General features: G+C 51.6%; 41 protein-coding genes and 1 tRNA gene. 27 read left to right on the top strand and 15 right to left on the bottom strand.

Going from position 1 to position 44,467, the window contains the following annotated elements:
• A partial coding sequence (locus B157_RS37715) for a transposase family protein (RefSeq protein WP_169521793.1) occupies positions 1-248 on the bottom strand: 248 nt, incomplete at its 3' end.
• 112 nt (positions 249-360) lie between these two features.
• Here B157_RS37715 and B157_RS38555 point away from each other — a divergent pair.
• Positions 361-687 carry a hypothetical protein gene (locus B157_RS38555; RefSeq protein WP_157618596.1) on the top strand — a complete coding sequence of 109 codons (327 nt, stop codon included), beginning with the start codon at positions 361-363 and terminating at the stop codon, positions 685-687.
• 57 nt (positions 688-744) lie between these two features.
• Here the strand turns inward: B157_RS38555 and B157_RS0126170 are convergent.
• Positions 745-829: transfer RNA gene (locus B157_RS0126170), tRNA-Ser, on the bottom strand.
• A 180-nt stretch (positions 830-1,009) separates the two neighbouring features.
• Between B157_RS0126170 and purL the strand changes: the two genes are divergently transcribed.
• The 8 genes from purL (at position 1,010) to B157_RS0126130 (ending at position 10,300) form a co-directional block, all read left to right on the top strand.
• The gene (gene purL, locus B157_RS0126165) at positions 1,010-3,268 is read left to right on the top strand and encodes a phosphoribosylformylglycinamidine synthase subunit PurL (RefSeq protein WP_020606277.1); all 2,259 of its coding nucleotides are present in this window, start codon (positions 1,010-1,012) and stop codon (positions 3,266-3,268) included.
• A 24-nt stretch (positions 3,269-3,292) separates the two neighbouring features.
• Positions 3,293-3,910, top strand: a complete 618-nt coding sequence (locus B157_RS36035) for a Uma2 family endonuclease (RefSeq protein ID WP_020606276.1) — start codon at positions 3,293-3,295, stop codon at positions 3,908-3,910.
• A gap of 18 nt (positions 3,911-3,928) precedes the next feature.
• Positions 3,929-4,729 carry an inositol monophosphatase family protein gene (locus tag B157_RS0126155; protein ID WP_020606275.1) on the top strand — a complete coding sequence of 267 codons (801 nt, stop codon included), beginning with the start codon at positions 3,929-3,931 and terminating at the stop codon, positions 4,727-4,729.
• 234 nt (positions 4,730-4,963) lie between these two features.
• Positions 4,964-5,500, top strand: coding sequence for a YfiT family bacillithiol transferase (locus B157_RS0126150; protein ID WP_020606274.1), 537 nt, complete (start codon positions 4,964-4,966; stop codon positions 5,498-5,500).
• Positions 5,501-5,575: 75 nt separating this feature from the next.
• The gene (locus tag B157_RS37710) at positions 5,576-5,731 is read left to right on the top strand and encodes a FeoB-associated Cys-rich membrane protein (RefSeq protein WP_020606273.1); all 156 of its coding nucleotides are present in this window, start codon (positions 5,576-5,578) and stop codon (positions 5,729-5,731) included.
• A 58-nt stretch (positions 5,732-5,789) separates the two neighbouring features.
• Complete coding sequence (locus tag B157_RS0126140; protein ID WP_245565270.1) at positions 5,790-7,184, top strand: DUF4403 family protein; 1,395 nt, start codon at positions 5,790-5,792, stop codon at positions 7,182-7,184.
• 506 nt (positions 7,185-7,690) lie between these two features.
• Positions 7,691-8,452: a class I SAM-dependent methyltransferase gene (locus tag B157_RS0126135; RefSeq protein WP_020606271.1), complete on the top strand. Its 762-nt coding sequence runs from the start codon at positions 7,691-7,693 to the stop codon at positions 8,450-8,452.
• Between the two features lie 81 nt (positions 8,453-8,533).
• Complete coding sequence (locus tag B157_RS0126130; RefSeq protein ID WP_020606270.1) at positions 8,534-10,300, top strand: glycosyltransferase family 39 protein; 1,767 nt, start codon at positions 8,534-8,536, stop codon at positions 10,298-10,300.
• Here the strand turns inward: B157_RS0126130 and B157_RS0126125 are convergent.
• The gene (locus tag B157_RS0126125; RefSeq protein WP_020606269.1) at positions 10,294-10,977 is read right to left on the bottom strand and encodes a DNA-3-methyladenine glycosylase family protein; all 684 of its coding nucleotides are present in this window, start codon (positions 10,975-10,977) and stop codon (positions 10,294-10,296) included. The genes B157_RS0126130 and B157_RS0126125 overlap by 7 nt on opposite strands.
• A gap of 230 nt (positions 10,978-11,207) precedes the next feature.
• On the opposite strand from B157_RS0126125, the gene B157_RS0126120 reads away from it, so the two are divergent.
• Genes B157_RS0126120 through B157_RS0126105 form a run of 4 tightly spaced genes read left to right on the top strand, consistent with a single transcriptional unit; the run spans position 11,208 to position 13,963 of the window.
• A complete protein-coding gene (locus tag B157_RS0126120; RefSeq protein WP_020606268.1) occupies positions 11,208-12,065 on the top strand; it encodes an ABC transporter ATP-binding protein in 858 nt (285 codons plus the stop codon).
• On the top strand, positions 12,062-12,898 hold the full coding sequence (locus B157_RS0126115) for a hypothetical protein (RefSeq protein WP_020606267.1): 837 nt from the start codon (positions 12,062-12,064) through the stop codon (positions 12,896-12,898). Before B157_RS0126120 ends, B157_RS0126115 begins: the two co-directional genes overlap by 4 nt.
• 2 nt (positions 12,899-12,900) lie before the next feature.
• On the top strand, positions 12,901-13,272 hold the full coding sequence (locus B157_RS0126110; protein ID WP_020606266.1) for a GntR family transcriptional regulator: 372 nt from the start codon (positions 12,901-12,903) through the stop codon (positions 13,270-13,272).
• 7 nt (positions 13,273-13,279) lie between these two features.
• Positions 13,280-13,963, top strand: a complete 684-nt coding sequence (locus B157_RS0126105) for a hypothetical protein (RefSeq protein WP_020606265.1) — start codon at positions 13,280-13,282, stop codon at positions 13,961-13,963.
• A gap of 12 nt (positions 13,964-13,975) precedes the next feature.
• Here the strand turns inward: B157_RS0126105 and B157_RS0126100 are convergent, their stop codons facing one another.
• Entirely contained in the window at positions 13,976-15,415 is a 1,440-nt protein-coding gene (locus tag B157_RS0126100) for a glycoside hydrolase family 30 protein (protein WP_020606264.1), read from the bottom strand.
• Positions 15,416-15,460: 45 nt separating this feature from the next.
• Positions 15,461-17,053 (bottom strand): SulP family inorganic anion transporter, encoded by a 1,593-nt coding sequence (locus B157_RS0126095; RefSeq protein ID WP_020606263.1) that lies wholly within the window; start codon positions 17,051-17,053, stop codon positions 15,461-15,463.
• Positions 17,054-17,154: 101 nt separating this feature from the next.
• Between B157_RS0126095 and B157_RS0126090 the strand changes: the two genes are divergently transcribed.
• The 3 genes from B157_RS0126090 (at position 17,155) to B157_RS0126080 (ending at position 19,879) form a co-directional block, all read left to right on the top strand.
• Entirely contained in the window at positions 17,155-18,375 is a 1,221-nt protein-coding gene (locus B157_RS0126090; protein WP_020606262.1) for a THUMP-like domain-containing protein, read from the top strand.
• Positions 18,376-18,422: 47 nt separating this feature from the next.
• Positions 18,423-19,106, top strand: a complete 684-nt coding sequence (locus tag B157_RS0126085) for a hypothetical protein (protein WP_020606261.1) — start codon at positions 18,423-18,425, stop codon at positions 19,104-19,106.
• 218 nt (positions 19,107-19,324) lie between these two features.
• Entirely contained in the window at positions 19,325-19,879 is a 555-nt protein-coding gene (locus tag B157_RS0126080) for an RNA polymerase sigma factor (RefSeq protein ID WP_020606260.1), read from the top strand.
• A 130-nt stretch (positions 19,880-20,009) separates the two neighbouring features.
• Here B157_RS0126080 and B157_RS0126075 read toward each other — a convergent pair whose 3' ends face one another.
• The 3 genes from B157_RS0126075 to B157_RS40325 all read right to left on the bottom strand — a co-directional run bounded on the left by B157_RS0126075 (position 20,010) and on the right by B157_RS40325 (position 24,693).
• Positions 20,010-22,505: a bifunctional UDP-N-acetylmuramoyl-tripeptide:D-alanyl-D-alanine ligase/alanine racemase gene (locus tag B157_RS0126075; protein WP_281168506.1), complete on the bottom strand. Its 2,496-nt coding sequence runs from the start codon at positions 22,503-22,505 to the stop codon at positions 20,010-20,012.
• Between the two features lie 51 nt (positions 22,506-22,556).
• On the bottom strand, positions 22,557-23,678 hold the full coding sequence (gene corA / locus B157_RS0126070; protein ID WP_020606258.1) for a magnesium/cobalt transporter CorA: 1,122 nt from the start codon (positions 23,676-23,678) through the stop codon (positions 22,557-22,559).
• A 214-nt stretch (positions 23,679-23,892) separates the two neighbouring features.
• Positions 23,893-24,693, bottom strand: coding sequence for a CHRD domain-containing protein (locus tag B157_RS40325; protein ID WP_020606257.1), 801 nt, complete (start codon positions 24,691-24,693; stop codon positions 23,893-23,895).
• 343 nt (positions 24,694-25,036) lie between these two features.
• Here B157_RS40325 and B157_RS0126060 point away from each other — a divergent pair, with 343 nt between their 5' ends.
• Together B157_RS0126060 and B157_RS0126055 are read left to right on the top strand one after the other, a co-directional pair.
• Positions 25,037-25,300: a hypothetical protein gene (locus B157_RS0126060; protein WP_020606256.1), complete on the top strand. Its 264-nt coding sequence runs from the start codon at positions 25,037-25,039 to the stop codon at positions 25,298-25,300.
• A gap of 48 nt (positions 25,301-25,348) precedes the next feature.
• Positions 25,349-25,819 carry an Hsp20/alpha crystallin family protein gene (locus B157_RS0126055; RefSeq protein ID WP_020606255.1) on the top strand — a complete coding sequence of 157 codons (471 nt, stop codon included), beginning with the start codon at positions 25,349-25,351 and terminating at the stop codon, positions 25,817-25,819.
• Between the two features lie 97 nt (positions 25,820-25,916).
• Here B157_RS0126055 and B157_RS0126050 read toward each other — a convergent pair whose 3' ends face one another.
• On the bottom strand, positions 25,917-26,375 hold the full coding sequence (locus B157_RS0126050; RefSeq protein WP_020606254.1) for a CHRD domain-containing protein: 459 nt from the start codon (positions 26,373-26,375) through the stop codon (positions 25,917-25,919).
• 202 nt (positions 26,376-26,577) lie between these two features.
• Positions 26,578-27,015, bottom strand: coding sequence for a CHRD domain-containing protein (locus tag B157_RS0126045; protein WP_020606252.1), 438 nt, complete (start codon positions 27,013-27,015; stop codon positions 26,578-26,580).
• A 316-nt stretch (positions 27,016-27,331) separates the two neighbouring features.
• Here B157_RS0126045 and B157_RS0126040 point away from each other — a divergent pair, with 316 nt between their 5' ends.
• Positions 27,332-29,599, top strand: coding sequence for an aconitate hydratase (locus B157_RS0126040; protein WP_026308975.1), 2,268 nt, complete (start codon positions 27,332-27,334; stop codon positions 29,597-29,599).
• Between the two features lie 78 nt (positions 29,600-29,677).
• Here the strand turns inward: B157_RS0126040 and B157_RS0126035 are convergent, their stop codons facing one another.
• From B157_RS0126035 to B157_RS0126020, 4 genes are all read right to left on the bottom strand, one after another.
• Positions 29,678-30,454, bottom strand: a complete 777-nt coding sequence (locus tag B157_RS0126035; RefSeq protein WP_245565269.1) for a hypothetical protein — start codon at positions 30,452-30,454, stop codon at positions 29,678-29,680.
• A gap of 269 nt (positions 30,455-30,723) precedes the next feature.
• On the bottom strand, positions 30,724-31,224 hold the full coding sequence (locus B157_RS0126030) for a GNAT family N-acetyltransferase (protein WP_245565267.1): 501 nt from the start codon (positions 31,222-31,224) through the stop codon (positions 30,724-30,726).
• Between the two features lie 39 nt (positions 31,225-31,263).
• Positions 31,264-32,763, bottom strand: coding sequence for a helix-turn-helix domain-containing protein (locus tag B157_RS0126025; RefSeq protein WP_020606248.1), 1,500 nt, complete (start codon positions 32,761-32,763; stop codon positions 31,264-31,266).
• A gap of 15 nt (positions 32,764-32,778) precedes the next feature.
• Complete coding sequence (locus B157_RS0126020; RefSeq protein WP_020606247.1) at positions 32,779-33,891, bottom strand: o-succinylbenzoate synthase; 1,113 nt, start codon at positions 33,889-33,891, stop codon at positions 32,779-32,781.
• A gap of 52 nt (positions 33,892-33,943) precedes the next feature.
• Here B157_RS0126020 and lpxK point away from each other — a divergent pair, with 52 nt between their 5' ends.
• The 5 genes from lpxK to B157_RS0125995 all read left to right on the top strand — a co-directional run bounded on the left by lpxK (position 33,944) and on the right by B157_RS0125995 (position 40,271).
• The gene (gene lpxK / locus B157_RS0126015) at positions 33,944-35,041 is read left to right on the top strand and encodes a tetraacyldisaccharide 4'-kinase (protein WP_020606246.1); all 1,098 of its coding nucleotides are present in this window, start codon (positions 33,944-33,946) and stop codon (positions 35,039-35,041) included.
• Between the two features lie 62 nt (positions 35,042-35,103).
• Positions 35,104-37,125, top strand: a complete 2,022-nt coding sequence (locus B157_RS0126010) for a putative porin (RefSeq protein WP_020606245.1) — start codon at positions 35,104-35,106, stop codon at positions 37,123-37,125.
• A 70-nt stretch (positions 37,126-37,195) separates the two neighbouring features.
• Positions 37,196-37,822 (top strand): 3-keto-disaccharide hydrolase, encoded by a 627-nt coding sequence (locus tag B157_RS0126005; protein ID WP_020606244.1) that lies wholly within the window; start codon positions 37,196-37,198, stop codon positions 37,820-37,822.
• 62 nt (positions 37,823-37,884) lie between these two features.
• The gene (locus B157_RS0126000) at positions 37,885-39,630 is read left to right on the top strand and encodes a GMC family oxidoreductase (protein ID WP_020606243.1); all 1,746 of its coding nucleotides are present in this window, start codon (positions 37,885-37,887) and stop codon (positions 39,628-39,630) included.
• A 5-nt stretch (positions 39,631-39,635) separates the two neighbouring features.
• The gene (locus B157_RS0125995) at positions 39,636-40,271 is read left to right on the top strand and encodes a gluconate 2-dehydrogenase subunit 3 family protein (protein ID WP_020606242.1); all 636 of its coding nucleotides are present in this window, start codon (positions 39,636-39,638) and stop codon (positions 40,269-40,271) included.
• A gap of 103 nt (positions 40,272-40,374) precedes the next feature.
• On the opposite strand, the gene B157_RS0125990 is transcribed toward B157_RS0125995, so the two are convergent.
• Positions 40,375-40,815 carry a nuclease A inhibitor family protein gene (locus tag B157_RS0125990; RefSeq protein ID WP_020606241.1) on the bottom strand — a complete coding sequence of 147 codons (441 nt, stop codon included), beginning with the start codon at positions 40,813-40,815 and terminating at the stop codon, positions 40,375-40,377.
• 131 nt (positions 40,816-40,946) lie between these two features.
• On the opposite strand from B157_RS0125990, the gene B157_RS0125985 reads away from it, so the two are divergent.
• The 3 genes from B157_RS0125985 to dnaK all read left to right on the top strand — a co-directional run.
• Positions 40,947-41,495, top strand: coding sequence for a DUF937 domain-containing protein (locus B157_RS0125985; RefSeq protein ID WP_026308974.1), 549 nt, complete (start codon positions 40,947-40,949; stop codon positions 41,493-41,495).
• A 172-nt stretch (positions 41,496-41,667) separates the two neighbouring features.
• Positions 41,668-42,513 carry a class I SAM-dependent methyltransferase gene (locus B157_RS0125980; protein ID WP_020606239.1) on the top strand — a complete coding sequence of 282 codons (846 nt, stop codon included), beginning with the start codon at positions 41,668-41,670 and terminating at the stop codon, positions 42,511-42,513.
• A 228-nt stretch (positions 42,514-42,741) separates the two neighbouring features.
• A partial coding sequence (dnaK, locus tag B157_RS0125975; RefSeq protein WP_020606238.1) for a molecular chaperone DnaK occupies positions 42,742-44,467 on the top strand: 1,726 nt, incomplete at its 3' end.

The following is a 44,467-nucleotide window of genomic DNA, read 5'->3' as shown; positions in this document are numbered from 1 at the left end:
CAATCTTGACAGATGAACTGGCGGATACGTATGTGCAACCAGACTTGGCGGCCCGACATATCTAGATCGCGCACTTGCCTGGTTAAGTACTGATTGAGTTGGGTGGTTTGCTTGAGACAGGAAGGGCAGGCCTGGCTGTTGGTTTGGAGTTGGCAAAATAGTGTAATTCGAGTCGGTGTATATTCGACCCGCTGCACCTGCAAATCAGGCAAGGCTAAAAGCTGTTGGTAGAAGTCGGTTTCCTGCATAGACCAAGTTAACCACAAGAATTGTCAGAGTACCATTATTATTACAGGTTTTGATGCTGAAAGAGTAGGTCAATTAGTAAATTACTTTGAGCCAAAGCTTACACTTTTAGGTATGCAAATAGGTAATCAGTATGATAACGAAAAACGAAATAATTTACAACAACATAAAGATCAATGTGCAGGTTTAACTGAATTGGAAATATTCGATATCGATTCTTATTTACCAGATCATGGGCTTCCAAATATATTAAGCGTCATTGCGAGATATTCAGATAAGTATAATATAATTTGTAGCTCTTTAGGACCAAAGTTATCGGCTATTTCTTTGTACAAAGCTTATGGTGCTTTTCCTAATATTGCACTTACTTACGTCCCTACAAAAGAATATAGTTTCACTTATTCAAAAGGTATAAAAAAATCGATCAAAAATACCTTTTAAAATTGCACAAAAAAAGCACTCAAATCGCTGATTATGAGTGCTTTTTTTATTTTCTTGCAGAGAGAGAGGGATTCGAACCCCCGGACCTGTTACAGTCAGTGGTTTTCAAGACCACCGCAATCGACCACTCTGCCATCTCTCTTTCTGGATGCAAATATACACGCGTTTCGAGATTTGTCAATGTAGGACGGGCCATTTTCCCCTAAATGCCGTAGTTTTGTGAATCTTTAAAGAGCGAAAGGGTGAAAGAGCGAAAGAGCGAAAATGCTGACGCGAACCTTTTGTTCTTTCACTCTTTCGCTCTTTCGCTCTTTCGCTAATCATGGATACCCTCGAATCCCTTCCCACGCTGGAAACGGCCCGTAAATTGGGCGTACTACCCGACGAGTTTGACCGTATTGCCGAAATTCTGGGTCGTCGGCCCAATTTTACGGAACTGAGTATCTTTTCGGTCATGTGGTCGGAGCACTGTTCCTACAAAAACTCCATTATCTGGCTCAAAACCCTACCCCGCGATGGGGACCGGATGCTGGCTAAAGCCGGGGAGGAAAACGCCGGTCTGGTCGATATTGGTGATGGACTGGCCTGTTCGTTCAAAATCGAATCGCACAACCACCCCTCGGCATTGGAACCCTATCAGGGCGCAGCAACGGGCGTTGGGGGCATCAACCGCGATATATTTACGATGGGGGCCCGGCCCATTGCCCAGCTCAATTCACTCCGCTTCGGGGCGCTTGACCTCAAGAAAACCAAGCGACTCCTGCGGGGTGTGGTCAAAGGCATTGGCGATTATGGCAACGCCTTCGGCATTCCAACTGTGGGGGGCGAGCTGCACTTCGATGAGTGTTACAACACCAACCCGCTCGTCAATGCCTTCTCCGCGGGAATTGTGGAGGTAGGGAAATCGGCGAAGGCAACCAGTTTTGGCGTGGGTAACCCGGTGTTTATTGTCGGGTCGGCAACGGGGAAAGATGGGATTCACGGTGCCACGTTTGCGTCGGAAGATATTTCGGCGGCTTCGACGGATAAACTGCCCGCTGTGCAGGTGGGCGATCCGTTCATGGAGAAACTGCTGCTCGAAGCTACGCTCGAAATCATCGAAACGGGTTACGTTATTGGTATTCAGGATATGGGGGCGGCCGGTATCATCTGCTCCACCTCCGAAATGAGTGCGAAAGGTGAACATGGTATGATTATCGACCTCGATAAAGTGCCCACACGCCAGCCCAATATGGCCCCGTTCGAGATACTCCTGTCGGAGTCGCAGGAACGGATGCTGGTCGTGATCGAAAAAGGGAAAGAACACATCATTCAGGGGATATTCGACAAATGGGACCTGAACTGCGCCCAGATAGGGGAAGTAACGGCCCGGGGCGAAAACGACCTCGGCCGTCTGCACTTCTACCGGTACGGCGAACTGGTAGCCGACGTTCCCGCCTACGACCTCGTACTTGGCGGGGGGGCTCCCCAGTATCAACGCGAGTATAAGGAACCGGCTTATATTAAGGAATATGCCAAATTCAACGCCGACGACGTAACCGACATCGATGTTGACGACATCAAAAAAATAGCCGAACACCTGCTGACGCACCCGAACATCTGCTCCCGCAAGTGGGTGTATGAGCAGTATGATTCAATGGTTGGCACGGCCAACCGCAGCACCAATGCGCCCTCCGACGCGGCCGTGGTGCGCGTAAAAGGTCCCGGCCTGCCCACGACTAATAAATCCATTGTGATTACGGTGGATTGCAACAGCCGGTACGTGAACGCCAGTCCGCGTCAGGGAGCTATGATTGCCGTGGCCGAAGCCTGCCGCAATATCGTTTGCAGCGGGGGGGAGCCGCTGGCCGTTACCAACAACCTGAACTTCGGGAATCCCTACGTGCCGGAGGTGTACTGGCAGTTTGTGGAAGCAGTGCAGGGCATGGGCGAAGCCTGTAAGCGGTTCAGCACGCCGGTGACGGGGGGGAACGTGAGTTTCTACAACCAAAGCTCGGACGATGGGCCGGTATTCCCGACCCCCACCATCGGGATGCTGGGACTGATGGACAACCCTGATCATCGCATGACGCTGAACTTCAAAAATGAAGGCGACCTGATTTATCTCATTGGTCCATCAACGAACGACATCGCTTCGTCGGAGTATCTGTATTCGTACCTTGGCATTAAAGCCTCGCCCGCCCCATATTTCGATTTCGAGACGGAGTGGCGGGTGCAGGAAAGCATCAAAACCATGAACCGGCACGGCTGGCTTCAGTCGGCGCACGATGTGTCGGACGGGGGGCTGTTCATTACGCTGGCTGAATCGGCGATGGCGGGCGATCTTGGTTTCGATATCTCGATTGATACCCGGCACCGCACGGACTCCTTTTTGTTCGGCGAAAGCCAGAGCCGGGTGGTCATTACCATCACGCCCGATCAGCAACAGCATGTGGTTGGCTATCTGGAAGACAGCGTCCTGCCGTTCCGGCACCTGGGCACCGTAACCAAGGGCAGCTTCGTGATGGATGAAACGACCCTTATGACGGTTGGTGAAGCGAAAAATCTGTACGACAACGCGCTGGGTGATATTATGCAGTAATGCCGGGTTAAAACTAAATCAGCTATGCTTGCTCATCAGACGAAAAAAACGCACCAGTATACGGTTGAGGAATACCTCGTCCTGGAGGAGAAAAGCGAGGTTCGTCACGAGTTTTATAACGGAGACGTTTACGCAATGGCGGGCGGAACGGTTAATCATAACCTACTCATCGACAATGTTAAGGACTTGATAAAGGCATCGGTTAAGAACAAAGGCTGCCGGGTGTTTTCTGAAAACATGAAGGTCGATGTGCGGGAAGGGAGGCATATATCGTACCCCGATGTCGTTGTAAGCTGTCATCCATTTGACCTTCGGGGAAACAACCTGATTATTCGTCAACCCCGTCTGATTGTCGAAGTACTGTCCAGATCTACCGCCCACAAAGACCGGGGGGATAAATGGCGTGATTACCGGAAAATGCCGTCACTCTGGTACTACATGCTGGTTGATCAGTACGCGACTACCATCGAATTATTCAGTCGGATTGAGGAAACGGATGAATGGATCAACACCTTCTATGAAAACCCGGCGGATGTCGTCGTGTTGCCCCGGCTTGATACCGAACTCAGCGTTCAGGCCATTTATGCGGACATTGAGATAACACCGGCTGACGATGACGGGCCAATTGAGGATACTGTATAAACCCTACTAAAAACAAACATGCTCAACGATTTATCCGCCCTTACCCGCGAAATCAACACGATTGCCAAAGAGGCCGGGGCATTTCTGCTCCAGGAACGAAGTAAGTTCCAGCGTGATTCGATTGAATACAAGGGGCTGAACAACCTGGTGTCCTACGTCGATAAGGAAACCGAAAAAGAGTTGGTCAAAAAGCTGAGTCAGCTACTACCCGAAGCCGGGTTCATCACCGAAGAAGGCACCACCGGGCAGGAAGCCGACGAGTCGGCACTCAACTGGATCATCGACCCGCTCGACGGTACGGCCAACTTCATTCATAATCTGCCCATTTTCTCGGTCAGCATTGGGTTGGCGCAGGGTAAAACACCCATCGCCGGCGTAGTGTATGATCCTAACCGCGATGAGTGTTTTTCGGCCTGGCAGGGTGGGGGAGCGTATTGCAACGATACCCGTCTGTCGGTTTCGCCCGTTACCAGACTGGGCGAAAGCATGATTGCAACCGGCTTCCCGTATTACAGCTTCGACAAGATGCCCAGATACCTGCGAATCCTGGAAACGCTCATGCAGCAAACCCACGGCCTGCGTCGGTTGGGGTCGGCCGCCATTGATCTGGCCTACGTAGCCGCCGGGCGATTCGAGGCTTTTTACGAATACAACCTCAATTCCTGGGATATGGCCGCCGGGGTGCTGCTCGTGCGCGAAGCCGGTGGTCTCGTTACCGATTTCGATGGGGGCGATGAATTCCTGTTTCGGGGCGACGTTATTGCGAGTTGTGGCGTACATCCGGAACTGATCGGGGTTATTCAGGAATACTGGTCGTAAACGGGCGTTTCTGTAAGCGGGCGAATCGTTCAGGAAGCCGGTGGCCTGGTCACCGACTTCGACGGGGGCGATGAATGCCTGTTTCGGGGCGATGTTATTGCCAGTTATGGCGTTCACCCGGAACTGATTGACGTTATTCCGTAAGCGGGCGAATTAATTCGCTCGCTTACGGAAGACCAGGTATACACGGATAATTAATATCCACGTAACGAAATGACTATCGACCAATAATCAATGACTAACATTGACACCCTTCGCTACCCCATCGGTGATTTCGTTCACGGTCAGGAATTCTCCGGCGTGGAAACGCAGCAGCACATCGCTGCCCTTGCTGAACTACCCGTTAAACTGACCAAACTCGTTGGTAAATGGGGAGATGACCGGCTCAATACGCCCTACCGCCCTGGTGGCTGGACGGTGCGGCAACTGGTACACCACATTGCCGATAGCCACATGAACGCCTACGTGCGTACCAAACTGGCCCTGACGGAAGATAACCCAACGATTAGCCCCTACGAAGAAGGCGAATGGGCCAAACTCCCCGACTCTATGCTCGACGTGGCTCCATCACTGGTTATTATCCATAACCTGCACCTGCGCTGGGTCACTATTCTAAAGGCACTTACAGAATCGGAGTTAGAACGAACCTATTTTCATCCGGCGAGTAAAAAGACGTTTCCCATTCGGCAGGTCATTGCGCTCTACGCCTGGCATAGTGAACATCACTATCGGCACGCCTATCGACTGGCCGAACGGAACGGATGGGAATAAGGTTTATAATCTATGGTTTATCATGAATAGGCGTTCACGTCAGCTAACCATGTACTATAAACTATAAACAGTACTATGCAGGAACTCATCATATTACTGGTTTTTGCCGCTGCACTTTTCTATATGGGAAGACGGGCCTATCAAAGTTTCTCGAAAAAGCAGGCAGGATGCGGGAAAGGATGCGGGTGCGCCGTTGAGAAAAAGCATAGCGTCCTGACCAGCGAGCGATGAATAGTTGCGCTCCCCGCTAACATTTTGGTAACGTATTTGTTGTGTTGTAGTTATGAAAATGCAACGAATAATTGGTTTATTTATACTAATCGCCGGTACGATTGGTATGGGGGGATGCAAACGCGTGAAGCCTGACGCTCCGGTTGTGGAAGCATTTGAACCCGCTATCGAAGACCCCATCTCGTATGTGGCTGGAAATCTTACGTTTAACATTCGTGACCTGGAGAGCAAAGTGAATAAAGGCCTCTCTACTACGCTGGTACCGGAAGAAACCTTCGAGGGTAAAAAGGGCGAAGCCTGGCGGCTGCGCGTAGAACGCACTGGCCCCATCAAAATCAGCTACGACAATCGGCAGGTCATTTTCTCCGCACCCCTACAAGTATGGTATAGTAATCCCATTGGTCTTCGAAGTCGTAAAAACCGGGAAAGTCGCCCTTTGTGTGCATTAGCCGTTAATTTTAAAAGCCCGGTGGCGGTTGGAGGGAACTGGCGGCTACTCACCAAAGTCAAGTTTGAAGAGTACCACTGGACCCTGGAACCAAAGGTGCGCTTGCTGGGCATAAAAATCAGTGTCCGGAAGCTGGCCGAAACAATACTGGACAAGCGGAAATCCGAAATAGAGAAGGCAATTGACCATGCTGTTCACCAGGGACTGCGGCTGGATAAGGAAGTCAGTAAAGTGTGGCGTGATATACAGAAACCATTACGGATAGCCCGGAAGCCGGAACAGATATGGCTCATTCCCCGGCCATTCAGCATCGCTACGGCTCCCGTGTATGGCAATGCCCGTGTGATAACGGTGCCCATTCAGATTGCTTTCCGGGTAGATACGCACCTGGGCGAAAGACCGGTTATCCCAGCCGACTCACTGGAACGTTTGCCCCGACTACTACACCGCAACGTTCTGCCCGACTCCTCCCGGCTGGAGGTGCTGGCGTTTATTCCCTACACGGATATAAATCAGGTAATGACTCGTGCACTGCTCAACGAAAAACTTGATCTGGCAGGGGGGCATATAAAAATAAAAGGAGCGTCAATTTACGGAAGCGGCAAAAACCTGATTCTGAAAGCCAATGTAGGAGGGGCGGTTAACGGTACCCTGTATTTCCACGGTAAACCAGCCTACGATACACTGACCAACACGCTCCGCATTAAAGAGATTGACTTTGCGGTGGACACCAAAGAGAACTTGCTGGCTACGGCCGACTGGCTATTGCACGACCACCTGCGCGATACGCTCCAGTCGGTACTGGTGGTGCCCCTGCGCCAACCCATTTCGACCATTCCCGATAAAATTGAGACTGCTTTCTCCAAAGCAAAAGTCAGCCAGAAAACGGACCTGGAGATCGATACATTTCGAATGGTTCCCCAGCGTATTGTCGTTCAGCCGGAGGGAGTACAAGTACTGATTAAAGTGAATTCAAAGCTGGCCGTAAAGATGAAGCGGCTATAATCTAATTGTTTCTCCTGAGGAGATTAATGCATCTCCACTCGTTAATATTACCAGCCTGTTTTGATAAGCCAGCCGTGTGCATTGCCGCATGGAATACCCAGTTATAGGGAGCCGCAGGCTTTTGCCACCGTATCATGCTGAGACATGTTTCGTGAATTCGGGTAGTGGCGTTTCCAGATTATCTTATTTACTGGAACCCTCCAAAAGTCCTCATGTATCCAGTGGGTTAACCACTCCATATTGAACAAAACCCAGTATTGTATTAAATTTCTATTTTACAAAAATTAAAGTTTATTAAATTATTTTTATAGATACAAAAGAGAAATTTTTTCAAGCTTTTGGTTGATTACAAGTAAATTATTGTGGGTTCATCTATCGATTGAAATTAAAATGGGATTAATTTTAATTCATAACAATTGTTATTAATATTGTATTTTTCCTTTGTCACCCGCTTAGTGGGAGATGAAATTTGTGTACAACCTGATACAATTATAACTCAACGCAATATGGTACAAAAAACAGGCCTTCAAAATAGAACCACGCTTCGCACATCGTTGAAGAAGAATGTAGCAGAATTCAACCGAAATGTTCATGAAAACGGTGGGTTCCTGTATACAACTAATGCAAAGTTCTCGTCGCATGTCGCGAACAAGCGTATTTCGGACGAAATCTTTAAGCTGATTAAACCGCATTACCGAACCCTGGTCGATATTGGCTGTGGTGACGGGATGTATACGCATAACATCAAACAGAATTTCCCTCATCTGGATGTATACGGATTTGATCCGGCAGCATCGGCCGTTCGGATTGCGCAGAAGAAATACCCCGATGTACAATTTGATACGATCAATTTACTGGATGATAAGCTGCCCAAACCCAATAAAAAATACGACGTGGCCGTTATCAGGGGGGTACTCCACCATTTGTCCGATCAGCAGAAAGCTATTGAAAATGCGTTCAAACTGGCTGATAATCTGATAATTATGGAGCCTAATGGTAATAATCCCATATTAAAGGTAATCGAGAAGACATCCCGTTATCATATTGAGCACGAAGAGCAGTCTTTTTATCAGGGGCAGCTAAAACGGTGGATCCGTAACGCAGGGGGGAAAATCGATACGTTCAATTATGTAGGGTATGTTCCTTTTTTCTTTCCGACACTCCCCGCTAAACTAATTTACTTTTTTCAACCATTTCTGGAGAAGATTCCGGTAGTAAAGCATATTTTTTCCGCTCAGTTTATCATCGCCTGTTCAAAGGAGAGTTGATCGATAAGCAGGCTGTTGAGTGTCGTGAAGCGGTAACAACGGGTGGTATAAGCATCAAGTGCTATACCTCCGTATTTAACTATGGGATTGTTAAGAAACACAAATGTACTACTGGGCGGTATCCTGCTTATCGCTTTCCTATTGCGGATTTATCATTCTGGTACGTACGGCCTGTATCTCGATGAGAAATATACGTTAGTTATTTCGCAGGGGGTAGTCATGGAAGGCTCCAACCAGCACGACGTTTTTTTTACGCCCGGCAAGATTTATTTCACTCCCCGTGAATTCTGGAAGGAGAAAACGATCCACGATTTTATTGAAGCCAATATCAGGGGCGATATTGGCAATAGCCCTGTTTACTACGCCGTATTGTGGGGGTGGACAAAACTAGCGGGCTTCAGTGATTTTGCCATCCGGTTTCCGTCGGTACTTTTCAGCACATTGCTGGTCGGCCTGGTATTTCTGTTCGTACGCCGGTATTTTCAATCAGACCGGCTGGCTTTACTGAGTGCATCCCTGACGGCGGTTGAGCCATTTTTTGTGGCCTATAGTCACATGGCGCGAAATTACTCGATGAGTTTTTTTCTGACCTTGCTGGCCACCTACCTCTTTTTATTAATACTTGACCGGTACGAGTCAGGGCAGCGGTCGGGTAAGTTGTTGCTGGCATATGGACTAACGTTTGTACTGGCCTTGCTCTCCCATTATCTGGCTATTACGGTCTTTTTCTGTCATGGTCTATATGCGCTGTTTTGTGTTCGGCCAGCAACGCGCTGGGTTCCTTTTCTGCTGACGGCAGGCGCGGGTGTAGCTTTTGTATCGTTGTGGTTTCTATTTGGAGGGGGAACGTATACCGTCAAAACACTGGCTTATCAGGCGGAATTTTACCGAAATCTCGCGCTGACAGATCCCTATAATAATGGATTCGGTATTATTCTGCCCGCTACATTCGTAAACGTAATCGGGAAGTCGCTACCCATTTGGGCCGATTTATTCATTGTTTCCAATGGGCTGGGGCAAACCGACGTACTCGGGATTCGATACCTGGCCCTGTCTTTTGGATTAGGTCTGCCAGCGGCCTGGATACTGCACCAATACCACCAGGCGCAGAAAGTGCCGGCATGGGTCTGGATTGGTTATGCGGCTCTATTACTGGGGGCGCTACCGCTCGCCATCGTTCCTCATGGGAAGTATATCGTGGCAGCCGCTCTGCCATCGTTTATTTATCTGATGGTGGTAGCTGTTCGTTATCAGGTTGAACGGGAAAAGGGACCACTACTGGTTTTAGTTGTCCTGCTGGCCGTTGTGCCAACGCTATTTCTGCTGGGTATGTCGTTTCGCAATGGACACACATATGGTATTACGCAGCGATATTCGGGTTTTTCATTCCCCTTTACAATTATACTGGTATCCTTGCTCATTCAACAGATACTCCGAATTCCTGCCATACTGAGGGGGATTTTGGTGGGGGTGTTACTTATTCAGGCCGTTTATGTAGGCTTGCTGCTGGAGCGCATTTATCAGGACCGGTCTCTGAAGTACACCTACTTTGCCACTCCGCGCGGACCTAATCCGCATTATATGGCCGCGCAGAAGATTAAAGAACAGTACACGCCGGGCGATACGATTCTATACCCAGCCATTCGGCTTTATCCCCAGGACGCCATTGGAAAAACATACTGGCCGTATTCCATTCAGGATGCTCAGCTAACCAATATGTACTTACCGAAAGATGCCGGCTACATACAGCGCATGGATACGACCGAAGTGAACCGGATTATCCTGTTGAAACAATCCGGGCAAAAAATCACACTCGTCGACTTAAAAGGAAACACCCATCGTTATTGAGCCGCTGGCTTCCAGCGCCACAGATACCGGCAGGCCGTAGTGCGGTAGGGTCGCCAGGGGTCCGCAATTTCCTGCAATACCCGGTATAACGCTTTGCCCGTCAGGCCGTTGGTCTGTTCGGGGTACGCCAGTATCATTCGTTGCCGAATGACCAGATCATCGATAGGGAATACGTCGGGCCGGTCCAGCACGAACATCAGTAACATCTCCACCGTCCATCGCCCCACGCCTTTTATCGGTAGCAGATACTGCACAATTTCTTCATCAGTCATCGGATCGAGTTTTGCCCGGTCCAGGGCTGCCCCTTCGTGGGCCTCGTCCGACTTGTTTAACGAAAACTCCGCCACGCTTTGCAGGTACTTGATTTTTTGAAACGACAGACCCGCACTCCGCAACTCCTCGGTTGTTTTTAGCAGAAGTGCATCGGCCTGCGGGTAGTTATCGGGAAACAGAGCACAGAATCGGGTAAAAATCGCATCGGCAGCTTTCACCGAAATCTGCTGTGACACAATACTTTCCAGCAGGGCCAGATATACACGGTCCCGCACCGGCGTATTGGCTGTAGATGTGTCTCCAGAGACATTGATGGCTTTGGGCGCGGGGGTTTCAGCGATAAGCCGCGCCATCACGGGGTCTTTCGCGAGGTGGAGCAGGGGAGCGGAGTTGGTGGGATGCATTATCGTGAAATCTGTTGCCGTAAAGATAGGTCCGGCCCTTGACTACCCCAAAAGGTAACGGCCGGACGCTTTGCTTGGTAAGTAGTCTATTGGCAAGCTAACAGAAACCGCGCTGCTCCTGATTTTTCGACCCGAAAAAATAATTTTCCCGAATCACTTGACAGGTAAAAAAGATACCTTTACTATTGTAGTGTACTATGTATCTAATACACCATAACATTCTTCCGTTTATGATTGATTTACGAACAGTTTCATTCGGGTATCAGCGGGATAAACTGCTGTACGAGAGCCTGAATCTGAGCCTCATACCCGGTTCTATTTATGGCTTGCTGGGGCCGAATGGGGCCGGGAAGTCGACACTATTGCGACTTTTATCGGGTTTGTTGTACCCTACAGTGGGTAGTATTCAGGTGAATGGGTATAACCCCGGTCAGCGTCGTCCGGCATTTCTGGAGGACTTATTCCTGCTGCCCGAAGAGATATACGTGCCCGCGGTAAAAATCCGGGAGTTTATACGTGCCAATGCGCCGTTTTACCCCCGCTTCAACCGGGAACAGATGGCTGGTTACGTGCGCGAATTTGGCCTGAATGACGACCAGAAACTGCATGAATTGTCGTACGGACAGAAAAAGAAAATCCTGATTGGGTTTGGGCTGGCCACTAATACAGCGGTCTTGCTCATGGACGAGCCAACGAATGGCCTGGACATTCCCTCAAAAGGGCAATTCCGTCGACTGGTAGCCGGGGCTGTGGATGATAACCGGACAGTCATTATTTCCACGCATCAGGTACGCGACCTCGAAACCCTCATCGACCCAATCGTGATTTTGTCAGAGCGGGGTGTTGCGCTCAAAGCCAGCGTAGAGAAAGTTACGGAGCGGCTGTGGTTTGGGCTGGTGCCCGACCTGGACCCTGCCCGTCCGGCCCTGTACGCCGAACGGGCCGTGGGTGGCTACGCCGTAGTGACTGAAAACCGCACTGGCGAACCCAGTCGCCTTGATTTAGAACGACTTTTCAATGTCGTGCAAGCGGAGCCGGAACGCATCCGGCAATTATTTTCGTCCACGTTAGCCCCCACCAACGCATGAATCAGATTTTTTCGATAGCCCGCTTCGGGCGGTTGCTGCGCAAGTATTTTACCGATAACCGGGGGCAGTTACTGGCTAATGCCGGTTTGCTGATTGGTGGTTTGTTTGTGGGGAGTGTATTTGCCTATCAGGGGTGGCCGGGGTCGGTAGCTGAGATGAGAACTGCGTTGTTTTTTGTGTTGGGCTGGCCCTGTTGGTACGTATTTACCGTGCAGCAGATTAATGTGCTGAATCACAAAGAGCGGGCCATGAACTACCTGATGCAGCCAGCCTCCCAGTTTGAGAAAATAGGGCTTATCTGGCTTATTTCGGGCGTAGGATTTGTACTGGTTTTTACCTCGGTGTTCGCGCTGTCTGACAGCGTATGGGTCTGGGTCGTCAACCACCGCGACTGGTCGCCGGACCAAGTCGCGATGATTAAACGGCAGGGAGGTTTTTTTACCCTTAAGCCTTTTTTTGCCGACGCCCATTTTGGCAACATCCCGGCGCAGTTATGGGCTTTCACCGCGCTGCTTCATGCGTTCACGATGGCTTTTGCCCTGCTGATTCGGCACAACACGTTGCCGTTGGTGGCCGTCATTGCGTTTGGCCTGCTGATTTTCAGTCATCTCGGCAATAACTTTTTATTGCATAGTCTGACCGGCTCCGACCTGATTAACAGTATTGTTCCTTTCTCACAGGCTACTGCCCAATCCCTTGTCAAGCAATATGATTACCGGACTATAGAACTACCCCAGCCCGTTGGCGATCAATTACGGTATGCGGTGGGTGTCGTGGCGGTAGCCTTATTGTATATCACGGCCTATGTCCGGCTAAAAGAACGGGAGGTATAACGATGGATTTTAGAGATAAACAAGCTATTTACCTGCAAATTGCCGATTACGTGAGCGAGCAGATTTTACTGGACCGCTGGGTTGCGGGGGAGAAAATTCCGTCGGTGCGGGATCTGGCCGCCGAACTGGAAGTGAACCCCAACACGGTGATGCGGACGTACGAATTCCTGAGTCAGCAGGGTGTTATTGCCAACCGGCGCGGTATCGGGTACTTCCCGGAAGAGGAGGCCATCGACCGCATCAAGACCTACCGACGGGAGCAGTTTTTAGCCAATGACCTGCCCGCTTTCTTCCGGAATATGTACCTGCTGGGCATTGAGTTACCCGAAATTGAATCCCGCTACGAGCAGTTTGTAACTACCCACTTTGACTGAACCAACCATGAAAACAAGCTATATCCTTCTCACTATCCTTGCCCTGGTTACCCTTACGGGCATGGTGGCTACCGATGTGCTGCTCAAACAACAGTACAACACCATCGACTGGCGTAATCCGTACCAGCAATTCGACACGAGACGCCTGCCCACGGCACGTCATTGGGTCATTGAGGGAACATCTACCACCGAAATTGTGGTGCTGGAAAGCGCGGATAAACCGCAGGCATTGATAGCCCCCGATTTTACCAGATATTATCATACGCAGCAGCAGGGGGATACAGTGTTTGTTACATTCACCCCCGACGATACGAGCTATCAACTCGACCCGCGGGAGGATGCCAGTCGGGAATTGGGCGTTCGGTTAGTGCTTCGGTTGCCGGCACTACAAACCCTGCGGATTAAAGATGGGCGGGTAACGTTGTCTGAACTCAAAAAGGACAGCCTGTGGGTGATCGTGCAGAACAGCCGACTCCGCACGGCAGGAGGGAAGCTAAACTCCTTTTCTGTAGTGGCCAGACAAAACAGTTTCATCACTATGGGCCCCAACCAGTACGGATCTATACAAGCCACAGTGCAGGATTCGAGCGGTATCTGGCTGAATGATACGCAGGTGAACAACTTTACCGTGCAGGCTTCGCCTAAAGCGGATGTACAGTTAAAAGGGCGGGCGTTGAGTTGGCTGAAATAAATCCCGCAACCGTTAACGCCATACATACGTCCCCACCGCCCCGCCAGCCAGCGTTGCACTTAGCTGTTTTCCCTTACTGTCGATGCTGAAGCGGAGGGATGACTTGCTGTCGTTCAGTACGATAAGTACCAGATAGCCATCGGGTGTTTTGAAGGCTACGTTGGGGAGGTTTTTTGGTTCATCGGAGGCAATACGCACGGAGCCGGGCCGGACGAATTTAGACGCAACCGCCACGTTATAATAGGCCGGATTCCGTGTGACGGTATTGCCGCTGATAGTAAGTGCGCCCAGACACTTATCGCAGCCACCCGGCGTGTGCGGATTTTGGTTTGGGTCGGCAGCTAAATTCCATTGTAATACGTTCCGGCTCCAGTTGCGGGTTGCCCCAATAATCAGTTCGCGAACGTGCCACACCAAGTCGCCTTTCATATTGCCCGGTGCGCCAATCCACTGCTCGGTGAAATAAATGTTCTTGTCGGGATACGCGGTATGAACCTCCGACAGGGCACTAATCGGCCCGGCGTACAGGTGAAACGCCGATCCATCCACGTACTGTCGGGTTTCGGGATCGTTTAGTACCGTAATCGGGTAATCCGGGCGGTCGGCGTTGTGGTCGTACAGAATAATTTTCGTTTTCAGTTTGGCTGCTTTGAAGGCCGGTCCCAGACTTTTTTTGATGAATAGTGCCTGCTCGGCCGGGAGCATGAGCAGGCTGGGGTTATTACCGGGATGTAGGGGCTCATTCTGTATCGTGATGGCGTCAATCCGAATGCCTTCTCTAGCCATTCCCTGAATGTACTTCACGAAGTAGCGGGCGTAGGCATCGTAGTAGGCCAGTTTCAGGCTCCCGCCTTTTGAGTTTCCATTGGTTTTCATCCAGACAGGGGGCGACCAGGGAGAACCCAGAATTTTCAGGGTTGGGTTGATGGCCAGAATTTCTTTCAGTACCGGAATCAGGTGCGCCCGGTCGGGGGCCAGACTGAATTTGGCGAGCGCAGGGTCCGTTTGCCCATCGGATAGATCATCGTAGGAAAACACCCGCTCGTCGAGGTCAGAAGCGCCGATACTCACCCGCAGGTAGCTCACGCCAATGCCTTTTCCGCTGGTCGAAAAGAGTTCCTGTAGCAGTTTGGTCCGGTCGGGGGCCGCCATCTGGTGAATGAGCGTAGCACTGCCCCCCGTGAGGGTGTAGCCAAAACCGTCGATGGGCTGGTAGGTTTGCGACGCATCGACATGAATAACCGGCCCCTGTTCAGCCAAACCGCCAAACGACAGTGACGGCTGCTGCACAAACAGAATCGATCTGGCCGGGTCCGTCAGCCAGTAATCAATCCGTTCAGGTCTGCCTAATCCAGGCCGGGTCTGGGCAAAAAGCTGGTTCGCTATCGGGAAAAATAACAGAACCCAGACGATATACCGCCAGCGCCATTGTGTATGTGTAAATCGGTCCATTGTCAGGACAAAGGTAGCCTGTGGCTGTCTATACTGACTGATGATTCAGGTCGTTGCTTTTCGCTTCCGGCGGTTCAGCCGGACCTCCTGAAGTTCATACGTGATGCCCTGCACCTTTGCCGTTTCCTGGTAATCGTAAAGCATATTATAGATGTCGTGATCAATAAACGGGGCTTTACTGCCATTAACCAACACGGTATCGCCGGGTTTAAGAGAGCCTAACGCTTCTTTCAACTGCGGCTTGCTCAGGAAATACAGGTCTTTCTCAAACACAATGGTTACCTGCTTTCCCTTCCGGGTCAGGCGGAAGGTAGTCTGAAAATTGGTATGGAGCACAAAAATTATCCCCACCACCGTGCCCAGCGCAATACCGATCAGCAGGTCGGTGAAAATGATACCGGCTACCGTCACGACGAACGGAACGAACTGACTCCAGCCGTCCCGATACGTTTTTTTGAAAATGGCTGGCTTGGCCAGCTTATAGCCCACCATAATCAGTACAGCCGCCAGGCAGGACAGCGGAATCCGGTTGAGCAGGGCACCGCCCAGAAAGACCGCTACCAGTAGAAAAAGACCGTGCAGTATAGCCGACAACCGGGTGCGTGCTCCTCCGTATATATTGGCCGATGTTCGAACCACTACCGACGTAACGGGCAATCCGCCAATCAACCCCGACAGCATATTGCCAATGCCCTGCGCGATCAGTTCCTGATTGGTAGACGATACGCGTTTGGCCGAGTCGAGCCGGTCAGATGCTTCGAGGTTCAACAGGGTTTCCAGACTGGCTACCAGGGCAATGGTGGCCGCCAGTCCATAAATATGCGGGTTTGCCAACGTGCTGAAATCTGGGAAATCAAAGATGGAAAAGAGGCTTTTTCCCGGTGCAATAATGGGTATCTGGACCATGTGCTGATGGGCCGTATCGCCCAGGTACCAGCCGGGCACGGCTACCTGAAAAAATTCATTGAGTGCCACTCCCATGATCACCACGACCAGAGCCGCCGGGAAGTTTTTAACGAACGGGCGTTTGTCGCGACTGGTCAGTTTCTCCCAGCCAATCAGAAAACCCAGCGAAAGAACACTGATCAAAACCGCCCCGGGACTGGCCGTTTCGACAGCCCGGTATAGTTCGGATAGTGTATTTTCCCCATCGGCCAGTTGCTGAAACTCATAGTCGCCTTCGTAATCATTATCGCGCCCCAGCGCGTGCGGAATCTGTTTCAGGATAATAACAATACCGATGGCAACCAGCATCCCTTTAATCACACTATCGGGAAAAAAACCACTAAACCGGCCGGCTTTTATCAAGCCCAGGATGAACTGCATCAGGCCCGCCAGCACGACTGCTACCAGAAATGCTTCGTAAGATCCTACCTTTGTAATGGCATCGGCCACGATTACGGCCAGTCCGGCAGCGGGGCCGCTCACACTGATTTCTGAACCTGAAAATAACCCAACCACAATCCCGCCGATCATACCGGCCACCAGGCCCGAAAATAGGGGAGCACCCGAAGCCAGGGCAATACCCAGGCAAAGCGGCAGAGCGATAAGAAACACGGATAGACCGGCCGGAAAATCCTGCCGGAAGTAAGTGGATTGGTAATTCCGAAGGGAATTCAAGGGGGTAAACAGTTGCATAGACGTATAGTGACCGTGTTGGTATGCTGGTGATGGGACGTTGACTGATGTCCCTGTTCAAAGGTACACATAGATTAAAATAAGATTAAAATAACTTTGTATTGACCCCTTTAACTGACGCTGAAAAATTATTTATACGGGAAAACCTGACCACCGATGTCCGATCATGGCTGCTACGCAGTCATCCCGTTGGTATGGACATCAGGAAACTGGTGGCTCAGGTACTGGCCCGTCAGAAAGCCCGCGATAAGTTGCCGGCCTGGTATGCGACTGATACCCTGATTTTTCCCCCGGCGTTATCGGTGGAGCAGGCTTCCTCGGAGCGAACGGCCCTGTACAAGGCATCGCTGGTGCAGGGCGCGTTACTGGTTGACGTTACGGGTGGGATGGGCGTTGATACCTGGGCATTCTCCCGCCGAACGGGACACGTTGTGTACGTGGAACAGCAACCCGAACTGGTAGAACACGCCCGGTACAACCTGCCGCTGCTGGGCGTGACCAATGCCGGGTTTCTGGTGGGGGATGGGATACGTATGCTTGGCCAGATCACAGCGGGCAGTCGGGACAAGAAGGCTGACTGGCTCTACCTCGATCCACACCGGCGCGATGAGCAGGGCGGTAAAGTAGTGAAACTGGACGACTGCGAACCCGACATTACCCAGCCGGGTGTACTCGATCGGTTACTACAGTACACCCGTAAAATTCTGGTGAAAGTTTCCCCGTTACTGGACATCGATTTAGCCCTGAAACAGCTGGCCAACCGCGTAGAAACGGTGCATATTGTAGCAGTACAGGGGGAAGTGAAGGAGTTATTGTTTGTTATTGATAATCAGTTTGTTGATAAAGTTAATGTTAAATTTAACACTGTTAACCTGTTGCCGGATACCGTAGTTGGTCTACAGTTTCTCTGGCAGGAAGAATTAACCGCAGCCGTTGACTTTGGTAACCCCAAAAAGTACCTGTATGAGCCCAATGCCGCCGTATTGAAGGCAGGTGCGTTTCGGATAGTGGCTGCTCGATACGGTTTGGTTAAACTAGCCCCCAACAGCCATTTGTATACCAGTGATGCGCTGAAGGCTGATTTCCCCGGTCGGATTTTCCAGCTTAAGGAAATAATCAAACCCGACAAAAACACCCTTAAAAAGCATATCCCCGACCTGAAAGCCAACCTGACTACACGAAACTTTCCGCAGACCGTAGCAGAAATGCGGAAAAAATTATCTTTACGGGAAGGTGGTTCAATTTACATTTTGGCAACCACCCTGCTGAACGGTGATAAGCGGCTGTTAATTACCCAAAAAGCAGATTTGGTTCAAGCGTAAACAGAGGTACATACCTACTCATTTAACTCACTAGTCAGATCATAACCATGATAACATTTGTACGTTTTATTATACTTGGCTATTTGTTGACAGCGTGCAATTGTACCCACGCTCAAACTGTTTACGCGGGTGAAAGTACAGTTGACAAGGGTAAAATTGCGGGACTATACCTGACCCTTCAGGGAGATGGGAAGCAAATTGAAAAAGATTGGGAAACCCAACTACAGAAGTACGGACGCGTATCGGCTTCGCGGGGAACCTACCGCGTGCCCAATGCCAGCATACCGGCCGTATCATCGGAGCCTGTCAATATGGTTAGTACCGTAAAATCATCGCGCACATCCGCTACCATTTTTGCCGCGTTCGACCTCGGGAGTGGTAATTATGTTACTACGGGTGGGGTTGGGTATTCCGGTGCTGAAGAACTACTCAAAAACTTTAGCAGGAGTACCCTTTACGGGCAGGAGGTACGCGTGGCGCAGGACGGGTTTGACGAGGCCCAGAAAAATCACCAGAAACTGGTTCGTAACGGCGAGCGACTTCAGCGTGCCATCGAGCAGAACGCCAAAGAAAAAGAACGGCTTCTGAAACGAATAGAGGACAACGATAAAGAACTGCTGCAACTACAGAAGGATACAGAAACCAATAAAACCGAACAGGAAAAAGCCCTTTTGGAACTGGAAAGCCGAAAGAGTAATGTAGAAGCGGTGAAATCGAAGAGCAGTAATTAATGCGTTAGGACGAGTTGGTTACTACATATAACCTTACTGGTTAATCGGTATTGTGTTTGCCAATCCAAGGGGGAATATAATTTACTGTTTAGACCCTGATTACGCCATCTGATAAATTTATTTGACATAATTGGATGATATTACTATACCGTGTACTATTATTACAGGATAATTTGTAACCCCTAATCCATAAATTATTTGTTACTCCTCATGCAGATATGGATACATATATGACAGACGAAGAGATGATTCGTCAATACCTACCCCATAATACGACGCAGTGTTTTGAAACCCTCTACAATCGTTACGTAAATAAAGTCTACCACCGCTGTTTGCAGATGACGAAAGATTCGGACAAGGCGGAAGATTTTACCCAGGATATCTTCATAAAAGTATTCGGTAAACTGGAGGGCTTTCAGCAACGGTCCAGTTTCTCGACCTGGCTTTACTCCATCTCTTATAATTACTGCGCTGACCAGCTTCGATTGGCTAAACGATTTTCCACGACGCAACTGGAAGAAAGCCACGAGAGCACTACGTATGAAGACTCCATGGAAACTCAGTTGCGGGAAGAATCCTATCAGGTCATGCAACAGGTTATTGGTACTTTATCTCCTCAGGAACGCACTATTCTACGGCTGAAATACGAAGATGGATTGAGCATAGATGAAATTGCCCAACTGTACGACCTTAAGATAAGTGCGGTCAAAATGAGACTAAAGCGAAGCCGGGCAAAAGTGCAGCAGCTTTGTGTACAGCGATTTGTCGATTAATCAGGCCACTACGGATGCCTGTCAGACGAACAGGGTAAAACTGGTTTGAAGTTTTTCTTACTGAAAAAAAGGCAAAAGCTCCCACCGGGAGCTTTTGTCTTTTGAAGACGGTTTGAACAGGGGTGATACCCTAATTACCTTCTTTGAAAAATACCCGTTTTACCCGCTCACTGATGCCGGTTAACAGTTCATAGGGAATGGTGCCAATTTGTCGGGCCAGCTCGCTGATGGGTAATTCAGGACCGAAAATAATAACGACATCCCCTTCTGATGCCACTGCCGACGTAATGTCAACCATCGTCATGTCCATACAGACGTTACCCACTGTTTCACATCGTGTTCCATTGACCAGTACCTGACCGATACCGTTCCCGAACCGGCGGTCGTAGCCATCGGCGTAGCCAATAGCCAGCGTAGCAATGCGGGCATCGTGCGTGAGTACTCCCCGGCGACTGTAGCCGACTGACTCGCCCGCCCTGACGGTTTTAATCTGGCTGATAACCGTTCGTAGCGTACCGACCGTATGTAATACGGAAGGGTTCAGCCCGCTGGCTTCAACCCCGTAAAGGCCAATGCCCAGCCGAACCATATCAAGCTTGTAGTCCGGAAACCGCATGATACCCGCCGAATTGAGCATATGTCGGGTAGGCCGATAGCCTAAAGCCGTTTCCAGTATGGTTGTGCTCCGCAGGAACGTTTCGTACTGCTGCTGTGAAAATGCATTGAACCGGGCTTCGTCCGAACCAACCAGATGGCTGAACACCGACGCAACCTGCAGCGTTGGCTGCGTATTCAGGTAATCGGCCACTCCGGGTAGTTCGGATTCCAGAAAACCAAGCCGGTGCATGCCCGTGTCAATTTTTAGATGGATGCAGGATTCTGTAGCAGGGGTGACCCGGTCACTCCTGTTACTGGCTAAAAAATCTCCCCACTCGGTCAGCACCCGCATACTATAAATCTCCGGCTCCAGGCGGTAGGCCAGCAGGGCCGAAAAGGTTTCGGGAGCGGGATTCATCACCATAATCGGCAGGTTGATTCCGTTCTTTCTAAGGGCCACCCCTTCGTCGGCATAGGCAACCGCCAGATAGTCGACCCGATGGTACTGAAGCAGCTGGGCTACTTCCGTACTGCCACTTCCGTAGGCAAATGCCTTTACCATAACCATAATCTTCGTGCCGGAACCAACTTTTTCCCGGTAGCTATTCAGGTTATGGGTCAGGGCATCGAGGTTAATGTCGAGCACCGTGCCGTGCACTTTTTCCGCCAGTCGGTTACTAATCCGCTCAAATGAGAAGGGCCGTGCTCCTTTCACCAGTACCGCACTGTTCTGTAGTGTATGAAAGAGGAAATGGGCCAGCAAATCATCGGTAGATGTATAAAACAAACTATTGTCAGCAAACAAATGGGCGTTACGACTCAATACGGGACCAATACCAATGAACTGGGCTACGTCGGCCTCCTTAATCAGGGTACTGACCAGCGCATACAGGTCCTGTTCCGGTTGCCCCGACTGGAGGACATCGGATAAAAAAACGACCCGGCGTGTTCGGGTGGTCTGCTGATTCAAAAAGCGGAGGGCCAGTTGAAGACCCGCTACGTCGTTATTATACGAGTCATCAATCAGCACGCAGTTATTGATACCCGCTTTTTGTTCCAGTCGCATCGACACCGGGCGCAACCGATTCAGGCGGGGCTGAAGCTGCGTACCTGTTTCGGCGCGTATCGTCAGCATCGTTACCAGACAGTGTGTCAGGTTCTCGACGGAGGCCGGGTCTGTAAAGGGAAGGGTTACCCGAATGGAGCCGGTCTCCGGGCTGGTCAGGGTCAGTTCACTTCCGCTTAGTTCTACCTGATACGTTGCTTTATTCCCCTGCATTGACCAGGTAACGCACTGGATGTGGGGGTTAACGGCTTTCAGGAGTAGGTTTACTTCCTCGTCGATATCGACGTAATCGGTGCAGTAAATGAGGGTGTCCGCGTGGGTAAATAGCCGGAGTTTCTCCGCAATTTTCTGTTTCCGGGTTCGGAAGCCTTCATCATGGGCCGTGCCAACATTGGTAAACACGCCAATGGTGGGCCGGATGATGCGTTCGAGGGCGGGCATCTCCTGCGCCTGTGAAATGCCGGCTTCAAAAATACCCAGCGTATGACGGGGGGTCAACTCATGCACCGACAGGGGAACGCCCAGTTGAGAATTATAGCTTTTGGGGCTTTTGGCAATAACAAAGTCATCGGACAGCAGGTGGGCCAGCCATTCTTTCACGATGGTTTTTCCATTACTCCCCGTGATACCAATTACCGGAATTTGAAATCGCTGCCGGTGCTCGGCAGCCAGCGTTTGCAGGGTTTGTAAACTACTATCTACCTCCATGAATTCGGCTTCGGTATACTGGCTGAGTTCAGCCCGCCGGTCGGTCAGGGCCAAACGCTCCACCACGAACCGCCGGACCCCTTTTCGGTAGAGGTCACCGATAAAAGCGTGCCCGTCATGGTGTTCACCCCGGATGGCGAAAAAAACAACGTCAGCCAGTTGTTTTTCGCCGGGTAGTCCGGTTAGCTGTCGGGAATCGGTCAGCCATTGTCGGTTTATGAGGGAATAGTTCTTCGTTGTCATGTCAGAAAGCAGGGTTGACCAAATGATGACGACAATTCTTTTTGTAAATCATTCATCATTCATTTACATCCAGCCACGGCGTTTGAAGTAAATAATTTCACCGATGGCAATAATCGCCATTACGGCCCAGGTGTAAAAATACCCGTGTGGGCTCTTTAGTTCGGGCATAAACTCGAAATTCATGCCGTACACACCAACAATGAATGTCAGCGGAATAAAAATGGCCGATACAATAGTAAGCGTTTTCATGACCGAGTTCATCCGGTTGTTTACAATCGAATAATACACATCCATCAGGCCTGCAATGAGTTCCCTGTACGACTCCTGGGTTTCAATGACCTGACTGATATGGTCGGCCAGGTCGCGCAGGTAGGGCAGGGTGTTGCGCTGGATAAGGTCCGACTCTTCGCGGAGCAGCGTGCCGAGGATGTCCCGTACCGGATAAATGGTTCGGCGGATAAAGGCCAGTTCGCGTTTCAGCGTGTAGAGGGTTGCCAGCGTCTGCTGGTTAGCGCGTTCCTGCACCAGTTGCTCTTCCATTTCATCCATCTTATCGCCAATCCGTTCCGTAATCAGGAAGTAGTGGTCGATGATAACATCCATCAGCGCGTACAGTAAGTAGTCGGGGCCATTACGCCGGGTTTTGCCCGACGACGCTTTAATCCGTTCGATAATCGGCTCGAACATATCCCTGGTGCGCTCTTCCTGAAAGGAAATCAGGAAGTTGGTCCCCAGTACGAAGCTGATATGCTCTACGTCAATTTCCTGGTGCTGAATACTATGATGGATCATCTTCATGGTGACGAAAACGACCTGACTACCTGGCTGGGCGCCCTCTTTAGTACTCAGGGGCGTTTCATCGTACAAATCAATCTTGGGCTTCTGCTCTGTATTGAGTACATCTTCCAGCAGTAGGGCGTGCAGGTGGTATTGTTGACCCAGGGCCGCCACTACTTTTGGTTCATGAATGCCATCCACATCAATCCAGTGTATGTAAGGCGTTTGGAGGGAAGGGAGTTGACAGGCACTTAACTTACTGCTGCTATCGATTCGGTAATCGGTGGCATTATACTCGATACGCTTGATTTTGATGGCATGTTCGATATCCGCTCCTACATACGTTAGAGTGCCGGGAGAAGTGCCGAGGGTTTTTTCGGCGGAGCGATAACGCTTGCGTTTCGACATAATGAACCGGTAGTTTTGGGTAGCAGATGGCCACTACAGGCCTGGTTGTGTTAATGGATAAACGAATGGCCGGGCGAGTTGTTGATAGGTAAGTGAAATTCGCCATAGAACCCAACGGACAAAAAAGCGCAAAGACTGGTAGCCCCCATAAAAAGACAATCCCTGTCCATCAACGGACAGGGATTGTCTTTTTATTGAAATGAACATTGTCCGTTTACTTGATATCGCCCCGGATTTCACCTGCTGGATAGACGGTCGTGTGCAGGTTGGAATAGTAATAGCCATTGAACAAACTGTCCACTCGTCCGGCAGTGGTCAGGGTTGTCGTGCCGATAATGGGCGAAGCCAGGCCAGGGAATGGAATCTCAACCGGTCCTGTACCATTAGCGGCATTGATTCGGTGCAGGTGTCCCGCCGTGGGTGTTAGCCCCGAATAGGTAACGGTATAACTCAGTACGCGGGTCGACGGGTCGATAACGCCTTTAAAGGCACCCGTAGCGGTTGAAGCATTCGGCGTGGGCTTCTCAGCGGCTCCGTTCATCGTAGCGGTCAGCTGGATAGGCCCGTTCACCCGAACATTACCCCGGATTTCGCCACCCGGATTCGCCGTTGTGTGCAGATTGGCATAGTAAAAACCATTAATCAGGCTGTCGACCCGGGTCGATGTGGCCAGGGTAGCCGTGCCGATAATGGGCGAAGCCAGTCCCGAAAACGGAATCTCGACGCCACCTGTACCATTAGCCGCCGTAACGCGGTGCAGGTGCCCCGCTACGGGGGTCAGCCCGGAATAGATAACCGTGTAACTCAGTACGCGGGTAGCCCGGTCAATCACCCCAACAAACGAGCCCGACGCTGCGGAACTGACGGAGTTGGGTTTTTCGGCCGCTCCACTCAGGGTAGACACCAACTGGATTTTTGCATCAGCCGGGAAAGTGCGGTGGTCATTACAACTGAGAAGGGTAACTGATAAGGAGATCAGTACTGCGAAGGACAGGAGCGTAGAAACTTTGTTCATGTGATTTAAGTGATTAGTAGTGAAAATAGTACGGAGTAAGCCACCCGGCTTACCCAGCTTTAATTTGATGGGTAAAGATGCTGTAAATCTGTTTTGTTCAAAAAAAGTAAAAGCTTACCAGTACGTACGCAGGAGCTACCGGAAGGGTTGTGTCGATGCCTGAAAAAAAAGTTATTTATTTTTAAAGTAAAAGCACCCGCTCATCCGTCATCCTTTCTGAAGCCCCGAAACAGAAGTGAATGCAACGAAAAAAAAAGATTGGATTTTCCGTCGTTTGTTGCGCTGCATTGAATCACCTCTGGTCAGGCCGGGCCTGGTTATAAATCATAAACAGTTAAATAACATGAACATCATCTGGAGAATTGCCGGTGTCGCCGTAGTGGCCGGACTGGCCCTGTTTCTGCTGTCACTCGTCGTGAAATTTTTGCTCGTTGGCATGGGCCTTGTCCTGCTGGTCCGGGTAGTAGGGCCACGGCTAATGGGTCGGGCATTCGGGCGGATGGAGCGCGGTGGCTGGCAGCAGGCCAATATCATAGCCATCGATAACCCTGCCTATCATTCTGGTAGAAGCACCGGTCATTTTGACCGGGTTATCGCCATCCGTTAAAGTAACATCAGTAAACAACAAATCGAGAACAAGTAAACACAAACAACCATGTATAACAAACAAGCATTCGAATCAGAACATAAAGGAGGCTGTGGCTCCTGGGGCGGACGCAGCAAATTTGGCGGCTCCTGGGGTGGACCCGCCTTTGGCCGGGGTACATTTGGCGGAAGAGGCCATCGTGCCTGGGGAGCGCACCGGCCCCCGGTTAATATCGAGGAAACCGACACCGAGTATGTAATTGCCCTGTACGCAGCCGGACTCGTTAAAGAAAAGGTGTCACTAACCGTTAAAGACGACGTATTGACTATTTCGTACGCCCCCGACTCCGCCGGAAAAACGGAAACGGGCAATACCACCTACCAGGAATTCAGTACCCATTCGTTTGAGCGATCATTCAAACTGAACAATAAAGTGCTGATAGAAAGTATATCGGCTACCTATACCGATGGTATCCTGAAGATTACATTACCAAAAAATCCGGCAACCAACGTGCCTGCCCAAACGATTACTGTTGGGTAGTCTAGTGGAAATCCGAACAAAAGAAAGGCCCATCCGGAATTCCGGATGGGCCTTTCTTTTGTTCGGATGCACGTCTGAAAAATAGAACGTGCGGGTATTAGTTCTTCTTTATATCGCCCCGGATCTCTCCGCCTGGATACGCTGTTGTGTGCAGGTTGGCATAATAAAAGCCACCCACCAAACTGTCCACTTTCGATTGAGCCAGCGCTGAGGTTGTGCCAATAATAGGGCTTGTCAACGATGGGAATGTAATGTCAACCTGGCCTGTACCATTAGTAGCATTGATCCGGTGTAAGTGCCCTGCGGTAGGCGTCAGACCAGAATAGGTAACCGTGTAACTCATCACCCGGGTAGTCGTATTCAGATTTCCGACAAAAGAACCCACGGCTGTCGATGTGGTCGACGTTGGCTTCTCGTTCGCCCCGTTAATGGTTGCCGTTAACACGGCTACAGTCGGTGTTGATAACGTAACCGGGTTGTCGCTCTTACTACAGGACGAACCAATCAGGCCCAGTGCCAGGAGCGCAGCAACGGAGAGAATTTTACTTTTTTTCATAACAGTTGATAATGAGTATAACAAGTGTAACTGATGCCAGCTACTGTGCTGGTGTCAGTTGATAAACCGGATATAACTGTTTTGGTTTTTGAAAAGCGGCTTTTTACGCAAATTTGTCAGAAGAAAAAGCACCTTTTACACCAAATCTGTCTGTCAGACAGGCTGGCAACTGCGCACACTAACAGACTGGTAGCAGCTGAACTTATTTCTTTTTGATATTTCCCCGAATTTCGCCCGCCGGGTAGGCTGCCGAATGTAGATTGACATAATAGAACCCATTCATCATGCTATCTATTTTCGACTGAGCCAAAGCTGCCGTAGTGCCCGTAATGGGACTGGTAACCGATTTAAACGCCACATCGACACCACCCGTGCCGTCGGCTTTCGTTATCTTGTGCAGGTGTCCCATCGTTGGGGTAAATCCCTGATAGGTGACCGTATAACTCAAAACCCGGGTAGTCGTGTTCAACTCACCCTCGAAGGTGCCGGTAGCGGTTGAAGGCGTTGGATTCGGCTTCTCGCTGGCCCCGTTCAGGGTAGCTGTCAACGAAACCATGGCTTTTGGGGCATTTTTAAACGATAAACCAACAAGGCCCAGGACCAATAGGGCCGCAACGGATAAAAGGCTTATTTTTTTCATGAGCGTTCAGGGGTTAAAATTAGTATGATAACAACGTAGGATCAAGTTAGTTAGACCACTATTCGTAAACGGGTTATACGACTTATAGTTTGACAATGGCTCCTGTTTCTTTACCTATGCGACAATAAAAACGGGTAAATGCACTAAAATCAGCTAACTGGGGACCATGTTGCCCCGGATTATCATCCATTTGGCAGAATATTTCCAAAACGAGTCAGAATCTTCTAATTTTGACCCGCCACCCGAACCGATTTTTCTGATACGGGTGGTTTTACCAATAGAGTGTTCATTCAGTAACCTGTTATTCCTGTTAGTTATGGCCTTTGATGTAGACATGATTCGGCGCGTATACGCAACCCTTGGCGAACGTGTAGAAGCAGCCCGAAAGGCAGTGGGTAAACCGCTGACCCTGTCGGAGAAAATTTTATATAGTCACCTTTTTTCCGGGGCTACTACCCAGGCATTCGAGCGGGGTAAAGCCTACGTGGACTTTGCTCCCGACCGCGTAGCCATGCAGGATGCTACGGCCCAGATGGCCCTGCTGCAGTTTATGCAGGCGGGTCGGCCGCAGGTAGCCGTTCCCTCCACCGTGCATTGCGACCACCTGATTCAGGCTGAAGTAGGCGCGGATAAAGATCTGGATGTCGCTAAAAGCAAAAACAAGGAGGTCTACGACTTTCTGGCGTCCATCTCTGACAAATACGGTATCGGTTTCTGGAAACCCGGGGCCGGTATCATTCACCAGGTCGTACTGGAAAACTACGCCTTTCCTGGTGGGATGATGATTGGTACGGATTCGCACACGCCGAACGCGGGTGGTCTGGGTATGATTGCCATCGGTGTGGGTGGTGCTGATGCCTGCGACGTCATGGCGGGGCTGGCCTGGGAACTGAAAATGCCGAAACTCATTGGCATCAAACTAACCGGCAAACTGAGCGGCTGGGCATCGGCCAAAGACGTTATCCTGCGGGTAGCGGGTATCCTGACCGTGAAAGGCGGAACGGGCTGCATCGTCGAGTATTTTGGCGAAGGAGCCGAGAGCCTGTCGGCTACCGGTAAAGGAACCATTTGCAACATGGGCGCCGAAATTGGGGCAACCACGTCTATTTTCGCGTACGACGAAAAAATGGGCGACTACCTGCGGGCTACCAGCCGGACCGAAATTGCGGACGCTGCCGGGGAGGTAAGAGCAAATCTGCGGGCCGATGAAGAAGTCTATGCCGATCCCGCTCAATATTACGACCAACTGATTGAGATTAACCTGTCGGAACTGGAACCACACGTAAACGGACCATTCACGCCCGATCTGGCCTGGCCGCTGTCGAACTTTGCCAAAGCAGTAAAGGAAAACAACTGGCCCACCACGCTGGAAGTAGGCCTGATTGGTTCCTGTACCAACTCCAGCTACGAAGATATGACCCGCTCGGCCTCGGTAGCGGCTCAGGCAACGGCCAAAAACCTGAAAGCCAAAGCGGAATTTACGGTAACGCCCGGTTCTGAACTGGTCCGGTTTACCGCCGAACGCGACGGATTACTCGATACCTTCGAGCAAATTGGTGGGGTCGTGCTGGCCAACGCCTGTGGTCCCTGCATTGGGCAGTGGGCACGGCACATGGACGATCCAACCCGCAAGAACTCGATCATTACCTCGTTTAACCGGAACTTCGCCAAGCGGAACGACGGAAATGCCAGCACCCACGCCTTCGTGGCGTCGCCCGAAATCGTGACGGCCCTGGTAATCGCCGGTGATCTGACGTTCAACCCTATGACCGACACCCTGACCAACGAAGACGGGGAGCAGGTGAAACTCGATGAGCCACAGGGTATCGAGCAGCCGGTGAAAGGGTACGCCGTTGACGATGCCGGGTATCAGGCACCCGCCCAGGATGGTTCGGGAGTTCAGGTTATCGTGTCGCCCACGTCTGACCGTCTCCAGCTTCTGGAGCCGTTCAAGGCATGGGAGGGTACGGACCTGACGGGCTTGAAACTGCTCATCAAAGCCAAAGGCAAGTGTACCACCGACCATATCTCGATGGCGGGTCCCTGGCTCAAATACCGGGGTCACCTCGATAATATTTCCAACAACATGCTGATTGGCGCGGTGAACTTCTACAACGAGAAGACCAACACCGTGAAGAATCAGCTAACGGGTGAGTATGGCGAAGTACCGGCCGTGCAGCGGGCGTACAAAGCCGCCGGGGTTGGCTCCATCGTGGTTGGGGATGAGAACTACGGCGAAGGTTCCTCCCGCGAACACGCGGCCATGGAACCCCGTTTCCTCGGCGTGCGGGCCATTCTGGTGCGCTCATTCGCCCGGATTCACGAAACGAACCTGAAAAAACAGGGCATGCTGGCGCTGACGTTTGCCAACCCGGCCGATTACGACAAAGTACAGGAAGACGACACCATCGAAATCAACGGCCTGACAGAGTTTGCACCGGGCCGCCCGCTGGAAATCGTACTGCATCATGCCGATGGTACGGAAGATGAGTTTCCGGTCAATCATACCTACAATGAAGGCCAAATCGAGTGGTTCAAAGCGGGTGCTGCGCTGAACATCATTCGGATGAAGCAGACCGCGTAAGCAAGTTGTTCCGTAACGAAAAGGGGCCGTAGTCATTGACTACGGCCCCTTTTCGTTACGGAACAACTGCACTTTGGTTTAATTGCTCATTCGGTAAAGCGTGCCATCCTCTACAACGTATAAAACCCCGTTCATGGCTGTAATAAGGGTCACATCTTTTAGCAGGCCACGCTTTCCTACCTGTTCGTTATTACCCGCCATGTCGGTTTTGTACAGGGTACCATTTTTTTCAATGCTCCATAAAATACCCTGCTCGCCAACCATCGCTACCGTATTCTCCCACTCGCCTTTTTTGCCCACCTGTTTCCAGCGCATCGCCTGAACGCTGGTTTGGTAGAGGGTACCGTTTTCAACCGTCCATAGATACCCGCCGGTAGCCTCCAGCATAGCCGCATCGGTAAACTCGCCATCACCGCCAATTTGCTTCCAGGTGCCATTCTTCGCTGTCTCGTAGAGGGTACCCGATGTTTCGATGCTATATAGTTTACCGTTGAGCCCCACCATCGCTTCCGTATTTTTCCAGTCTTCGGCTTTACCGACCTGTTTCCAGACCGCCGTTTCGGGGTCTGTACGGTACAGGGAGCCGTCTTCTACGGTCCAGATAGATCCGTCCATCGCCACTAAAATTTCAGCGTGGTCGAACTCGCCTTTTTTGCCCATTTGCGCATACGTTCCCTCTTCATCGGTTTCAAAGAGGGTGCCGTCTTTTTCGATACTATACAGGTGACCATTTAGGGCTACTACTGCCACTGTATTTGCCCAATCGCCTTTTTTGCCAATTTGCTCCCATGTCTGCGCGTTTGCAGGCTGGAACGTAAAGCCCATCACAGCGATAAGGATACTAAGGGTAATCATTTTCATTGGTTACGGTCGTATACTGTTGGAAATAGAAACTCCTCTTCGTGAATGAGTTTTTCGTTATACGATTTCAAAGATAATAGTTAATTATACTTATATCAAAATTGAATTTTTGTTGCGTTAATCCAGTAAATAGGGCGCTTTAACCGAAAGTATTTATTACTGTTTTCGGAGTAACTGCACGCAGGACAGGGGTGTATCCTTATAGGGCGTACCATCAGGTGTGCCTGCTAGATTAGTGATAAGTACTTAGCGGGTTTTTTAGCTCAATGGTAAAACCGCTGGTACACGCGTTCCTCAATCAACCGGCAAAACGCATCGAATACTGCCTGCTCATGAATGACCGGTTGCGATAGCAGCTTCATTGGAATGGCTGGGTTTCCGGGCTGGTAGGGGGGCTGAGCATAAGGGAAATCATTGATTTGAAAGCCCTGTCGTTCGTAAAAATGAATCCGTCGTTTACTTAGGTCATCCACCGGGAGTTCGGCTTCCAGCAGGTAATACGCAGCGGGAATGGTTAATACCCGGGTAAGTGCCTGCTGACCCAGTTGCTGACCGCGCCGGTCAGGGTCGATAGCGAAGTGCTCGATGAACAGCACACCGGCATCGGGCCACTGCCAGTAACTAATGAACCCAACGGGCTGCCCGGCCTCAACCAGGGCGCAGAGGTGCATGTCCGGATAGGGGAGGAGTTGGATGAGTGAATCAAACTGTCGCCGTTCCCCGGGTGGGAAGGAGGCTTCGTACCAGCCACGAATGGACGTCAAGTAGGGATGTTGTCGTGTGATGCGTATAAGGTCCATGCCCTAGTCGAGCCCTGCCACCGCTTTTTTGAGCGCGTCGAACTGGCGTTTCTTTTGTAGTACCGCCGGAGCCGCTACCCGCTCCCGGCAATCGAAAATAGCGCATCGTTCGCAGGTCTGGTTCACCACCCGAAACGGAATATCGTTTAGCTCCTTCACACCAGCCGGGTCGTTAAGGAACTTCATTTTGCTTTTCAGGGTATCGTTGACCGCAAAGCACATCGACACGCTCATGTTTTGCCCGGACTCCGGCTGGAACGGATGCGCTACCGAGATAATCAGGTACTGCTGGCCGGAATCGGCATATTCAGAGAGTTGCGCCCGGCAAAGGCTACCGTCGAATGATTTGTGTTGCTGTATAAACTGCAATTCCTGCAGGATGGTCCACGCAATCCACCGGCGGCAGAAATGCTCATCGACAATACCGCGCGGCCCCTGCTTCCGGGACAGATGCATCTCTTTGGTCAGTTGGAAGGTAATCTCGCCGGGGGTGTGATTAAAGCGGTAAAAAAACAACTGGTCGATGCCAAACTGGCTGGGTAGTACCGTGCTGAGCCGGTAGAAAAACTGTTCGGGCGTTGCCTTGAAATGGTCGATAAGTTGTAGGAAGTCGTCGTTATGCCAGGTGTCGCGGGCAAACAGTTCGCGTAGCTTCTCCACCAGTTTCTCCCGCCGAATCAGAATGGCACCGGCAAAATACGAAGCCTTGTAGTTATTCAGTATCTGTTCAAACGACTCGGCTTCTACCCAGGAGTAGGTAGTGGGTCGGTTTTTTAACTGCATAAACTGAAAGCCTACTTCCCGGGCCAGAATAAATATCCGCTGCTCGGCCGACAAATCGGCGTTCAGGTAAAGGGTGTGCTTTTCGGGCCGGAAAATGGACCGCAGGGCCACCAGTTCCGGCTGGGTACGGGCATCGAACTGTTCGAGCCGGGTGGCGTACCGGGTCTTCAGCAGGTTGATGAGCAGGGCTTCTCCCACCACCTGATCCGCGGGGGCGAACTCATCCAGAAACCGGTCGGCATCGGCTTCGATATCCGGAAAGTAATTGTCGTGCAGTTCCTGATACGACCGTAGCATAGTCAGGTACAGCCGCTCGACGCTCATGTTATAGCTGAGCGCAATGTCCATGAACGTGCGGACCATGGCACTCACTTTGGCGGGCGCTTCGGCCAGCAGTTCGAGCAGGTCGGAGGGATCGATGCCGAAGAGTTCGAGCGGAATTTCCGTCAGGAATTTAGAGCGCAGCAGGTCGGAAATGGGCTCTAATTTCTTGCTGAGTTTCAGCGAAACCAGCGAGTCATAGTCCACCTGCATCGCATTGGCCAGCGCCGAAATCTTGTCGGTTTTCGGGTATTTTCGCCCCTTCTCGATTTCTGTTACGTAGGATATGGACAAACCCGATTGATGGGCCAGTTCGCTGACCGAAAGCCCTTTGTCGAGCCGTAACTGACGAAGTTTGAGGCCAAATAACAGACGGATATGATCGGCAGGGAGGTTCAAGGGTTGCGCGTAGGGTTAAGTATGTAGTGGCTCGGACTGACCACCCAGCAGGGGATCGACATTCCAGGCCAGCGCCGTATCGTAGTGCAGGTAACCACCAGCTGTATACAACGGGCTGGAAACGTTATTGGTATATAACTGTCCTGTTCCCAACCCCTGCGGAAGTACGTTTCGGAACTGCCCGGTATACTGGGCAATGGCATTCAGGCCGATGTTTGATTCCAGGGCGGAGGTGATCCACCAGCCGATATTTAGCCGGCCAGCCAGTTCGATCCACTCATCGCAATGGCGTAATCCGCCCAGCAGGGTAGGCTTCAGGATAATAAACTGGGGCTGGATCTTTTTCAATAACCGGTATTTATGCACGTATTCCATTTGCCCGATCAGTTCCTCATCGAGCGCAATGGGCAGGGGCGAATGGCGGCAAAGGTCGGCCATTACGTCCGGTTGTCCCGCCCGGATGGGTTGCTCAATCGAGTGTATATTGTACGAAGCCAGCCTGGTTAGTTTTGCCATGGCTTCGTCGGGCGTGAAAGCCCCGTTGGCATCCACCCGAAGGGTAATCTGGTCGGCTGAGTAGCGGGCCCGGATCATGGCCAGCAGTTCGCACTCCTCCTCAAAATGCAGCGCACTGATCTTTAGTTTCAGGGTAGTGTAGCCAGCCTGAAGTTTTTCTTCAATCTGCTCCTGCATGAACGCCTGACTACCCATCCAGATCAGGCCGTTGATGGGTAAAGCCCGTTCACCGGTCGTAAAATCGGATGGTTTGATCAGCCGATGACCGCCCGCCAGAAAATCAAGCATGGCCGTTTCGAAACCGAAAAGAATACTCGGAAACTGCGGACTGATAACCTGATTGAGAATAATGGGCAGGTTCCAGCTAAACAGCTGAAGGTCGAGTTCATTAAAGTCCTGACAGTACTGCGCCAGGCAGTCGGCAAAATCGGGCCGGTCATCATAACTCAGCCCGGCCAGCGGACCACATTCGCCGTAACCGATAACTGACAGATTCTCATCATCGTACAGGCGAATGATATACGACGTTTTTTGCGTGAGGGTGCCGCGCGACGTACCTGCTTCGAAGCGAAAGTGCAACGTGTATGGAATGAAGTCGACTTTTAAACTCATTGGTCAGGTGGGCAGGGCAAAAAAAATATCAGTCCTAAAAGTACTACTTTTGATGGCTCAGGCTGGCAATAATACGAAAATAATAATGAAGCGTTCGGTCGGTGAATGGCTACTCAGTCCACTCAGTGGGGTATATGGACTACTGACCGATGTTCGTAATTGGCTCTATGATAATGACTTATTAGCGACTCAGCAGCCAAATGTACAGTCGGTTAGTGTCGGTAACTTAACGGTTGGGGGGACCGGAAAGACACCCATGGTTGAATTTTTGATTAAACGGTCTCTGACAGCCGGCGAATTTCGGGCGGGAGCACTGGCTACGCTGAGCCGGGGGTATGGCCGAAAGACAACCGGATTTCGGGTCGCGACAGCTTCCGACACGGCCGACACGATTGGCGATGAGCCCCTGCAACTCTATCGTAAGTTTACCTCCTCCGTTCGGGTGTGTGTAGGTGAACGAAGGGTCGAAGCGGTTAAATCATTACTTGAACGGCATCCGGAAACGAAACGGGTCCTGCTCGACGACGCCTTCCAGCACCGCCCCCTGGCGCCCCACGTTTCCATTCTGCTGATGGATTACAACCGCCCCTTTTATGAAGACCTGCCCTTCCCCGGGGGGCGGCTTCGGGAACGGCGGAAAGGGGCCCGCCGGGCCGATGTGCTGGTGGTGACCAAATGCCCCCTGACGCTGTCTCTGACCGAACAGACGCAAATCGCGAACCGGATTCGTCCGTATACCCGTCCCGAAACGCCCCTGTTTTTTGCCGGTCTGGCCTATGATGCCCCCGTATCCTTTGCCACGGGGCAATCGGTAACGAACCTGCGGGCGGTGGTGCTGGTATCGGGCCTGGCCAATGCCACTCCCCTGGAGCAGTATGTCCGGCAGCACTACCACCTGGTCCGGCATGACCGTTTTGCCGACCACCATCCCTACACCCGCCCTACGCTGGAGAAACTGGTAAACGACTTGCCGGCGGATACAGCCCTGCTGACGACCGAAAAAGACTGGGTAAAACTCGATGCGCTGCTTATGCCCGCCGAGCGGGCAACCTGGCCCCTGTATTACCTGCCGGTGGCCATGCAGTTTTTAGCCGGTCAGGAACAGGCTTTCCTGGCCGTAATGGACGGGGAGTGGCTTAAAAATCGTTAAATACTGGACAACGGTTACCGGTAGTATTCTGCTGTCCGGCGTTTTGACGTACTTTTGACGGAATGAACCGACGATTACGCTTACTGTTTTTATTGCTCGGGCTGGTTAGCGCGGGCCGGGCGCAGCAATTTCCGGGATCAACCCAGCCGGGTGGCTTTCCCGGTGGGTTTGGCGGTCGGCAGACGATGCCCACCTCCACCACGGGCCGACCCGGAACCGGCAATGGAATCATCGACGACTCGACCAAAGTCATTTACGGACCCAAATCAACCCGCTACGTACTGGAAGACGATATTTTCAATAACCGGAAGAAGTTGTATACCATGGATACGACCATGGACAACGTGCACCGGTACACCTACGTACAGCGGAGCCAGAATCTGTACCAGGATTTAGGGGCACTCGGCACCCCCATCCGGCCGGTATTCGTGCAGGAACCCACGCAGCTGGGTGCTCAGTCGGGGTATTATGTCTTCGACCCGTATGCCTACCAGACGATGGGCGTGAAGTATTTCAATACGAAATCGCCGTTTACAGATATGTATGTGGCACTGGGGGGGAATAACCAGAATATTCTGCGGTTCGACATGGCCCAGAACATCAACCCCCGCTGGAACATTGGCTTTAATGTCCAGCGGTTCACGTCCCAGAAACAGTTTGGCACCAGTGGTACCAATGACTCCTATAAACTGCTGGCACAAAACTGGGCCTTCCTGCTGCATACTAACTACACCTCAAAGAACGAGAAATACACCCTCCTGGCGCATTTCAACAACATGAACCATAGCCTCGATGAACAGGGTGGGGTACTGCCGGGAGAAACGGGTTCCGGTGTGCCCATTATCTATAATTACACCGGCGATTCGCGGCTGCGGAGTGGTTCGTCGTCCCAGCAGGGGCCGCACGGCTGGGAGATTCGGAATGACTATCACGTGTATCATCAGTACGTGCTCGACAAAGGGTTTCAGCTTTACCACCGCTTCGATTATAAATCTCACCGAAATTTCTATCAGGACGATACTCTGCGGCTCAATCAGTCGATTATCCCGATAACGAGTACTGTACCCCTTCCGTTTTACCCGACCATTACGGGCGATACCTCGCGCATTTTCCAGCTGGCGCGTTTCCGGCTGCTCGAAAACCAGGTTGGTATCAAGGGCGTTGCCCAGTTCAAAGGGTCGTCGTTCAATTACCGCACCTACCTGCGCATCCGGAACTACCGGCAGTATACCCGCTACAACGAAACGCGCAACAGCTTCAACGAATACGCCACACCTCGGCTCGAAACCTTTCTGGGTGGCTGGATGGGCTATTATTTCCCCGACAGCCTGTCGCAGGTAACGGCCGAACTCGAATACCAGGTCGGCGGGGGCTACCGCCTGCAGGGGCAACTCGACAGTAAGCTGCTGACAGCGGGGTACAGTTCTATGTTTGTCAATCCGACCCTGTTGCAGGAACGTTTCCAGAGTCCTCTGTTTTTCTGGCGGAACAACTTCAGTCTGCGGGGCTATAACCATGCGTTCGGGAAGCTCAACCTGCGGTACAAAAACATCCGGCTTGAGCCGATGCTGGATTATTACCTGCTGAGCAATTACATTTTTTTCGACGAAAAAGCGGCTCCCCGGCAGATAGATGGCTCATTTAGTGTACTTCGAACGGGTTTGGGGTATCACTTCCAGGTTGGTAAGTTTCTACTGGCGGGGCAGGGGTATTACACCGTTCAATCCCGGACGGATGTCTTGCGTACGCCACCGTTTTTCATAAACACCCGCCTTCAGTATGAGTTTCTGTACGCCAAGGTGCTGTACATTCAGGCCGGTATCGACCTGCATTATAAATCGTCGTATTACGCCGATGCCTACATGCCCGTTACCCAGCAGTTTTACCTGCAAAACCGGCAGGCTGTGGAAGGTGCCGTGCTGGCCGATGTATACGCCAATCTGCGCGTAAACCGGACCCGCCTGTTTGTGAAACTGACCCACGCCAACCAGGGCGTTTTTCAACCCGGTTATTTCGTCGCCCCCGATTTTCTGCAGATGCGCCGGGGGTTTGCCTTCGGGGTCGACTGGTATCTGTTCGATTAAGATACCGGTCGTTTTTTGGGTAAAATAGGTCGATTGAGTACTTATAGTACTGTCGTTACCCCCAACTGTTATGATAAAGGGCCTGTTACCGGTATGCCTGCTCGTATTTTCTGGTTTTATTGATTCATCGGCCCCGCCGGTCACCCTGTTCGATGGCCGAACGTTCCGGGGCTGGGCTGGCGATACAGTCAATACGTGGCGCATTCAGGATGGGGCACTGGTAGGCGGCTCGCTGGAAAAACAAGTCCCGTACAACGACTTTCTTTGTACCACCCGCAGCTATGCCAATTTTGAGCTGACCCTCCAGTGGAAGCTGGTTGGTACCGGCTTTGTAAATGGCGGTGTGCAGTTACGCAGCCAGCGACTAACGGACCCAGCCTACGAAATGACCGGTTATCAGGCCGATCTGGGTAACGGCTACTGGGGTAGTCTGTACGATGAGTCTCGCCGGAATAAAACCCTGGTAGCGCCCGATTCCAGCCTGATCAAACGCATCCTGCGGCTGAATGAGTGGAATGACTACCGGATTCAGTGCGAAGGCCCCCGCATCCGGCTATGGCTCAATGGTCAGCAAACCGTCGATTATGTAGAGACAGACCCCGAAATTCCCCGTTCGGGCCTGATTGGTTTACAAATTCACGGCGGTGGGAAGGCCGAAGCATCCTATAAAAATATTGTTTTACGGGAATTGCCTTGACTAATAAGGAGGCATTTGCGTATATTGCAATTCTTAAAATTTATTAAAAACTTACCTACTGCATGAGTTCATTTCATAGTCCAAAAGCACCGGTTGAGTACGATGTCGCCATTGTAGGCTCAGGCGCGGGGGGTGGTATGGCCGCTTATACGCTGGCTAAAGCGGGAGCGAAAGTTGTGCTGCTCGAAGCGGGCGGTTACTTCGACCCTGCCGACCCGAAATACATCACCCAACTGAAATGGCCCTGGGAGTCGCCCCGGCGCGGAGCCAGTACGACGCGGGCCTTCGGCGATTTCGACGCAGCCTGGGGCGGCTGGGACATTGAAGGCGAACCGTACACGAATGCGAAAGGATCCGATTTTCACTGGTTCCGCTCCCGGATGCTGGGCGGCCGCACCAACCACTGGGGCCGCATCTCGCTCCGTTTTGCCCCCGACGATTTTCGGCGTAAAAGCATGACCGGTGTAGGCGAAGACTGGCCAATCGGGTACGACGACATCAAACCGTTCTACGACCGGGTTGACCGGCTCATCGGCGTGTTTGGCTCGGTAGAAAATATGGCCTCTGAACCCGATGGTATTTTCCTGCCCCCGCCCAAGCCCCGCCTGCACGAGCTGATGATTCGGAAGGGTGCCCGTACACTGGGTATTCCGGTTATCCCCTCCCGGTTGAGTATCCTGACCAAATCCATCAACAATGAGCGCGGTGCCTGCTTTTACTGTAGTCAGTGTGGTCGTGGCTGTCAGGCTTACGCCGACTTCTCCTCCTCCTCGGTGCTGGTGAAACCCGCCATGAAAACGGGTAACGTGACGCTTATAAACGGGGCCATGGTGCGCGAAGTGCTGACCGATCCGCAAACCGGACTGGCTACGGGTGTCAGCTACGTGGATACCCGGACGTTGCAGGAGGTGACCGTTAAAGCAAAATCGGTGGTGCTGGCGGCCAGCGCGGGCGAAACGGCCCGGTTGCTGCTTAACTCCAAATCGAGCCGTTTCTCCAATGGCCTGGCCAACACGAGTGGCGTGGTGGGTAAGTATATCAATGACTCCACGGGGGCCAGCCGGTCGGCGTTTATTCCGGCGCTGATGGACCGCAAACGCTATAATGAAGATGGCGTAGGGGGAATGCACGTATTCACGCCCTGGTGGCTGGATAACAAAAAGCTGGATTTCCCCCGTGGGTACCACATCGAATACTGGGGCGGCATGGGCATGCCCGCCTATGGCTTCGGCTGGGGCATCGAAGCCATGAACGGCATGATTGCCGGTCGCGATGGCATGATGAAACCCGGTGGCGGCTACGGGGCCAGCCTGAAAGATGACTACCGCCGGTTCTACGGGGCGTACGTCGGCATGGCAGGCCGGGGTGAACCCGTACCCCTCGAAAGTAACTACTGCGAAATTGATCCGAACGTGGTGGATAAATACGGTATTCCGGTGCTGCGGTTCAACTACAAGTGGTCGGACTACGAGGTAAAGCAGGCCAAACACATGCAGGAAACCTTCGAGGAAATCATCCATTCGATGGGTGGGATTGCTTTGGGCGATAAACCCAATGCATCAAACAACTACGGTCTGGCCGCTCCGGGACTGATTATCCACGAGGTAGGCACTGCCCGGATGGGCAACGACCCCAAAAACTCGGTGCTGAATAAATATCAGCAGGCTCACGATGTAAAGAACCTGTTTATTGTTGATGCGGCTCCCTTTCCATCGCAGGGCGATAAAAACGTTACCTGGACCATTCTGGCCAGTTCCATGCGCACAAGTGAGTATTTAATTGATCAGGTGAAGAAGAAAAATATCTAAGCAATATGAAACGCAGAGACACCCTAAAAGCCCTGTCACTCACTGGTTTTGGCCTGGCCGTTACGCCGGTTGAAGCCGCAGTGCCGGAACCACAGCCCAAACCCCTGAAAATTCCGGGTGGTCGCCAGAAATTTGAAGCCGAGCGGGATGCCCGGCTCATGGCCGAGAAATTCTTTACTCCCCATGAACTGCAAACGGTTACGGTACTGTCTGACATTATTATTCCGGCCGATGCCAAGTCGGGCAGTGCATCACAGTCGGGGGTTCCGGCCTTCATCGAATTTATGATGAAAGATCAGCCCAGCAACCAAACCCCCATGCGGGGTGGTATCCGCTGGCTGGATAATACGGCTACCAAACTGTTTGGCAAGCCATTTGTGCAATGCACCAAAGCACAGCAGATTGAACTGGTGGACCAGATTGCCTATCCATCAAAAGTTAAATCCAATATGTCGCAGGGGGCTTCATTTTTCAGCCTGATGCGGAACATGACTGCTACGGGCTTTTTTACCAGTCAGATGGGTATCAAAGACCTGGGTTACGTGGGCAATGTGCCCAATCAGTGGGACGGCGTACCCGCCGATGTACTAAAGCAGTACGACCTGGCCTACGAAGAGCGGGAACTGAACCAGGATAAGTAAGCAGTATACGGTTTGCGGTATTTGGTTTACGGTTGGCTGACGCATGAGTTATATTGGTGCGTCAGCCGACCGTAAACCGAATACCAGATACTGTAAACTGTATCTACGTCTGCACTACTTTCGTCCTGATTCCCACCCGGTCGCCACTTTCCTGTCGGCCCAGCAGATACACATCCATTTCCGTTTCGCCCACCCGGAACACCTGCCGAACGGTTAACGTCTGATCAACCACCTCTTTCAACGCCTGAAAGGTGGCAGTACGTTTCTTTTCTTCTTCCTCATACCACTCCTGCTGCGTCGTTACGGGTTCCCAAAAGTCAGCTTCCGAAATTTCTTCCACGTACACCGCGGGGGGGAGCATCTGCCAGTCCTTAATCTGGCTTACGGTGAGTGGCTCAGCCTGTTTCAGGTAGCAGGTAGTCAACTCGAGGGGTTCGTCGGATTCGCTCGGGTACAGCAAATCAGGGAGTAAGGAACTGGCTTTCTCCGTAAATTGAGTTAGTTCGGGTGTTGGGTTGCTACTTTTTTGGTCCTCGTTCGTCATACGGGCAGGAAACTATATTCAGGACAAATTAACGGATTCGGATAGACTAATCGACTGGAATCTGGTTAATTTTAATGCTGGGTATTCGTACGCCTATTCCCATTTACCATTTTTCCCAAAAAAACAAAACTATGTTAGAAACCTTAATGAACCTGGTTAAGCAGCAGTCAGGTCAGGCAGTAGTAAATAATCCGGCTATTCCGAACGAACAGAACGATAATGTGATGCAAACCATTACCAGTACCATTATGGGTAGTCTGGGGCAGCAGGCACAGGGCGGTGGCCTGGGCGATTTACTGGGCATGGTAACGGGCGGTGGCCAGAATGTACAGCACAGTCCCGTAACGCAGGGTGTTCAAAAAGATGTGGAGCAGAACCTGATGCAGAAATTAGGTATTTCGCCCCAGGTAGCCATGTCGATAGCCGCTGCGGTGGTGCCGATGGTATTGAGTAAACTGATGCACAAGGCATCTGATCCCAACGATTCCGAAATTGACCAGAACTCCATCATGGGAGCCGCAACCGGCAAACAGGGCATCGACTGGATGGGCGCTGCTTCGTCGGCTATGGCCGACGGTAAGCTGGATATGAACGACCTGATGCGCGTAATGGGTAATCAGGGTGGTCAGAGCAGTGGTGGCGGTCTGGGCGGTATGCTCGGCGGCCTGTTCGGTAAGTAAACCGCTGGATAAAATGGTCAGCCAATAAGTCCCGCCGTGAGATCCCGTAATGGGGTGTTACGGCGGGATTTATTGGCTGATACCCGGTATGAACCTGCCTTACCGTTGACTAAATCTCTGTCGGCTCCCCGTCCTTACGGGCCTATCTTTGGTAACACGTTAATGAATAATCATGCAAACACCCGAAGATACGATTCGTGAGCAACAGCGGGCGGTCTGGAATCAATTCGCGCCCGGCTGGAAGAAATGGGATGACTTTACGATGCAGTTTCTGCGTCCGGCGGGAGCCGCTATTGTCAACGCGCTTGATCTGCAGCCTGCCGACTCCGTCCTGGACATTGCTACCGGAACGGGTGAGCCGGGTCTGACCATGGCGGCCTTCGTTCCGAACGGAACCGTTATCGGCACCGACCTGTCGGAAGGAATGCTGGCCATCGCCCAGGAAAAAGCCCAGCGCCTGGGCCTGTTTAATTTCAGGACGCAGCAAGCCAGCGTCAATGAATTACCGTTTGAGGCCGAACAGTTCGATGCCGTGAGCTGCCGGATGGGATTTATGTTCTTCCCGTCCATGGAGGGAGCCGCCCGCGAAATGGTTCGTGTCCTGAAACCGGGTGGACGGCTGGCCACGGCCGTCTGGGCGGGACCGGAGCAGAATCCCTGGATAAGTCTGTTAATGGGCATCATCAACCGGAGACTGGAACTTCCTGCTCCACCTCCGGGTGCTCCGGGTATGTTCCGGTGCGCCAAACCGGGCCTGATTGCGGGGTTACTGGAATCAGCGGGATTGTCGGATGTAAAGGAAACCGTACTGTCGGGTGAGGTAACGTTTGATAGCCCCGATTTTTTCTGGACCAATATGAATGAGATAGCCGCTCCGGTGGTTCATGCCCTGCGCCAGGCCAGCCCGGAAGTCATTCAGCAGGTGAAAGAAGATACGTACGAACAACTCCGGGCGCGGTTTGGAACCGGAACGCTGGCCCTGCCTTACAGTAGCCTGATAATTCAGGGACGCAAATAATACTAATTCCGGCAGCGACCCCGCTATTGTCTTCGGTAACGGAGTGGATAGCGGGGTCTGCCATGTTTTGAGTTACTGGTTTAGGAACAGCGACAGGATGACCCTTTCTGACCGAATATTCTGCCAATCTGACAGCAATTAACCTAATTTTTCAGGCTGGCATTTCTATTGATAGACAGGTTGTATCTGTCAGTTTAAACAGAACAGTTAAAGAAACTAAATCCAGTTATGGGCAAGATTATTGGTATTGACTTAGGCACCACGAACTCGTGCGTGGCCGTGATGGAAGGCAACGAGCCGGTTGTAATCCCCAACTCCGAAGGCGCACGCACAACCCCTTCGGTAGTGGCTTTTATGGACAACGGCAACGGCGAACGCAAAGTAGGCGCTCCCGCCAAACGCCAGGCCATCACTAACCCGAAACATACAATTTCCTCCATCAAGCGTTTCATGGGTAAACGTTTTGGTGAGGTAACGAACGAAATTAAGAACGTCGCTTACGACGTGGAAAACGGACCGAACGGAACGCCCCGCGTTAGAATTGGTGACCGTCAATATACCCCGCAGGAGCTGTCGGCCCTGATTCTTCAGAAGATGAAGCAGACCGCCGAAGATTACCTGGGTCAGACGGTAACCGAAGCCGTTATTACGGTACCGGCTTACTTCAACGATGCCGAGCGTCAGGCAACCAAAGAAGCCGGGCAAATCGCTGGTCTCGATGTGAAACGGATTATCAATGAGCCAACGGCTGCCGCATTGGCCTACGGTCTGGATAAAACGAACAAGGATCAGAAAATTGCCGTATTCGACCTCGGTGGCGGTACGTTCGATATTTCGATTCTGGAACTGGGCGATGGCGTGTTTGAAGTGAAAGCAACCGATGGTGATACGCACCTGGGTGGCGACGACTTCGACCAGGTAATCATCGACTGGCTGGCCGACGAATTCAAGAAAGACGAAGCCATTGACCTGCGTCAGGACCCGATGGCCCTGCAACGTCTGAAAGAAGCCGCCGAAAAAGCCAAAGTGGAACTGTCGAGTTCCAACTCGACGGAAATAAACCTGCCGTACATCATGCCGGTGAATGGTATTCCCAAACACCTGGTGCGGACATTAAGCCGGGCGAAATTTGAGCAACTGGCCGATTCGCTGATTCAGCGGAGCCTGGAGCCTTGCCGCAAGGCGTTGAAAAACTCCGGTCTGTCGGCCAGCCAGATCGACGAAGTCATTCTGGTGGGTGGTTCGACCCGGATCCCGAAAGTACAGGAAGAAGTAGAGAAGCTGTTTGGTCGCAAGCCGTCCAAAGCCGTTAACCCCGACGAAGCCGTAGCCATTGGGGCTGCCATTCAGGGTGGTGTGTTGACGGGTGAGGTAAAAGACGTCCTGTTGCTCGACGTTATCCCGCTGTCGCTGGGTATCGAAACGATGGGTGGCGTATTCACCAAGATGGTGGATGCCAACACGACGATCCCGAGCAAGAAAGTAGAAACCTACTCGACCGCATCGGACAACCAGCCCAGTGTGGAGATCAATGTATTGCAGGGCGAGCGGCCTATGGCGGCTCAAAACCGTCAGTTAGGCCGGTTTATCCTGTCCGATATTCCACCGGCACCGCGTGGGGTTCCCCAAATCGAAGTAACGTTCGACGTAGATGCCAATGGTATTCTGCACGTAACGGCCAAAGATAAAGGCACGGGTAAAGAGCAGAAAATCCGGATTGAAGCATCGAGCGGATTGACCGATGCCGAGATCAGTCGGATGCGCGAAGAAGCGAAAGCCAACGAAGCCGCTGATAAAGCCGAGCGCGAAGCCATCGAGAAAGTCAACGCAGCCGACTCGATGATTTTCCAGACGGAAAAGCAACTGAAGGAGTATGGCGATAAACTGTCGGAAGGCAACAAGACCGCTATCGAAGGCGCATTGGCGAACCTCCGCACGGCGCACGCGTCCCGTG

Source organism: Spirosoma spitsbergense DSM 19989 (assembly GCF_000374085.1).
In the GTDB taxonomy this organism is placed as follows: Bacteria; Bacteroidota; Bacteroidia; order Cytophagales; family Spirosomataceae; genus Spirosoma; species Spirosoma spitsbergense.
The sequence above is the reverse complement of the archived record's forward strand: the minus strand, read 5'-3'. Positions and strand labels throughout refer to the sequence as shown.

Coding starts and splice junctions, on each gene's coding strand:
- B157_RS38555 (WP_157618596.1), top strand. CDS start 361: ATGCAAATAGGTAATCAGTATGATAACGAAAAACGAAATAATTTACAA.
- purL (WP_020606277.1), top strand. CDS start 1,010: ATGGATACCCTCGAATCCCTTCCCACGCTGGAAACGGCCCGTAAATTG.
- B157_RS36035 (WP_020606276.1), top strand. CDS start 3,293: ATGCTTGCTCATCAGACGAAAAAAACGCACCAGTATACGGTTGAGGAA.
- B157_RS0126155 (WP_020606275.1), top strand. CDS start 3,929: ATGCTCAACGATTTATCCGCCCTTACCCGCGAAATCAACACGATTGCC.
- B157_RS0126150 (WP_020606274.1), top strand. CDS start 4,964: ATGACTAACATTGACACCCTTCGCTACCCCATCGGTGATTTCGTTCAC.
- B157_RS37710 (WP_020606273.1), top strand. CDS start 5,576: ATGCAGGAACTCATCATATTACTGGTTTTTGCCGCTGCACTTTTCTAT.
- B157_RS0126140 (WP_245565270.1), top strand. CDS start 5,790: ATGCAACGAATAATTGGTTTATTTATACTAATCGCCGGTACGATTGGT.
- B157_RS0126135 (WP_020606271.1), top strand. CDS start 7,691: ATGGTACAAAAAACAGGCCTTCAAAATAGAACCACGCTTCGCACATCG.
- B157_RS0126130 (WP_020606270.1), top strand. CDS start 8,534: ATGGGATTGTTAAGAAACACAAATGTACTACTGGGCGGTATCCTGCTT.
- B157_RS0126125 (WP_020606269.1), bottom strand. CDS start 10,977: ATGCATCCCACCAACTCCGCTCCCCTGCTCCACCTCGCGAAAGACCCC.
- B157_RS0126120 (WP_020606268.1), top strand. CDS start 11,208: ATGATTGATTTACGAACAGTTTCATTCGGGTATCAGCGGGATAAACTG.
- B157_RS0126115 (WP_020606267.1), top strand. CDS start 12,062: ATGAATCAGATTTTTTCGATAGCCCGCTTCGGGCGGTTGCTGCGCAAG.
- B157_RS0126110 (WP_020606266.1), top strand. CDS start 12,901: ATGGATTTTAGAGATAAACAAGCTATTTACCTGCAAATTGCCGATTAC.
- B157_RS0126105 (WP_020606265.1), top strand. CDS start 13,280: ATGAAAACAAGCTATATCCTTCTCACTATCCTTGCCCTGGTTACCCTT.
- B157_RS0126100 (WP_020606264.1), bottom strand. CDS start 15,415: ATGGACCGATTTACACATACACAATGGCGCTGGCGGTATATCGTCTGG.
- B157_RS0126095 (WP_020606263.1), bottom strand. CDS start 17,053: ATGCAACTGTTTACCCCCTTGAATTCCCTTCGGAATTACCAATCCACT.
- B157_RS0126085 (WP_020606261.1), top strand. CDS start 18,423: ATGATAACATTTGTACGTTTTATTATACTTGGCTATTTGTTGACAGCG.
- B157_RS0126080 (WP_020606260.1), top strand. CDS start 19,325: ATGGATACATATATGACAGACGAAGAGATGATTCGTCAATACCTACCC.
- corA (WP_020606258.1), bottom strand. CDS start 23,678: ATGTCGAAACGCAAGCGTTATCGCTCCGCCGAAAAAACCCTCGGCACT.
- B157_RS40325 (WP_020606257.1), bottom strand. CDS start 24,693: ATGAACAAAGTTTCTACGCTCCTGTCCTTCGCAGTACTGATCTCCTTA.
- B157_RS0126060 (WP_020606256.1), top strand. CDS start 25,037: ATGAACATCATCTGGAGAATTGCCGGTGTCGCCGTAGTGGCCGGACTG.
- B157_RS0126055 (WP_020606255.1), top strand. CDS start 25,349: ATGTATAACAAACAAGCATTCGAATCAGAACATAAAGGAGGCTGTGGC.
- B157_RS0126050 (WP_020606254.1), bottom strand. CDS start 26,375: ATGAAAAAAAGTAAAATTCTCTCCGTTGCTGCGCTCCTGGCACTGGGC.
- B157_RS0126045 (WP_020606252.1), bottom strand. CDS start 27,015: ATGAAAAAAATAAGCCTTTTATCCGTTGCGGCCCTATTGGTCCTGGGC.
- B157_RS0126040 (WP_026308975.1), top strand. CDS start 27,332: ATGGCCTTTGATGTAGACATGATTCGGCGCGTATACGCAACCCTTGGC.
- B157_RS0126035 (WP_245565269.1), bottom strand. CDS start 30,454: ATGATTACCCTTAGTATCCTTATCGCTGTGATGGGCTTTACGTTCCAG.
- B157_RS0126020 (WP_020606247.1), bottom strand. CDS start 33,891: ATGAGTTTAAAAGTCGACTTCATTCCATACACGTTGCACTTTCGCTTC.
- lpxK (WP_020606246.1), top strand. CDS start 33,944: ATGGCTCAGGCTGGCAATAATACGAAAATAATAATGAAGCGTTCGGTC.
- B157_RS0126010 (WP_020606245.1), top strand. CDS start 35,104: ATGAACCGACGATTACGCTTACTGTTTTTATTGCTCGGGCTGGTTAGC.
- B157_RS0126005 (WP_020606244.1), top strand. CDS start 37,196: ATGATAAAGGGCCTGTTACCGGTATGCCTGCTCGTATTTTCTGGTTTT.
- B157_RS0126000 (WP_020606243.1), top strand. CDS start 37,885: ATGAGTTCATTTCATAGTCCAAAAGCACCGGTTGAGTACGATGTCGCC.
- B157_RS0125995 (WP_020606242.1), top strand. CDS start 39,636: ATGAAACGCAGAGACACCCTAAAAGCCCTGTCACTCACTGGTTTTGGC.
- B157_RS0125990 (WP_020606241.1), bottom strand. CDS start 40,815: ATGACGAACGAGGACCAAAAAAGTAGCAACCCAACACCCGAACTAACT.
- B157_RS0125985 (WP_026308974.1), top strand. CDS start 40,947: ATGTTAGAAACCTTAATGAACCTGGTTAAGCAGCAGTCAGGTCAGGCA.
- B157_RS0125980 (WP_020606239.1), top strand. CDS start 41,668: ATGCAAACACCCGAAGATACGATTCGTGAGCAACAGCGGGCGGTCTGG.